Here is a 48,275-nt window from a genome sequence, read left to right on the forward strand (position 1 = left end):
ATCTGACTTACGGTTACAGACTTAAGAATATATCCATCAGGAATTTCTCGGTGCTGCTTTATTCTTACTAAGCCTGCCTTTGGAAGTTTCAGCTTCCCTTCCTTAAGTTCTATATTATTGTTTACAAGATTGGTTGTATAAGCTCTTCTGGAATTCTTCTTTGATTTGAATTTTGGAAAACCAGTCTTAGGATTCTGGAAGAAGTTTTTATATGCTGTCTGTAGATTTATTTGAGCATTTGCCAATGCAAGACTGTCTACTTCTTTGAAATATGGAAATTTCTTCTTGTATTGCGCTGGTGTGTTATTGAGCATTTTTTGTGTTTTCTTGTAATGCTCAATCTTGTCCGCAAGCATTTTATTGTAGATGGAACGTGCACAGCCGAAAGTCTTTACAAAAAGCTCTTTCTGTTTGTCTGTTGGATAGATTCTGAAACAATAAGCTGTATGCTGCATACGATAATAGTTTTATCTCTGTCCCTGAGTCTGAATGTATTCCTTCACTATTTCAAGTGGAGCGCCTCCGGTTGTCAGAAGACAGAAACTTTGACTCCAGAACTGCTCTTTCCATAATTTTTCTCTGATTGAAGGATACTCTTTTTTTAGTAATCTGCTGCTGGCACTTTTATAAGCATTTATAAATTTACTGATTGCTGTTTTGGGGTGAGCACTGAACAGGATATGAACATGATCCTCATCATGTCCCCACTCCTGCAGACTGATATTGTAATTAGGTGCGATTCTGGAAAATATTTCTTTTGCTCTTTCTGATATTGTGTCGTCAAATACTTTTCTTCTGTATTTTACAACCAGTATCAAATGATAATTCAGTAGAAAGACTGAATGAGCATTACTATCAAATTCCATTGAATAATAACCTATTCACAATATATCGACTGATTATATTTTACTATAATTCAATATTATTTACAGCCACTATTGTGGAGCAATTCATCCCAACCGCCTATAGAGGCGGGGGAATTCTTGCTAGATAAAGTTAAACAGAAAGGAGTCGATGAAATGGTTTTTAAACCATAAGAAGACTCCTTTTTATTTTGTTAGTTTATTTTGTTAGAACGGCTATTCCTTTATGACTTCTTCAGCTTTCTCAAAATGCTGATAGTCCTTAACAGATATCCAGTCTCCTCCCCAAAGAAAACCATGAGCAGTGAAAAGCTTATAGGCTAAATCATTCTTATCGATTTTATGACTGAAAGATGCCTCACGATCGCAGTACTGTGAGTTGCAGTGCTAGGCTGAACATACAGTGTTCCATCTTTTCTTACTTTGCAGTAAGGATTGTAGAGAGTATTTATATCGACAGCCATGCCTTTAGCGTGATTTGACAGAACAGCTGTTCCTGCAACTGGTCTGTAGCAGAAGCTGGAAGTATTATTTGCCTGCATCTGCTTCTCATCATCGGCATCATAATAATCAGGAAGAACAGCTCTTTCAATTAGATAATTATTCAGATAAAGTTCATAGAAGATTTCGCTTAGATCTCTTGCAATAGCCTTATTGCAGATCATTTCTCCTACACGCACTTTGCCTTCAAAATCATGATGCAGAAACTTTACATATCTTAGATCCTCGCGCTTTATATAAGGATTATCCTTGTATGTTTTTCCCTGCATCTCACTCCAGATAGAATCTGGAATTGTAGAATAAGTAAACAGTTCGTTTAATCTGCTCTCATTAATACCTGTTGTGGAAACAATCGCTCCTGCTCTTAGCTTCTGCATAGAACTGGAATTGAACTCACCAGATGTACAAGCAGAAATCAGACATGACAATAACAGAAATGAAAGTGATTTGATTATTGAACTACGCATAACTTTTTTTCCTTTATCTCTAACAATTCACACACAAAATTAAGTCTGTAGACAATAATACACAGCTTCTTATTTTGATCTTTTGGAACTAATCACAATAAATAGAAAATGTACTTAGTATCTTACTTAGATAAGTCTAGACTTAAGTTTGGGAGTTTTAGTTTCCGGATTCAAAATGCTAACAAATAAGTTTTCACTTACAGTTTTTTCATGTTTACTTGGATTATCTCTATGCTGTTCCGTTTCTGCTGATGAAAGTCAGCTGCAGAAAATAAGGGATAACGAAGAGTTTAGAGTTGCAGTAAACAATGATTTACAGGCCCTGTCCATACAGGATGAAAATTCCGGTGAATATAAAGGGCTTGAACCTACTATTGCCAATCTGATAGCAAAAGAAATAGGTGAGGATGTAGAGGTATCCTTTATCGCAATTACACCAGCTAATCGAGAAAGTGTCCTAGAATCAGGCTACGCTGACTGTATGATCGGAACCTATACCATTTCAGAAGATAGAAAACTAAAATACGATATTTCTTCACCTTACTTTGTTACCAACGTTTCTCTTCTTGTAAACAGTCAGTCAGGAATCAATTCTGTTGAAGATTTGGTAGGAAAGAAAATTGGTATTGTCCGTAATTCAAACTCAGCAAAAGAACTTGTAAAGTACATGATTACAAAAGGCCTAATTGAAGAGAACCTGTTTGACGAAAGCTCCTTCAAACCACAAGACTGGAATGATCAGATAAGTTTTGAGCTATATGAATCTCACGAAGCAATTGTAGATGCTTTAGATAAAAACAAGATTCAGGCATTCTGTAATGACAAGATTATTCTGAATACATTTGCCGGAGAAAAAAGAAAGATTATCAAAGATGAGTTTGCACCTCAGGAATACGGCATCGTAACCAAGCAGGACTCTGATTTGTCCCCTTTCATCGACGGACTGATCAGAAAATGGCATGATGATGGAACTTTAGAGAGTCTGATATCAGAGAATATTGGAAATTAACTTATATCGTAAAATCCAGAGATTCGGGGACTAGGCCCCGAATTTTTTTTACATACAAACAAGGAGTTTAAAACTAGTAAAGCTTGGTACAAACAGACAGAGTCTCTGATTTAACCTCACCTACGTTTGCAAAATGACACTCATATGAATGTCCCTGCTCATCCCTAACCTTGAATAAACCATTTCTGGTCTGGGTTGGAACATTGTTTACAGCAGGATCAGAAGATAAGGTTGGAACAGCAGTATTCTCTGTGCCACCTACATAGGTTGGATCTGATGAAGATACAGCTGGCTGAGCAGTCTTAACCTTTGCCTTATTTGCTTGATTATGCATTTCTGCATCACGGGTATGTTCTCTTTCTAAAGAGTATCTTGGGTCACCAACAGTAATGAAGGACTTGCTTTCAGCGTTCTCCCCGCTTTCCCCTTTCTTAGCCTCTTCTTCTTTTATTTTCTTTGATAATTCGACAGATTTACCTACGTATTCCCATTTACCTTCGCTAGTTCTTACCTGACAAAGAGCTTCATCAGATGAGCCTCTTACACCGGTATTAACCTGGCATTTGTAACGTTTGCCATCTTTGGATTTAAGTTCGTAGGTTACGTAATTCAGACTTGGGTGTAATGTTTCCTGATTTAAGGTAAGAGTATCAGCATTAACACCTATGTTATTAGCAGCAATCTGAACATATTCGTCATTTGTTGTTACCATTGAACCAACAACAGCACAACCGGAAATATTAGACGCAACAAATGCTCCTATTGCTAGGAAAATCTTCTTCTTCATTTTTTTATATCCCTTTGATTATTTATTATGTATTTTGCAAGATTTTATCTTATTGTTTCACTTTCTTGGGAAAATAGTCAAAATCTTGTATCACAGATCACAAGTTTGCTCAAAAAAGAGTTAATTCTGTGTAAAAGAATAGTCAAGATTAGACACAACAAAAAAGCGCCATAAACTTACAACTATGACGCCTTTTAGAATTATTCAGTTAAAAGAGGTTGATTAAACACCAGCCTTCTTTAGAGCTGCACTTACGATCTGCTCAGCTTCACTACCGATTCTCTTTAAGTGATCCTCGCCCTTGAAGCTTTCCATGTAGATCTTATAAACGTTCTCTGTGCCTGATGGTCTTGCAGCGAACCAGCCGTTCTCGGTTACAACCTTTAGACCGCCGATAGCAGCACCGTTGCCAGGAGCACAGGTTAGCTTATCAATAATCTTCTCACCTGCAAGCTCTGATGCTTCAACATCTGAAGGAGACAGTTTCTTTAATGCATCCTTCTGAGCTGTATTAGCAGGAGCGTCAACACGGTCATAGTATGGTCTGCCGTACTTGGCAACCAGCTCCTCATAGTGCTGAGCAGGATCCTTCTCGGTTACAGCCAGCATTTCAGCTGATAGTAATGAAGCAATAATACCGTCCTTATCAGTTGTCCATACGCTGCCATCCTTACGTAGGAATGAAGCGCCTGCAGACTCCTCACAGCCAAATGCAAGTGACTTGTCAAACAGACCAGGAACGAACCACTTGAAGCCAACTGGAACTTCGTATGCCTTTCTGCCAAGACCTGCAGCAACTCTGTTCATCAGATTTGAAGATACAACAGTCTTGCCAATCATGGCATCCTTAGGCCACATATTTCTGTGGGTGTAGATGTAGTTGATTGCAGCTGACAGATAGTGATTTGGATTCATCAGACCTGAATGGCAAACGATACCGTGACGGTCGTAGTCAGGATCGTTACCCCAAGAGATATCAAAATCATCCTTCATTTTGATCAGACCAGCCATTGCATATGGGCTTGAGCAGTCCATACGGATCTTGCCGTCTCTATCGATGCTCATGAATGAGAAGGTTGGATCAACAGCATAATTTACAACCTTAAGGTTCAGATTGTATCTGTCTGCGATGCGATCCCAGTAGTAAAGACCTGAACCACCTAGTGGATCAACGCCCATCCTGATGCCTGAGTGAGAGATTGCATCCATATCGATGATCTCACCTAAAGCCTCAACGTACTGGGTCATCATGTCGTATTCTTTTACATTAGGCAGTTTGATAGCCTGAGTATAAGGAACTCTCTTAACCCCCTGAAGCTTGTTCTTTAAAATCTCATTTGCTCTGTTCTGAATTACAGAAGTGATTTCTGGGCCTGCAGGACCACCATCAGTTCCGTTGTACTTGAAACCGCCGTTTGAAGGAGGATTGTGTGAAGGGGTGATAACAATACCGTCAGCTAAACCTGAAGTACGACCCTTGTTGTAGTTTAAAATTGCGAAAGAAACTGATGGAGTTGGAGTATAACCGTGGTTAGTCTCAACTCTAACCTCAACACCGTTTGCACCTAACACCTCTACTGCGGTTGCAAGTGCAGCCTCGGATAAGGCATGGGTATCCATACCAATGAATAAAGGACCGGTAATGCCCTCTTTCTGACGATACTCAGCAATAGCCTGAGAAATAGCAATAATGTGAGACTCAGTGAATGAGCCATTTAGAGAAGTGCCTCTGTGACCTGAGGTTCCAAAGCTTACAAGCTGCTCAGGATCATCTAGATCAGGTGCATTCAAATAATATGCGGCCATTAAACGAGGAATATTGTCCAAATCCTCATAGGTTGCTCTTTTTCCTGCTTTCTGATGCAATGCCATGATACTTTCCTTTGTTTATCTATATAGTTATGATTTAAGTTTTATTCTGATTATTATATAGACAGGGCAAAATCAAAAGCCACAAAAAAATGAAAATAAACGCAAATTTGCAAAGTTTGTTGGATTATTTTTGCAGAAATGAACTGTTGTGGGGATACTAAAAAGCCCTCTAATTTTTTTTGAGGGCTTCTTGAAATAATTTTGATATCGAGATCAGATTATTTGTTTACTGACTTCTTTAATTCTGCACCAGCGCTGAATGAAGGAGTCTTAGTTGCAGGAATGTTAATAACTGCACCAGTCTGTGGATTACGACCTTCACGCTCCTTACGCTCGGTAACCTTGAAAGTACCGAAACCAACTAACTGAACACGGTCGCCTGAAGCTAAAGCTTCGCTAACAGTGCTTAGTAATGCATCTAAAGCATTACGTGAACTAACTAAAGTTAAACCAGAACGCTTTGCAATCTGCTCAATAAGCTCAGACTTGTTCATATTTATTATTTTCCTTAAATTATTTGCTCCGTCTTTCGGAGTAATTATTGTAGACAAACTATTTTTTGATAAAAAATTATCGTCAAATATCTTTAATACGCGGAATTCTAAGCCTTCCTGTCTTAAAGCGGGACTTAGTATACGCTATTTTCAATAGAATTAAGATAGATTTTTTTTTGAAAACTACTTGAAAAGGCTTATATTTCCGTATCATAGCATTTTTAATAAATATAACTATTTGATTTATAAGGATTTTGATTTTTTAAATTTTTTCAAAAAAAAATATAAAAAAAAATGTAGACAAAATGCACTCTTATGCCTTATATAGCGGTATTTTTCGATGCACAAAATAGTGGCAGATTTGGTTTACAAGATCTGAGGTCAAAAATAAGAATGTGCAAAAAAACATAATGTTTCCGCTCACTTTAAAAACAAAGGTGAGAGAAAAAAAAAACAAACAGTCCCCCAACACATCTCAGAAAAAAAATCAGTTAAAAATCATAGCATTGAAAGGTTTTGCACAAAGATATGGCAATGACATTATTTTAAGCGATTTTCGTCACATAAATTGTTACAATATACGCGCTTTTTAGGGTAACCACCCTCCATTAAAGTCACTCACATAATCTATAGGAGCATATCTTAATTATGGAACCCCTCTTACGTCCAATCAAAAGAGCCTTAATAAGTGTTTCAGATAAGGAAGGCATTGTTGAGTTTGCACAGGAACTTGAAAAACGCAATGTTGAAATTCTGTCCACAGGCGGTACCGCAAAGTTGCTGACAGAAAAAGGAATTAAGGTTATAGAGGTATCTGATTACACCAAATTCCCGGAAATGATGGATGGCAGAGTCAAGACACTTCATCCAAAGATTCACGGAGGAATCCTGGGTCGAAGGGGAATTGATGAAGACGTAATGAACGAACATGATATCAAGCCTATCGATCTAGTTGTTGTAAATCTCTATCCTTTCGTAAAAACTGTTTCTGATCCTAACTGTCCTCTTGAAAAAGCAATTGAAAATATCGACATCGGCGGCCCAACCATGGTTCGTGCTGCAGCTAAAAACAACAGAGATGTTGCAATTGTAGTAAGAGCTTCTGATTACGCTCGTGTTCTATCAGAGATGGACCTGAACAACGGTTCTTTAACATGGGCAACCCGTTTTGATCTTGCAATCGCAGCTTACGAGCACACTGCAGCATATGACAGTGCAATTGCAAACTACTTCGGCACCAAGGTTCCAGATTACGGTATTACCGACGGAACCCAGTCAACTCTTCCAAGAACCTTAAATCTTAACTACACCAAGCTGCAGAGCATGCGTTATGGTGAAAACCCACATCAGAAAGCAGCATTCTATGCCGATATTAATGCTCATGATGCAGGTATTTCAACCGCTAAGCAGATTCAGGGTAAAGAGCTTTCATACAACAACATTGCTGATACAGATGCTGCAATCGAGTGTGTTCGTCAGTTTGACGAGCCTTGCTGCGTAATTGTTAAGCATGCAAACCCATGTGGCGTAGCTTTAGGCAAGAATTTAACAGAAGCATATGAAGATGCTTTCAACTGCGACAGCGAGTCAGCTTTCGGTGGTATTATTGCCTTCAATAAAGAGCTTGACGGAGCAACTGCAAAAGCAATCGTTGACAGACAGTTCTGTGAGGTTATCGTAGCACCATCAGTTACCGAGGAAGCAAAGGCAGAAGTTGCACGTAAGAAAAACATCCGTCTTCTTGAGACCGGCGAACTTGGTCAGGCTAAGCCTCGTTATGACTTCAAGAGAGTAAACGGCGGACTGCTGGTTCAGGAAGCAGATCTTGAGGTTGTAAACAAAGAGAATCTTAAGGTTGTAACCAAGAGAGCACCAACCGATGAGGAAATGGATGAGCTGTTATTCGCCTGGAAGGTATGTAAGTTCACCAAATCAAATGCTATCGTTTACACCAACCACAAAAAGACTCTGGGTATTGGCTGCGGTCAGACCAGCCGTGTGTTCTCAGCAAGAATCGCATGTCTGCGTGCAGAGGACGCCAAGCTATCATTAGAGGGTGCTGCACTGGCATCAGATGCATTCTTCCCATTCCGCGATGGTGTAGATGCAGCAGCAGCTTCAGGCATTAAGTGCATTATTCAGCCAGGCGGTTCAATCCGTGATCAGGAAGTAATCGATGCTGCTGACGAGCATGGAATTGCAATGGTGTTCACTGGAATGCGTCACTTCAGACACTAATACGGAGCGCACATGAAAGTTTTAATTATCGGAAACGGCGGCAGAGAACATGCTCTTGCATGGAGAGCTGCAAAGTCTCCTTTAGCCGAGAAGGTGTATGTAGCACCTGGTAATCCTGGTACCGCATCAGAGGACAAAATGGAGAACGTTAACATTGCTGTTAACGACATTAAAGGTCTTGTTGAATTTGCTAAAAAAGAAAACATAGGCCTTACCATTGTTGGACCAGAGGCTCCTTTAGTAGAAGGTGTAGTTGATGAGTTTGAGAAGAATGGACTGAAGATCTTCGGCCCATCAAAGGCAGGAGCTCAGCTTGAAGGCTCAAAGTCATTCACAAAGCATTTCCTAAAGCGTCACAATATTCCAACTGCAGCCTATGAAGTATTCACCAAGGCTGATGAGGCTGAGGCATACATCAGAAAGATGGGCGCACCAATTGTTATCAAGGCTGACGGTCTTGCTGCAGGTAAAGGTGTAGTTGTTGCCATGACTGAAGCTGAGGCTATTGAGGCTGTTCACTCTATGCTGGATGAACACCAGTTCGGCGATGCATCAGCAAGTGTTGTGATTGAAGAATTCATGGAAGGTGAAGAGGCTTCATTCATTGTTATGTCTGATACCATCAACGCTCTTCCAATGGCAACCTCACAGGACCACAAGCGTGTAGGTGATGGTGATACCGGTCCAAACACCGGAGGTATGGGTGCATATTCTCCTGCTCCTGTTGTTACCGATGAAGTTTACAAGCGTGTAATGGAAAGAATTATCTACCCTACTCTTAAGGGTATGGCAGAGGATGGAATTCCTTACCGTGGCTTCCTGTATGCAGGACTAATGATTGACAAGGAAGGTAACCCTCGCGTAGTTGAGTTCAACTGCCGTTTCGGTGATCCAGAAACACAGCCAATCATGATGAGAATGCAGTCAGATTTAGTTGATCTGTGTTTACATGCATGTGAAAACGACGGCTTAAAGGGAATGGATATCAAATACGATCCAAGACCAGCTATCGGTGTTGTTCTTGCAGCAGAAAATTATCCAGCCTCACCTCGTAAAGGTGATAAAATATCTGGACTTGATCACAAAACTGCAGACGATATCAAGGTTTTCCAGGCAGGAACCAAACAGGTTGGCTCTGATATCGTAACATCAGGCGGTCGTGTTCTGTGTGTGACAGCTTTAGGCGATGACGTAGCCCAGGCACGAGCAAAAGCCTATGAGCACCTTAAAAACATTCACTTCGATGGCATGTTCTTCAGAAATGATATTGCATGGAGAGCACTGAATCGATAGACATATAAAGAGGTATATACGTGACAGAAGAAATCATAAAACAAGCTATTCTTTTTTGTGTAACTTTTGTCGCAAACCTCTTTGCCAGTGTCTCCGGAGGAGGCGCTGGATTCATTCAGTTCCCGATGCTGATTCTATTAGGTTTGCCTTTTGCGACCGCATTGGGAACTCATAAGGTTGCCGTAGTTTTTTTAGGCATCGGAGCCATTTCAAAGAAAAAGTTTGATCCTACCTTTAAATTCGACAAGACTGTTTCCATTATCATGCTGCTGGCAGGATGTACCAGTGTTGTTGCAGGTTCAGTTATCATTGTCTCCGTTCCTTCCGATATTGCACAGATTGTACTGGGCTTTATTGTGATAGCCTCAGGTATCTATACACTTGTAAAGAAATCCTTCGGTGCAACAAACCTGGAGAACAGATCAAAGCTTAGAACCATAATTGGAACCATCTGCATTATTCTTGTGGGATTATTCTCAGGCTCTCTATCCTCAGGAGCAGGATTATTTGCAACTCTAACTCTTGCAGGAGTCTTTGGACTTGAACTAAAACGAGCAATCATGCACACCATGATTTTCGTGGCAACAATCTGGAATGCTGTAGGAGCAGTAACTGTCGGAGCTTTGACCGAAATTCACTGGCAGTGGGTACCTGCAATGATAATCGCTGCTTTTACTGGAGCATACATAGGTACAACTCTACTGACAAACCTACCTACAAAGAAGGTTAAATTCATCTTCTCTATTGTTTCAATTCTGTCAGGAGTAATTCTGATCGTAGAAGGCTACTTAAAGTAGGCTTTGATATTTACAGGAAGGTCTGACTCTGAAAACTAGATGACAGAGTCAGATAATTGTAACGAGAAATAGATTCTAGTCTTTCTCAACAGCAATACCGATATTGCTTAAACCATTGTTGAAAGCAAGAACCTTAAGCTTCTTTACCAGCTCCTCGCCTCTTGAGGATTTTTCAAGCAGCTCGTATAGAGAAACCTGGAAATTAACCTCATCATCAACACTCTGCATTTCGCGTAGCTCTTCATCAGAGTATTCTCTGTCAGATTCCTGTTCAATTTTACGAACAACGCCGCTTAGAGAAGCACGGCTAGCCATTTCAGCCTCTTCTCCCTCATGCAGAATAATGGCAATGATTGCAGCAGATAGAGATAAGGTTGCATCCAATGAGAAAAGATCACCTACAGAGAGGTCATTCTTTTCATCATCTAGCATGTATGGTTCAAATTCATCTAAAACCTTTTCCAGATCTATTGTATTGAACTTGTCGGTGTGAAACTCCCATAGAGTATCTAAAGTTTTATTGAAGGCATGAATACCGCCACTGATATTCTCAACCTCTGCCCACAGAGCATAATTAGGATACTGTCTTTGTGCCAGTACTAATGCAAATAAGCTCTGACGCCATGGAGACATCTTTCCGAGCATATCATAAAACTTCTCACCGAAAATCATAGAAACCTCATAAAAAAACTGTTGGCTAATATTAACACTCGAAGGGAGAAAATAGAAACAAATCTGAAAAAGGCAGCATAGTTTTTTTTACGAAACACAACAAAAGGTGTCCGAAAATTTCAAAAATTTCATTTCCCGTCTTGGAAAAATTTAACTTTACATATGCGTTTTTATATAAGCGCATCAAAAAACAAACCGCTTATATAAGCCTGTTTATTCCAAAAATAATTTCAGAATCCTCACTGTATTTTTTACAAAAGATTATAAAAAATTAGATAAAAGTTTGCGCTTCGTCATAATTTAAGGTATAAACACTAAAAAGTATTTGTAAATTATGGCATTAAGCCACTTATACTGAAGATGTATGATATAATAATAACCAAATACAATAATTTAGCAGAATATAACTAAAGAAGTCTTAACTACCGCAAAAATTACCAGCAGGCATATCAGTGCATGTAGGTCGATGAAGGTATTGTGTTGTGGATAGTAAAACTATAAATAGAAAAGACTTCTGGCAAGATACAAGAATGATTTCAGAAGACTACGTTTCAAAAGAGGCGATTGCAAATTCCTCATGGAAGGGACCTCTATCAAAAGGTCACTACAAGGCAATTTTCTCTACTATTGCCCTGGCCTTATCGCTGGCAATCGCTACCAATCAGAATCTATACAGCTTTTCAGGCTTCTCATCTGAGGAATCCGTGCCTGAAAATAATGAGGTAATCGCTAGCACCGTTGCTGAACCAAACGAGGAAATTCCTCTGGCTCAGGCTTTTGGTATTACATCAAACAAGTCAAAAGAGCAGTTCGAAAACTACGATGATACTTTAAATGAGGCTGATCTTGCAGACTCGGATGATCTGCTGGATAAGGAAGTCTCAGCACTGGCATCAAAAACCGATAAGGCAGATGCTGAAACCTTTGGAGCCAAATGGGTCACTGAGAATGTACAGAAAGGAGACAGTATTTCATCACTGTTTGAAGACCTGAACATTCCTGCTTCAACCCTTGCAAATATCATCGAAACAAATAAGCCTGTATCAAAGAAAATCAATTCTCTGAAGATTGGAGAAAAGCTCTCCTTCCTGGTTGACAGCAAAGGTGAACTGATTGTTTTCATCAAACCAATCTCTGATAAGGAACAGCTGCGTTTCTACAAGGTCGATAACACCGGTAAATTCGCCTGCACCACAGAAAAGCTAAACTCCTATGTAATGGATGACGATGCGGTTAACGCTGCAAAGGCTTTAGCAGAGGCCCCTTCAGCAAAAACAGATACAAAGGTTGTTGCATCTGCAGAGAAGCAGGCAGTACCTTCAGTTGCAGCAGAACAGAAAGAAAAGAAAGAAGTTCCTGCAGGCAACAAGAGAGGTCGTCTGGTTGTTGTTACAATCAACAAGGGTGAGACCTTCTCAACAGCAGCTAATCACGCAGGTATAACCTATACAGAAATCAACAGAATACTTCAGATGTTTAAGGGTAAGATCCAGTTCTCAAGAAATATTCAGGCTGGTGATACTATGAGAGTTCTGTTTACCGATGCCAATGGTAAGGGAAAGATTTGCGCTGTTGAATTCCAGCTGGCAAAAGGCGGCAAGATTGCCAGCTATCTGAATGCAGCTGATGGCAAGTATTATGATGAAAAGGGACTGAATGCAACTCATTCATCATTCTCAAGATTCCCATTCAGATCTCGTGTGAGGGTAACTTCACAGTTCAATCCTTCAAGAAAGCATCCTGTAACAGGTATACGTCGTCCTCATAACGGTGTTGATTTCGGTTTACCTGTAGGTACCATGGTAACAGCTCCTGCTGATGGTATTGTTGATAAGGCAACCTTCTCAAGATCTGCAGGTTACTGGTTGACAATCCGTCATTCAGGTGGTCTATCAACCGTTTATATGCACTTATCCAAGATTAACGTAAGACCTGGACAGAGAATTAAACAGGGAACTGTAATTGCCCGTTCAGGAAACACCGGTTTATCAACAGGACCACATCTACACTATGAAATCCGTGTAAATGGTCGTGCAGTAAACCCTCTGCGTATTAATCTTGATAACAGAAACTACAACATTAACAGTAAAGCTCGTAAAGCTTTCGCTGCATCTGTTCAAAGATACAAGAAAGAATTACATCAGAGTAATCTGATCGCTAAGCGTTAATAGAAATTCCTTCTAAATTGTGCACTTAGGATTTTTTCCTGGTGCACAAATATTGCTCCCCTCAACTTTTATATCAAAATCGATTTTTCTAATTTTCTGAATTTTCATATTTATTTTTTTTCAATATTTACATAAATCAGAATTTTCGAAAAACTTTAACAGTTTTTGATGAATATTTGATCTTATCTCCAATCGCAAATAATAGATTTTTTTCTGAGTATTAATCAAAAAAACCTCCTCTATAATAATTAATGAGAATTAATATTATTTAATAAAAAACTAGTCGATGAGGTATGTGATATGTTAACCGCAGAAGATATGCTGCGCATTGGAGAAGGTGTCGCAGAGTCAAACGATACTACAGCAAAAGAAGTACATTTAAATCAAAAGGTTGTACCAAGACAGGTATTTGATGAAGATGAAAGCTTTGATGTGCCTGAAGCTTATATTTCCCCAGATTTAAAGTCTATGATTGATGTAGCTCAAACTGAGATTAATAAGATCAAAGCAATTGGTATGACCCAGTATCTGAAGACAAAATCAGATGCGAAAACAAAGTCGGTTATCAAGATTTAGAGTGTGTGTGAGAAAACAGGGAATCCGCGTTACCAAAAATAACGCGGATTTTTTTTAAACAGCGGATGCTTCAGTAAACTTCCAGGTCGCATTGTCCTCAGATATAAGCGCATATCTGTGAACCCCCAGAAGAGTTGAGCGATGACCAACACTAATCATAATAGTATCAGGCAGATTCTCCTTTAAAAGTTTATAGGACTTCTGCTCAATATTCTCGTCCATGGCTGAACTGGCCTCGTCCAGGAACAACATCTGAGGCTTAATCAGAAGAGCTCTTATAATAGCAATACGCTGCTGTTCACCTAAAGACAGGATTGATGACCAGTTATCCTTAACATCAAGATTTTCAATCAGATGAGACAGGTTCAGCTCATTTAGGTAATGCTCAATTGAACCGTCAGTTGAAATCTGACCAGGATAAGAAATAGCCTCACGCAGTGTTCCTAAAGGCAGATATGGACGCTGAGAGAGAAACAGAGTGCTGTCATTCTTCGGAATTACCACATCACCGTCAGCATAAGGCCAGATGCTTGCAAAAGTCTTTATCAGAGTTGACTTGCCACAGCCTGATGGGCCTCTGATAAGTAAAGAATCACCCTTTGCTAGTTTGAAGTCAATGTTCTTCCACAGATTGGTACCAGCTGGAGAGTTTACATTCAGCTTTGAAACCTCAAAGTCAGAGCTCTCCCCTTTCTTTGACTCAAGACAGATGATACCAAGGCTTGAATCCATACTGTCAAAGAATAAAGCAAGACGGTCTGTTACAGCCTTATAGCTTGCCCATGAAGAGAATGAACTGATAACAGTTGACAGAGAATCCTGTACTCGTCCAAATGCTGAATTAATCTGCATAATGCTGCCCATGGTAATTACCTTGGCAAAATACATAGGAGCAGAGATCAGAATTGGGAAAATAACAGCTGTCTGAGCATAGCCTAAAGTAAAGAAGCCTAGTTTCTTTTCTCTTTTAATCAGCTTGATATAGTTTTTTACAACATCTAAAAAGCTTACATTCAGAATCTTTTCCTCTGAGTCTGTACCCTTATATAGAGCAATTGATTCGGCATTCTCACGAACTCGGATTAAGGAGAAACGGAAATCCGCCTCATAACGCTGCTGACGGAAATTAAGCTTAACAAGAGGCTTTCCGATCCAGAAGGTCAGAAGAGTACCGATAAAGGCATAGGCACATGCAAGATACAGCATATAACCATCAGGAAGATGAAGCTCGTAGCCATTCCATAGAGTCATGGTTACCGCATGAGATAAGTCCCAGAGAACTACACCGAATGTTCCAAGCATTGCAAGGTCTGAGGCGGTACCTAATATTAGGGAAATACTGCTGCCCACAAAGCCGTTAAGATCTTCTGAAATACGCTGATCAGGGTTTTCAGTCTTGCGATCTTCAAGCTGCATCTTATAGTAGGTATCTGCATCGATATAATCGTGAATAACCTTATTGGTAAACCACTTACGCCAGTGGATGGCAAGCTTTGATCTCAGATATGAGTTGTAAACCGATACGACTACATGGATAGTTGCAAGAATAGCAAATACCATCAGCTGATATTTAAAACCTTCCAGATCATAATTCTGAATGGTGTCCCAGAACTCCTTGTACCAGGTATTTATAACCTTGGCAAGATAAATGGCACCGCCTGTCAGAGCAACAATGCACATTAAAAGGAACCAGGCAAAAAGACTGTCTCTTGAGCCCCAGTACAGTTTAATCATTCTCCAGCCGGCCTTGATTGAAACCTTCAGAGGCAGACTGTCTGCACCGTGGAACTTCTCTCTTAGTTTTTCAGAATTATCTTCGTTTTTAAAAATGGAAAGTTTAAACATAGTTTACTTTAAAAATTTCTTAATAACTTCTGCAACACCGTCTTCATCATTAGTCTTGGTTACAACATCAGCTGCAGCCTTAACCACATCAAAGCCGTTCGCCATGGCAACACCAAGGCCTGCGGTCTGAATCATGTGAAGATCATTCTCGGCATCACCAAAAGCAATAGATCTCTCAACAGCGTAGCCTAATCGGACACATAGACTCTTAAGACCAGTTCCCTTTGATGATTTGTTAGGGATAAACTCTAAGAAATTAGGATTTGAACGAACAATATTGAAAATACTGGTCAGGCGTTCAGGAAGATGCTTTCTGATTTTATCAAGAAGCTGCTCTTCACCAACAATCATGACCTTGAAGAATTCTTCATGATCATCGCACTTCATGAAATCGATTTCTTCAAAACCAACATCTGAAGTATCAATCTCAATCTGAGTATATGGGTTGTGATCCTCAATAACCAGACCGCGTGTTACAGAATAACCGTGGACTCTTGCCCCATCGAAAGAATGAGCAAAGGCAGCAACAGTCTTTACCAGTTTTCCGTTAGCTGTAGTACGAAATACGGTTGGATAACCTACGATATCGTTATGTTTTATATAATCGGACAGTCTGACTACACATGAACCATTAAAACAGACTGCATATGAATTCTCATTCAGACATCCTAACTCATTCATAACACGAACTGCGCTCTTTGGGTGTCTGCCTGTGGCAATAGCAATTGAGAAGCCCTGCTGCTGCGCTTTCTGAAGGATTTTCTTGTTGGTTTCGCTGATACTCTTATCTGAACGGAGTAACGTGTCATCAAGATCTAAGGTGATTACTTTATATTTATCTAATTCTACAGGAAGTGAATCCAGTGTATATTTTGCCAATTTAAACATCCTCTAAACAACAGCAGTTATTATATTTAAAAAACAGTTCTTTTTCACAAGTATTTGTATATTTAATTGCCACCAAAAAAGTTTACAAAACAGAAGTTTTCAATAGCATTAAATTCAATTTTTTCACAACAGAATTATCTGTTAATGATAACTGAACTTCATCTGATTATGAAAATTTATTTCAATTTATCTGTTAAAAAAATTACAAATGAACTTTTTTAACTCAAATATCCGATTAGAAAGCCTTTTTTTTTTATCTCAAAAACTTCGATTTAATCTACATTTTTGACTTTTGATGTTTCATTAGTTTTCATTCTTTGAACTTTGACACGTTTTACTATCTGATTTTTATGTTAATTTTAATTCAACAACAATAACAAAAAGGAGGTTCGTATGTCCTCAAAACAATTTGGTAAGAACTTCAATACTACCCTACAGAAAGTTGACGATAAGTACAGCTGGATCAATGACATGATCAAGGCCCGCAAGGAGCTGGTGATTCAGTACATGAATATGCTTAACGCCTCGATGCCTCGAAGTTCGAACAAGAATGAAGTCTGTTATCCTTCCTATGGAGATATAACAAAGTTCTGTGATCATCTGGTTGATTACATGTCTCACGGTCACTTCGACCTCTTCCCTAAAATTCTTGAACTAATCGAAAACGCATCCGGCCGTTCACTTTCCATAGCAAACAGAACTCTGCCACGCATTGAAGACACTACAGAATATCTAATGAAATTTACCGATAAATATGCGGAAGATCTAAATGAAGCCAAAATGGCAACTGTTCAGAAAGATCTCTCCTCTATCGGTAAAGCTCTTGAGGTAAGATTTAAAAATGAAGATCGACTGATCATTGCCCTAAGGCTGGTCCACTCGATTGTCTCTGGTTAAGAGGAAAAATCTCCCTACTAGGGAGATTTTTTTTAACTTAAATCAGGTTAAAAAGATCGGTAACTCTGCTGACAGGGATCACATCAACATTGCTGAGCTTACGTCTTGGAGCATTGTCATAAGGAACAACGATTCTGACAAAGCCCTGTTTTGCAGCCTCAGCAATTCTCTCCTGACCATAAGGAACAGGACGGATTTCTCCAGTCAGACCAATTTCACCAAAAGCAATCGTGCCCTTGTCTATAGGTCTGTCTTTGAATGATGAGATTAAGGCCATGGCAAGAGGAACATCTGCAGAAGTATCCTCAACCTTGACGCCTCCTACGATATTAACAAACACATCCTGATCTCCCAATGAGAACTCGGCATGTCTGTGTAATACAGAGAGCAGCATGGATAAACGGTTCTGATCAGTTCCCAAAGAAAGTCTTCTTGGATTTGAGTATAGAGATAAATCAACCAGCCCCTGCAGTTCAACCAGTAAAGGTCGTGTGCCTTCCCAGGTAACCATGGCAAGAGAGCCAGGAGCAACTGTTTCCTGTCTGCTTAAAAATATAGCCGAAGGATTCTTTACTTCCTTTAGACCTTCATCGGTCATGGCAAATACGCCGATTTCATTGACAGCACCAAAACGGTTTTTCTGACAGCGCAATGTTCTGTAACGCATATCTGTTCCTGCCTCAAGAATGATTGAGCAGTCAACGCAGTGCTCCAGAATCTTTGGACCTGCTAAGGTGCCATCCTTGGTTACATGTCCAACCATGAAGACAGCAATACCGGTACGCTTAGCAAACTGAGTTAATGCAGCTGCACCTTCACGCACCTGAGATACCGAGCCAGGAGCTGATTCTATGCCGTTTACATGCATCACCTGAATTGAGTCAACTATCAGAACCTGAGGCTGTTCAGAACTTGCCATCTCGCAGATAGCATCAATTGAAGTTTCTGCGGCTATACGAATTCTGTCTGTACCGATTTTAAGTCTGGCAGCTCGTATGGCAACCTGCTGTAAAGACTCCTCACCGGTTACATATAGAATCTTGTGAGACATACATAATCTGCCGACAGTCTGCAGCAGCAGAGTTGACTTACCTGCACCTGGATTACCACCAATCAGGGTCACAGAACCGCTTACAATACCGCCGCCTAGAACTCTGTCAAATTCACTGAATCCAGTAGAAATTCTTGGTCGTGAGGTTAAATCAACACTTGAAAGATTACAGATTCCACTGCCGCTTACACCGGCAAAACCGTTTAGGGCTCGGGCTGCAACCTTTGCACCCGGATTAGGAGCATTGTCAATCAGGGTTTCACTGATAGTAGCGGCTTCTCCGCATTCAGAACAGATACCCTGCCAGCGGGAATATCTGGCACCGCAGGCAGAACAGATAAATATACTTTTAGGTTTAGCCATATTAGGAATTCAGTATGAGCAGAAGTGCAACTGCTGTCAGATCAGAGTGATTTATGCAGGCTGGAGCCATCTTCTGAACAATTGGTTTTGCATGATAGGCAATTCCCAGTGCTGCGCCATCGATCATTTTAAGATCATTTGCGCCGTCACCTAACACAATTATCTGAGAAGCATCGATGTTTTCACGTTTTTTAAGCTCCATGACGCCTTCAAGCTTAACATCGGCATCAACAATTCTCTTGTCTACCCTGCCGGTAAGTTTACCTTCCTTAATCTCAAGGGAATTGGCGCATACCATATCAAGATTGTATTTCTTCTCTAGAACACAGATAAGCTGTTCAAAACCGCCAGAACAGATTGCTTTCACCCAATTGTGTTCTGATACGGTATTCATAAGAACATCAAGACCATCGGTTTCGACCATGATTTTCTTAACGTCTTCAATAACAGACTCAGAACCGCCCTCAAGTAATGCCACACGCTGCTTTAAGGACTCAGAGAAATCCATACCGCCATGCATTGCCTGCTCGGTGATTTTTGAAACCTTGCCGAAGACACCAAGCTGTCTTGCAATCTCATCAATTCCCTCAATCTGTACTGAGGTCATATCCATATCAAGACAGATTTCACCTCTGCGCTTTAAGGTTGGGAAAGAATCATTGCACCAGACATCAAAATCAAGAGACTCCTTTTCAATCAGCTTTTTGATTTTTGCTCTTACATCAGACTCAGAGGCTTCACAGGAAAACAGTCCGCCGACATGAGAATTTAATTTTTTGGATTTAATCTTTGTAAGCTTAAAGGAAGACAGCTTTTCAAAGTGTTCCCCAGCAGCATCTATATTAAAGTGATCAGCTTTTTTAACAATAAAAACATAACTCATTTTTTAAATTCTCAATAGATTTTTTATATTTAATTCAACAAGATGCTCTATCTTATCAGCAGTTATGCCTAAAATCGAACCTAATGATTTATAACAGTTTTTGAGCAAATCCGGAGCATAATCACCGGTATGAACGTAATCATAATCAGTCTCAAGCAGAATATGTTCTGCTCCAACCGACCTTAGGACCTCAGTCATCTTTAATGAAGGTTTAATTATATGATGTCCGACTGAAAGATACATACCTAAATCGAGATATTTTTTTGCCACCTCCAATGAGAAGGTGAAATTATGAACCACACCTCTTATTCTTCCATTATAGGATTTTAGTACACGGACGAGTTCCCCATGATAGCCTCGTATATGGAGGTTTACAGGAAGATCGTGTTTTACAGCCTCATCAAGATGTAAAGATAAAAGCTCAATCTGAGTATCCAGAGGCACATCAATCTTGTTATCAAGACCGCACTCGCCGATACCTAAAACAAGAGGAGATGAAAGGAGTTTTTCAAATAGAATCTCATCAAAACTGTGTTCCTTAAGATACCAGGGATGAATACCTACAAATACGGGAACATTTATTGAAGAGTTTGCAAGAGCCTTAAGAGTATTCTCACTTTCCTGCAGATGAATACCCACAAGGACAGGAGTAACTGATGAATTAAGAGCACACCTCACCGCAGCTTCCACATCAGGATACATGCCGGCATGAAGGTGTGCGTCGTAATACATTTAGTGTTCTCTGGTTGAACTGAACTTAACCTTTGGATAACGCTCCATGTTAAGGTTCAGGTTAACTCCCGAGGTTGCCAGGAAGGTCAGATTGTCACCGCCATCAAGTGCTATGGACTGAGGTACCTTATCAGAGATTTCCTTTAAGGCTTTAGGATCTTTAGAACTTAGCCATCTTGCTGTGGTTACAGCTACAGCCTCATACTTGGCATCAACGTTATATTCATGTTTCAGTCTTGAAACAACCACATCAAACTGCAGAACACCAACTGCGCCTACAATCAGATCATTATTAATTATAGGTCTGAATACCTGAACAGCGCCTTCCTCAGATAACTGCATCAGGCCCTTCTGAAGCTGTTTCTGCTTTAGAGGATCCTTCAGATGAATACGTCTAAACAGTTCTGGAGCAAAGTTAGGAATACCGTTGAAGTGCAGTGATTCACCTTCTGTAAAGGTATCGCCGATACGCATGGTTCCGTGGTTATGAAGACCGATGATGTCACCGGCTACAGCAACCTGAGCCTGCTCACGCTCACCTGCCATAAAGGTAACCGCATCAGATACGATCATCTCACGGCCAAGACGTACATTGTACAGCTTCATTCCCTTGTGATATGAGCCTGATACAATACGCATGAATGCAATACGATCATGGTGTTTTGGATCCATGTTAGCCTGAATCTTGAAGATAAAGCCTGTAAGCTTATCCTCAGATGCAACAACCTCGCGCTCATCAGCAACTCTTGAAAGAGGTGATGGAGCCCAGCTTGTCAGACCGTCCAGCATGCAGTCAACACCGAAGTTACCCAAAGCTGTACCGAAGAATACAGGAGTCAGCTTACCCTGCAGGAACAGCTCAAGATCAAACTCATTTGAAGCCCCCTTAACCAGCTCAATATCATCACGAAGCTTCTGAGCCTCATCCTCACCGATAATTGAGTCAAGCTCAGGATTATCCAGACCTTTAACAGTCTGAGCCTTCTGAATGTGGTAACCCTCACCTGAGTGGTATAGCATAACCTCATCGTTTAACAGATGATAGATGCCGCGGAAGGTCTTGCCTGAACCGATTGGCCAGGTAACAGGAGCACACAGGATATCAAGCTCGGTCTCAACCTCATCTAAAAGGTCCAGAGGATCACGAGTTTCTCTATCGAGCTTGTTCATGAAGGTTAGAATTGGAGTGGTACGTAATCTTGTAACTTCCATCAGCTTGCGGGTACGTTCCTCAACACCCTTTGCAGCATCAATAACCATCAGGCATGAGTCAACTGCAGTAAGTACACGGTAGGTATCCTCAGAGAAGTCCTCGTGACCTGGGGTATCTAGAAGATTTACAGTACAGCCGTTATATGGGAACTGCATAACAGATGTAGAAACAGAGATTCCACGCTCTTTTTCCATATCCATCCAGTCTGAACGGGCAAAGGTTCCGGTTGAACCACGGGCTTTAACCTCACCTGCTCTCTGAATAACAGAACCGAACAGCAGAACCTTTTCGGTAATGGTGGTCTTACCAGCATCTGGGTGAGAAATAATGGCGAAGGTTCTACGCTTGCCAATTTCATTTAAAAGATTTTTATCAGCCATTTTACTTTTCAGATAAATTCAATTTTACAAAGAAAACTTAAGGATCTTTTCTGACTCGACCACCATGACAAATGTGCTTTACAGTGGCCTACCCTTAACAGGTACAGATTAAACCGCCTGAAGGGCTAAATAATACTCATTTAATTGTGATATCGGATTCTTTTGGATAACAGTAGAAAAAAAGATCCTACACGCTGTTATGAAAACAGCGTGTATTTTCTCTTATTTATGGGATATAAACAACCTTTTTTGAAAATATTAAGCAAATACCGCGCAAAAGGCTGTTATTTACTGCAGAGGAAGGTTACTTTGAAATAGCCTCTTTCAGAACAGGCTCGTGCTTTACAGATTTATCTACAAGCTCAACCATTTTCTTATGGGACTGCTTCAGAAGATTTGGATCGATCTGACTGTACCACTCTCCATAAACAGGATTTGGCAGAACAAAGTACTTCACACCAAACTGGTTGGAGTTCTTATCTACAAGCTTATTTCTGTCATCACCGCTGACACCGTAGATATTGATTGGGAAATCGGTGGCATTGTCACCTAGGAAGGCAACAACATTATATTTCTCCATAACATTGTCAAATCTAACCTTCTTGTTGGAAGTGTTGTCCTTACATTTAACAGCGTTTTTGAATGGGAACTTAAGAGCCTTAAGATTCTTGTTTGTAAATTCTACATTTCTGCAGCTGCGGTTACTTACATAGAAGATATCCACTCCCAGCTTGTCAACCTTCTTTAAGAACTCTACCGCGCCAGGCATTGCATCCGCACGGGCCATGCTCTCCCATGACAGCCATGAGTCATTGAATGACTGACCATCCTTTATAACAGAGTTGATTGAAGCCTCTGCAGGAATGTTGTTTATAACAGTCTCATCAAGATCCAGAATAATTGCACGAGGCTTTGATGACTTCTGCTTTAAGGAAGCCTTGATGTGTTCATAGGCACCATTATATGCCTGATAGCACAGAGCTCTGTACTCTGCAGAATTCTCCATCCATGAAATGGCAAGAACATTACGCTTGTACAGCTCAGCACTGGCATTACTATTATTTACACCATTAGAGCATCCGCACATCATGGCTGCTGAGCAGGCGCAAACAATCAAAGCTTTACTAAAACTCTTCATAACAGACCTTTGCTCCTTAGATTTCTTCAACAACTAGTTCTAGTTTAGATTCAGTTAATTCCACTATAAGAAAAAAAGCCCTGATTTGTGACTATATTCAAATGGAAGATCCTCATGATCTGAGCTCATTAAAAAAACACCAGACCTTTTTTTAATCTATTTAAGCTCAATTGGTATATAATGCCCCGTTGGTCGTTCTTTTAAATAATAATCAGAAAAATTATGAAATCTCTACTACACATCATTAGTTCATCTTTTACCGCAGGACTGTGCATCGGTATTGCAGGTCTTGCCTATCTTAAGAACCCAGATATCATCGGCGCAGTTTTATTCGGATTCGGATTATTAACTGTTGTTCACTACAAGCTAAAGCTTTACACCGGTACTGCCGGATTTTTCACCAATAAAAAAGAATTCTTTGCACTTCTTCCTATTCTGTTAGGAAATATTTTAGGCTGTGCGGCTGCTGCAGCATCATTCAGATACTGTATGGAAGTAACCTCTTTAAGTGCAGGCATTGTTGAAAAGAGACTGTCTACTGATATTCTTGGCTGTATTATTCTTGGTATCGGCTGCGGATTTATCATGACCACTGCAGTTCAGTTTGCAAGAGAAAACAAATTCCTTCCTCTGCTGTTTGGTGTTCCTGTATTCATCATGTGTGGTTTCTACCACTCAATTGCAGATGCCTTCTATTATGCAACCTGGCTTTCAATGGAAAATATCGCCAGAGCTCCAGATGTTTTTGTAAAATGGGCTGTAACTGTATTCGGTAATTTTATCGGCTGCAATCTTTACAGAATTCTGCTTTCAAAGTGGCTGACCTCAGAAGATAAGGATAAAACTGCAAAGGACAAGCTTGCAATTGATGCCAACGACAGCACTTACAAGAAGGCAAGCTAATATAACTGGAATAAATAAAGCATGGATACTATCGTTCTTGACTGTAAGGGACTTAAATGTCCTGAACCGCTGACTCTGTTGAGAAATGCAATCAGAAAGGCAGAGGATGGTCAGATTGTAGAGCTTCTATCTGATGATCCTGTATCCCTGCGCGATGTGCCGGCATTCTGTAAATTCATGAAGCACGACCTTTTGAGAATGCCGGATGACCAGCATCCAAACAGCTTTCTTGTAAAAAAGAAAGCTTAAATTCCTATTTGAATCTGAAGCAGAGCATAGTGATATCATCAAACTGTTCTGCTTCTCCAGCAAACTCCAGAATTCTGTTATAGACTCCCTTAACAACTTTTTCAGGCTTAGCAGTCTTCATCTCGTCATTCATTACTTTAAGAAGTCTTGTTTCACCAAAAAGCATCTCGTTAACATTGATAGCCTCGGTTACACCATCTGTATACAGGAACAGACAGTCTCCCTCATCTAAACTTATTGTATTCTGCTCATATTCGATTAAATCTGAAACACCAAGCATAGGGAAAATTCTAGGAACTTTCAGATACTCATACGCAGATGTTTTTTTAGTCAGTAACAGAGGAGGATTATGGCCTCCGCTTACATAGGTCATTTCTCTGGTCTTAAGGTTAATAACTGCAGTGAACAGTGTTACAAACATGCCTTCTTTATTGTTGTCACAGAGCTGAAGATTAGTCTGTGTAACAACATTTGCAAGATCGTTGTTATCCTTAAGCATCATGTGGGAAAGATTTTTCAGAATAGTCATAGATGTAACCATGAATAGAGCTGCTGGAATTCCCTTTCCTGACACGTCTGCTATAGTGACGATAATTCTGTCATCATCAACCATGAACAGATCATAGAAATCTCCACTCACACTCTTTGCAGGAAGATTCATAGCAAAGAGGTCAAAATTATCGTGACTATTTGAAATATCAAATTTCTTAGGCAGCATATTCGACTGAATGGTCTTGGCCACACTCATGGTAGCTTCCATCTGAGCCTTTTCAGAGGTAACTTTGGAGATGGAATCAATCTTCTTTTTAATCTCCACTACCATGTTATTAATGTTTTCGGCAAGATCCTCAATCTCATCACCGCTGTTAACGCAGATCCGCTTTTCGAAATCACCAGTTGCAAGAGATTTGATTTCCTGGGAAATACGTTCAATAGGACTTGTGTATTTTTTTACTATCCTGTAGGCAATGGTTAAAGAAATAAGCAGTATCAGTGTAAGGAAAACACCTGACATAATTCTGTATCGGCCGATAATCTTGAAAATCTGCTCATTCTTTTCTGTAAGCAGCCCGAAAAGCTGTTCGCTTGATGATTTTAATGCTTCTTTAATATCATCCTCAAAGAAAACATCTGCAAGATAACCATCTAAAGAAGGAACAGGAGAGAATGCTACATAATAGCTTGTGCCATCCATTCTGATCCTGGAGATACCAGAGCGGTCATTATTCACATTGGAAACAAGTTCCTTAATATCTACACTGGCAATCTGCTTTAAGGAAAGATCGGCTGAAACTGAAAAAATCCCCTCTTCAAATGAGGACATCTTGATTTTTCCTGACTTATCCATGAAGAAAAACTTCCATTCATGATCTTTATCAGCTCTATAGGAAAACCTGACAAGATCAGTCAGACTTATATCAAATGCCACAACTCCAGCAAAACCTTTTCTGTCAAAAAAAGGAGTAGAGTAGCTGACGACAGGCTCGCCATTATTATAGAAAACATCGGTTATAAGACCATGTCTAACCTTTACATTACTGTTATCGTGAATTGTGTAGGCTGGAAGAGATCTGCTATCGAAATTTGTTTTTCCCTGCTCTAAGGACAGAAACGAGAATTGTTTTCCGCCGTAGCTTAAGACATTGGAATTTATGCTCAGACAATAGCCACTCTTTGAGATTACATAAAAGCAAAGCGGTAACTTTTCATACTGGGATGCAACAATTCTAAGAAGATCCTTCATGTTATTAACCGCAGTCACATCTTTCTTGACGGCTGGTGAATTTAAGTTAACACCATTGCTGTACTCGGTATAGAAAAACTTATTATCCAGGCTGACATTGTCTGTGGAGACATTCTGGGAGATATAACGCTCTGGGTTATTTACATAAAGTGACAATGTTCCTGCAAGCAGATCGCAGTCATCCATTGGTTTTTTAAAGTTCAGTTCCAAGGTAGAGGCATCTGCAACCACATGGTTTTCATACAGCTGCATCTTGGACTCACTTGTATGTTCTGCAATCTCCTCGCTGAGTTTATCCTTCAGCTGAGGAAGCCAGTCAGAAAGAGTTTCATTTATAGAGAAAATAGAAAACATAAATACACATAATATGCACAGAAAAGCCATACAGGCTCCGCCTAAAGACAGAACCATAATCTTTCTTCTGATACTGTTAGCTATTTTTTCTTTCAGATCTTCCATGTGTATCCAATGTCCATGTTATTTTTTTCGTTTTAAACACAACAGAGCAATATCATCATTAAACTCAGGATGACCGGCAAACTCTACTGCAGCCTTATGGCTTGCCTCTACAATCTCTTTTGATGACATGCCTGCCTTAGCTGCCTCAAAAACCGCGTCTGTCAGCATATCCTCATCAAATTTCTCACCACTGTTTGAGAGCTCTGTTGTTATACCGTCCGTGTACATAAATACTATGTCACCAGGATTTATTACTGTCTCACGTGTACGGAAAGTTGCATCCGAAGTTAAAGCCATAATCGGATCTATTGATTCATCCATCAGGAAATTACCGGTTTGACTCTGGTCTCTGAAAATGTAAGGAGCAAAATGACCGGCATTTACATACTTCATTCTGCCGGAGCTAAGCTCAATAACGCCGAAGAAAACTGCAACATACATTTTTTCGGTATTGTGTTTATGAAGACGATCATTAACCATTGTGAAAAGAGAGCCTAAATCCTGGTTAGGATTCATCTTACTGAAGCTCTTGATAACTGACTTTGAAATCATCATAAACAGAGCTGAAGGAACTCCTCTGCCAGAAACATCACCGACACTTATAGCCATATGATCATCATCCAGCATGAAGAAATCAAAATAATCACCGCCTGATGTCTTTGCAGGGTACTCAACAGCAAAGAGATCAAAATTGTGTTTATCAGCAATGGAGAAATCATCTGGCAGATAGTTGACCAGAATTTCGTTTACAACATTGATTTCAGCATCAAGCCTCATTTTCTCGGCTGATACTACGGACAGATCTCTGATGGTATCCTGAAGTCTCTGAGCAAGAGAATTAAAGTTATCGCCTATATTCTGAATTTCATCTTTCGATTTAAAATCTACTCTTTTATCCAGATCTCCTGATGCGAATTCATTCACACTGCGTGTCAGCTCCAAAATAGGCTTAACTACACTGTCAGACAGAGGAATAATACGTTTGAAGATTACAAACAGAAGAAGCAGAACAAATCCCAGAGTAGAAGCTGCGACGATTACAATAAAATTTTCAATCTTTTCGTAAAACTGATCCTGAACTTTAGTCAGATGCTGTCTGATAACTTTTGCAGGAGCATAAACCTTCTCCACAGGAATCAGAGATGCAAAACTCCAATTAACCTTTTTTACAGGAGTGTATGCAATGAAATATTCTTTTCCCTTAATAGTTACTGACTCAAATCCGCTTTTCTGAGCAGTCATATATTTTGCAACTTCAGCTAATGACTCCTCTTCAGAATTGCGAATATCCTTGCCTAAGGAGACACTCAGGGCATCAGAATCAAAATTAACAAACAGAATTTCACCTTTTTGGCTTAAGATAAAATAGAGTTCACTTTCTTCAACTGCAATAGATTTAACAAGCTCGTATATTTTATTTGGATTGCAGTCAACTCCCATGATGCCCCTAAATTCTCCGTTTACATAATAAGGAGATATGCAGGAAACAACCATATCACCAGACTGAGCCTGGTAAATGTCAGTAAATGAAGGTTCTTTAAATTTCTTGCCATTCTGATACCAGATACGGGTAACAGGATCGTAGGTTGTTCGTGATGGTTCAGTACTTACAGGAACAAGATCATCCTGATGCTCCATAACATAAAGACCAATCGAATAACCGCGTTCAGAGCCGAAGAATATACAGTTGTAGTAATCTGAGTAGAATGGAGAGAAATCCGCGATATTGGAGGCGATCCTGACTTCCTTCTCTATCTGTGGAGTCAGCCCCTCTTTTAAGAGTCTCTGGCTGTAATGGACGTAGGGAACCTTTGAAATCACATCCTTATATAGAGCATTTGGAAGAATTCTTTCCTTATATTTTTCAGGCTGCTCAAGGAAATTTTCAAAAGTATCGCGCAACAGAGCAACATCTTCAGTGATTTGTTCAAGTTCGGTACCCAAAAGTTCAGAAACAGACTCATTAAGATTGGTAAGACGTCTTTTCTCTTCTTTTAATGCCTGTTCTTCAGCACGGCTTGTAATTCTGAACAGATTGTTTTTTTCAATGTCGTCTATGGTAGTCAATAGAAAATAGTTTCTGATTGGCGAGAAAACAGCAAAGCCCAAAATAAAAAGCAGACTTCCACTAAGAGCCGCAAAGGTTAATTTTTTTCTCAATGACTTTGTCTTAAACACAAAACTCACCTGCCTATTATGCCAATCTTATTTGAATTTTATGACAATTATTAAGAAGATGAGTTTGTTATCTACGCAATATTTGAGTCATGTAAAAAAAAATGTCCCTTTTTCATATTTTTGGTAACTAATTGATCTCTCTTAATTTAAGAAATCAGTAGTCTACAAAAAATGACAAAACAGATTAGATTACGCTTCTGTATCCTGCGTAGGTGCATAGAAGCCCAAGTACAACAGTGGTTATTAAGTAGACTATACCCTGAAAGGTTCTGCCTTCGTGAATCATGGTGAAGGCTTCAAGATTGAAGGTACTGTAGGTGGTGAGTCCGCCTAGAAAGCCTGTTACTACCAGAGGCTTTGGAATGTAGGTGAAGATTGCAAATTTCTGCGTAAAAAGAACTGCAAGCAGACCGATTAAAAAACAGCCCAGAAGATTGCAGCATAAAGTTCCGTAAACAGAGTGAACAAAGATTTTTCGTGAGAATGCGGTAATAAGGAAGCGTAAAGCGGATCCGATGCCTCCGCCGATAAACACGCACAATAGCTGCATCATCATGAAACCACCAGACATCTACTTCAGAATAAAGAATACAATCGGGAAGATTACCACAAGAAACAGCGCTGTGGTAGAAACAAATGATGCTACCGGAAGATTTACGTTTAGCTTGTAGAGTTTAGCGGTAAGTACTGCGTTAATTGCAGTTGGAGCAATCGCACAGATTAAAAGAGAGTTTAAAAGTACCCTGTCAGAAAAGAAGATATGAGCTGTTATATAGATTGAGGCTGGTACAATCAGGAATCTGACAATCACAATATCAAAGACCTTAAAGTAATAATGACGGATCTTTGAAAAGTTGATTAGATATCCAACCGGAACCAGTGCTACCCAGGCTCCAAAATGAACCAGAAAATGGAAGAAGGTGGTAAGAGCTTCAGGTCGTTCAACTCCCCTAGCATTGAGGAACAGACCGATACAGATTCCGACTACGCTGATCTGATTCCAGCTTATAAACTTCTTTAGAATACTTGTCTTTTTAAGCTCGGTTGAAAATGCAGATATATGTCTGTTGTAATAGTACTGAGCCAGAGGGAAGCATAGCACCACCAGAAGAAAATTCTGGCATGAGGCGATAATCTGGCTATAGGCAAAACCTACGTCACTGTAAAGAATAAAGGCACATACTCCGCCCAGGGTTCCGACATTGGAAAGCATAACACTCATTATGTATGAGCCCTGTGAGAGCATATTCTTATAACGTTTTGCAAAGGTCAGATAGCCGACAACTCCAGGCACAATAACAAAAAGAGAGCCGAATGGCAGCAGAATCAGAACATCCCAGTTCAAAGGCAGAGCCCAGAAGCTGAATAAGGCTGTCAGAGTACAGATTCCAAGAATATTGAATTTGATTATAAAGTAGTTGATTCTGTCTGTAATTAGATGATTCTTATGCAGAAAATATCCTACTATGAGAGGAAGGATCAGATCTGTCAGCACAAACAATAGTCTGTAGTTATCTTCAAGCACGATACATACCTAAATCGTTAAAATCGCAAATATATCACAAGCGTGTAACTATACACCTATTATCACGTATTTATGATGCTGATAAAAAAAATAATTGTCAGATGAGAAAAAAATACAGATTTAAGAAAATAGCTTAATAACAAAATACGCATGTTCTTTTCAGAAAAAAACAAGCTTATAAGCCATTTTCAGACTTAACTATGAGTATTATCTATAGCAGCTGGCAGGAACAGATCTCTTAAAGCAAAGATAAATGAGGTAAATTTGACCAACTATTGGCATCATCACTAAAAGTGAATAGGAAGGATTCTTTCCGATATCTCTTATTCTTCTGCGTACACAGAAAAAACAGTAAAGCAGAGTCAGAACAGCTGGTAGCATAGATGAGAGTTTTAGAAAACACAGAGATACCCCATCTGTGTACTTTTCAGGATAAAGTACAGCAGACTGCTCCACCACCATACAGGAAAGAATTGACACAACCAGAAGAACTGTAAACAGAGCAAAAGGAGCCCTCTTCATAACCTTTTTCTGTTTTTTTTCCAAATAATCGTGCTTTTCAACAATATCTATTAAAGGGCGGCCACACATAGAACAGAATTCAGCTTTTGCGCTGACAGGATTGCCGCAGTATTTGCAGATCATTTATTTGCCTTGACTCATTTTTTTCCGCGAGAATATATCACAGAAGAAATAGATTTCACATAGAAAAACATGTGAAGCTGTACTTCCCCAAAACACTCAGAATGCTTACCGGTTCAGTGATTTCATAGTATGTAACAATTTTTTTTCAAGGTAAAACTTAAATTTTGTAAATTAAAATGTACACACGGTCAAGATTTAAAAGTTCGTACCTTGATAACTTGAAAAGCTAATTTAAGATTAAAAATGCAACAAAAGTTACACCTATCCACTTTTGTCATTTCATAAAAAAAATCATATAAATCAAACAAACATAAGGAGTTCTTATGAACTTTAAACCTCTAAAACTCTCTGCCTGTGCAGTGATAGTCGCAATGACTCTTGCCGGGTGCACCTGCAAACAGACAGCTGATGATAATGGTCGAATCAGAGTAATTCACAGTCAGTCTCAGATGGATGCTCTACTTGGTTTTGACGGAGAATGGAACAGCGCAACCGCAACTGGATTCCTATCAGGAGATGTCAGGGAATGGAGAGCTGCTGATACAGGACTTCCTTTTGATGGTGTAATTATCGCATCTGGTGCTAATGTAAAAGTATGTCTGCCAGGTGAAATTCAGAAAGAAAAGAATACCTTCTACATTCCTGCAGGAAAATTTGTTCTGGTACAGAAAGGAGGAAAGCTCCAGGTTCACAGCGGACTTAACAAAAAAGACTTTGACCATACCACGCTGATTGTCGGAGGAACAGGCACAGCTAATACATCAGTTTCAAAAGCTCCTACGGACAAGGATGCACAGAACGCTGGAAGTATATTCAATCCTAACTATACCCACGCTCTTGAAATTCAGGAAGGCGGAACCTTTATCCTGGGCTCTGATATGGCAGATGCAAAGAATACAAAGGGACCTGATGCAAAGAAATTAGGCGAGGCAGACAATGCAGTTTTATGGCTGGCTGATGGTCGATCCATTGCCGAAAATGGAAAGAAGAGTCCATATGCAGGAGATATTAAGGTTGATGGTCTTCTGAAAGTCTCAAGTGCTGCAGGAGCAGGTGTTGCCAAGATCAGAACTGTTAGAAATCTTCAGGGAAAAGGAACTACGCTGACTGGTAAAGGAAAGCTTTTAATTGAAGGATTGAACCAAACTCATGGCAATGCGATTTTTGCAATTAACGAGTTTGACCGCGGTGCTTTATCTGACGGATTTGATCGAAAAGATGTTCCTGAAATTTCTTTAGGTGCAATAGAGATCATCGGTCATGGTGTAGAGGGAATCTACAATCCTGACGGCTCTGTTGACGGCAGTCCTGGTTACAGAAACAATGCAAACGCAGGCTTCTACTATGTGGGAGCAAACGGAACCATTGATGTTGGAAGTATGATCGTAAAGAGTACCAATCCGGGTGTAACCGCAGACTCAACGGTTGCTCTTGCAAACTTCAACACTGCTGCAGGAATTCTAGGTGGCAAGGTCACAAAGAAAGGACCAAAGGTAAAGCTTGGAGAAGTCATCATTGAAAACCAGGCTAAAGATGATCATGACGGTCCTCTATCTGCTATCTACACAGTACAGGGTGTTATCGACTCTACTGTAACAGGAAAGATCAGTGTAACTGCACCTGGCGGTGGCGCTGCAGCTATCGTTTCAACAGGACATGCACGCTGGACAGGACCTGAGAAAACAAAATCCGTAATGGGTGATGTTACCGTAACCTCTAAGGGCAGAAACGCATTCTTCCAGACCAATACCTTTGGAGGATACGATACAACAGTTAACGGCAATCTCTATGTTCAGGGATATGACGACGGTACAATTGCCAAGTTCGTGGGTTCTGTTCCTCCAGGACCAGACATGGGCAAGGCAGTTAAGCTGGGACAGGCTCCAAATGCCGAGGATGTAAGACACGAACAGCTGCTTGTTCAGGGAGGAAAGCTGACTGTTACAGGAGAAGTCAGTGTTGAGAATACAGCAAAGGAGAAGCCTACTATAATCAGAGTCAATCGCAAGGCTCGCGCTCAGTTAGGCTCCCTTAAGGTTAACAACGAACAGATTCAGCCTGTGAAGAATCTGAAAAAACTGATAACCACTGATTCAAAACTAATAAACAAAGGAGTTTTAACGATCGAACAAACAAAATAAATGAATTCTTAACCATGTAGATATCGGCTCAGACGGGGATTAAAAATCCCCGTTTCTTTTTCCTCTTTCGCCATTTCCTCTATAGAAAATACAGCGGCTTTTCATTGAAAATAAAGATTATTTTAAAAAATGTGACACTAACATATTGTTTTTACTATGTTTCACCTTGAAAACATAGAATCAATATCTAATCTTAAAATTATAAGCAGATTATTTCTTGAGTTAACAGGATATTTTGGACCAAAAGGAGACAGCGATGAGTATAAAGAACGCCCCACAGATCATTCTTATTTCCGCAATACTTACCGGCTGTGTAAATACAATTGATACCACAGATCTTGAGGTTGTTCCGTCCAATGAAACCCTTATGTCAATAGAAACAGACAACATTCAGCAGATTCAGGATAAAAAGACTGAATACAGATTTCTAAAATTACAGCCTGCTAATAAAACAGAGAAATGTGAAATTGCATATATGACCAATGAAGGTGATCTTTCTGTACAGAACGGTCAGTTCTTCTGGGATGGAAACTGTATCAAAGGTAAAGCTGACGGTATTGGCCGACTGTTCGTTAAATATGAGACAACTGATAGCGAACAGATTGTCGAGTACAGTGACAATCAGACTCTGATAAACATATATCTTATCAATGACAAAAAGAACGGAACGCTTTATAAGGGACAGGCTGAAATCGACCTAGATGAGAAAACTCAGTTTGGTTACTTCAGATCGGTAACACCTAAAAAAACTAAGTACGGGGAGCTTATAACAGACATACTTGAGACCAGGGATGTAACCTATATATACAGATACAATCAGGACAATTCATTTGAAGAATATACAAAATCATACTGTGCCTTAGAAAACGACAATGAAACCTGCTTCAACATTACTACGCAGGTCAAGCCTGATCTTGAAAGAATCAGCTTTAGCAATACTGTAAACAATGGAAAAGCAAAAGAGATTGGATATGTACATGAGTCTAATCCTGCAAATCCAGATGAAAAGGCTGTAAAACTGATTACAGAAAAAGGAACAGTAACAACTAAGAATGCAGAATTTCCTCTGGAGTATTTAACCTATATCAGAGAAATCAATAACGAAATTAAAAACAGAGTGTCCTATGTACCAGAGTCAGTAGCACTCTCTGAAAATAAAATCGAAGAATACAAAAATAAAGCATGCGCAGTTACCAGTGTGGATTTTATGCCTCTGAATGATTACCTGAAAATCTGCAATTAAAAGATAACTGCGCCTTCGGGGGAAAGAATGGATAGACAGAGCTACCTTAGAATCAAAGAGGTCATGGATGGAAATGAGCCAGCGGATCTACTACTTAGAAACTGCAATATAGTTAACGTCTTTACAGGTGAAATCATCCATTCCAATCTTGCTGTAAGTGCAGGTCATTTTGTCTTCTGGTCCCAGACCGGACGTGGTAAAAAGGAGATTGATGTTAAGGACAGGTATGTTGTGCCAGGACTGATTGATGCGCATATGCATTTCGAATCAACCATGGTACAGCCTCGTGATCTGCTTGCAGTAGCAGTTATGCACGGTACTACAACCTTAATTGCAGATCCTCATGAAGCAGCTAACGTCAGCGGTATTCAAGGAATTAAGTATATTCTTGACCAGACAGAGGATGCACCTGCCAACGTCTATGTAACTATGCCATCCTGTGTTCCGGCAACTAATCTTGATGATAACGGCTGCGATCTTACTGCTGAAGATATGAAGCCTTATGTACATCATCCAAGAGTACTGGGACTTGCAGAGGTTATGGATGCAGAGGCAGTGCTCAACGCTGATAATAAGATGTTTAAAAAACTGGAACTCTTCGACCAGAACCATATTATTGACGGACATATTCCTTCCCTATCAGGCATAAATCTGATGAAATACAGTGCGGCTGGTATTGATACCGATCATGAATCAATAGACTTTGAAAGCGCACTTGAAAAAGCTCGACTTGGAATTCAGGTTCTAATCAGAGAAGGAAGTGCGGCCCATAACGTTGAGAATCTGATTAAGGGGATCCTGAAGTCTGAAATTGATAATTGCAATTTCAGCTTCTGCACAGATGATCGTCATGTTGAAGATATTGTAAAAATCGGTCATATCGATAACAACGTCAGAATCGCAATTTCACTTGGAATGAAGCCGATTGACGCCATCAAGATCGCCACAATCAATACTGCACGCCGCTATGGACTAAAGCATTTAGGTGCGATTGCTCCTGGTTATCAGGCAGATTTTATCATTGTGGATAATCTCAAGAAGTTCAATGTTGAGAGAGTTTTCGTAAAAGGCAAGGAAATTAAAGGTAAGGAATCCTTTAAAAAAGGACCTGCCTGTCCAAAGGAACTGAAACATACAGTTAATATCTCAAAAATAACTCCAGAACAGTTCAGGCTGCCTATTGATGACGAGCCTGTTCATGTAATCAGCATTGTTCCAAGACAGATTACAACTGAAGATGTTCTGATAAGATTCAATCCTACAGAAAATTTCAAATCATATGGCGACTTCAAGAAAATTGCCTCAATTGAATGCCATAAAAATAAAGGACTGATTGGAGTTGCTATCACCAACGGCTATGGAATTCAGAACGGAGCAATAGCAATTTCTGTCGCTCATGACTCCCATAACATCATAGTTGTAGGTGATAACGATAAAGACATGGCTGTTGCTGCAAACGAAATCAGAAGACTTCAGGGTGGAATTGTTATTGTCGAAAATGGAAAGGTATTTGATTCCCTGCCCCTTCCTATCATGGGACTGATTTCCAATGAAAGCCTGGATAATGTTAGCGCAAAGATTGAACGTCTTAAGAATAAAGCCTACGAAATGGGAGTTTACAAAGATATTGATCCTTTTATTACCCTCTCATTCCTCTCTCTGCCGGTTATTCCAAAACTCAGAATCATCCCAAGAGGTCTTGTAAGTATTGGAGATTTAGGACCAGAACTAATCAAATAGAATTATCATTTCCTGCACAGAGCCATCAACATATGATGGCTTTTCTTTTTTAATTGACTGAAATATTAGAGAAAATTCTCTCTTCCAGATGTTACAATCGTCAGACACAATTCCTAAAACAGAACAGCATCTCTGGAGAATACTATGAGCAGACCAGAACCAAAGAACGGTGAGATATTCAAGCATTTCAAAGACAACTACTACCACATCATCTGTGTTGGTCATCATTCAGAGACTGAAGAGCGAATGGTCGTATATGAGAGAATCTCAAAGGACGATTACCTTATGGATAAATCAGTAAATCCTGTAATGGAGCCATGCATCAGACCTTTGGACATGTTCATGTCTGAAGTTGATCATGTGAAATATCCTGATGTAAAACAGAAATATCGCTTTGAGAGAATATAGACGTACTGAAGAGAGTTTACGATTCCAATTAGGATTTGTCGGGGAAGCCCTTTGTATTGAAAAAACGATGCTTCCAGACAAAAAAAGGCTCTTCAGTTTGAAGAGCCAGAATATGGAAACATTGTTATTTTTTCTTTTTCAGAATTCTAAAATCGTATGACTTTAAAGTAACTGCTCCTGTTAACTTCTGACCTGAAAGCAGATCATCATATGACTCTTTTAAAGTTACATCAGCTGACTTATCAGAATAGTTTCCTATGAACAGATACTCTGTATCAGCGTTATATCTGGTATGACAAGTTACAGCAAAAGGAAGACTCTCGATTGGAGATTCTACTCTGCAGTCTCCTAAAATCTTGCTTAACAGTTTATCGAGATAGCTGTATTCAATTCTGCTTGCTACATAGTAGGCATTGCCATTTCCAAAACTGTTTACAGTTACCGCTGCATAATCCTTAAAGAAATCACTATTAAATGTACCTAATACCTTAGTATCCCCATGAGGGTGAATCAGAGCACATAGATGAGTTGCATCAAACTCTTCTGCTCCAACTTTAACTTTAACTGTTTCATCATCTTCAAGGCATTCAATTTCTTCATCCCAGATACCTAGAACTTCACTTAAAGGACCAGGGAAACCTCCTAGGAATGTTAAGTCATTATCATCAACGATTCCTGACCAGAATGAAGAAACATATGTTCCGCCATTACGAACAAACTCGGTTACTCTCTTGGCATAATCACCACGAATCATATAGGTCATTGGTGCAATTACCAGTTTGTAGTTATCTAAAGGACAGGTTTCGTCGATTACATCGACGTTGATACCATGTTTCCATAGTACCTTGTAGTAATCCTGAACAACCTCAAGATACTTCTTACCAACGTTACGAGGTCCCATAGCGTCATCAATTGCCCACCAATTCTGGGTATCAAACACTACAGCAACTTTGGCATCAACACGGGAACCAGCGATTTCTCCAAGTTTCTCAAGAATAGAGCCAAGCTCACATACTTCCTTTCCTACTCGAGTATTAAGATGACCTACGTGATCAACTACAGCTCCATGGAATTTTTCTGATGCCCCCCTGCTCTTTCGCCACTGGAAATACTGTATGTTATCAGCACCGTGGGCTAAAGCCTGCAGGGAAGACAGTTTATGCATTCCTGGCTTCTTAAGTTTTGAGGTATCACGCCAGTTGGTCAGGCTTGGAGTTGACTCCATAAGCACAAAAGGCTGTCCACCTTTTAGTGATCTCATCAGATCATGATTCATAGCTGTATACAGAGGAGTCTGTTCCTGATCCTTAAATACATGCCACTGAGGATATGAATCCCATGAAACAAAATCGAGAATCTTTGCAAATTCAAAGTAATCATAATCATAGAAATATTCCATGAAATTCGTGGTTACAGGAAGATCAGCTCTAACACTTTTCACGGTATCAATTTCATGTTTACAGAAATCCATACACAACTCAGTATTAAAACGAGCCCAGTCAAGATTTAACGCATGAACAGCATTTTCACCTATGGAAGATGGAGACTCAATTTCACTCCAATCTGTGTATACATGAGACCAGAATACAGACCAGTAGGATTTATTAAGATTATCCAGTGTCTTATATTTATTTTTCATCCAAATTCTAAAGTTCTTCTGACATAATTCACAATGACAGCTGCCAGAGAATTCATTTGAAATATGCCATCCGATAACAGCAGGATGATTAGCGTATCTCTGAGCTAGTTTTAAATCTATATCATGAACCTTCTGACGGTATACTGGTGAAGAACTGCAGTGGTTATGTCTGCCTCCGTGTAACGCTCTTACACGATTTTCCCAGACACGCAGTACCTCTGGATATTTTTTTGACATCCAGGTTGGTCTTGCACCACTTGGAGTTGCAAGAAATACCTTAATTCCATTCTCATTTAGCTTATCAAGAATTTTATCAAGCCACTCGAAATTGTAACGACCTTCCTCCGGCTCAAGCATTGACCAGGAAAAAATGCCTACAGACATGATATTGCAGTGAGCCTGTTTCATCATCTCTATATCTTTTTCAAGAATTTCCGGTGAATCAAGCCACTGCTCTGGATTATAGTCACATCCATGGAAAATCTTATGCTGTTTGAATAAAGGATCGAATTTCATTTTTATTCCCATTTGTTATGATGTTATGAAATTTTTTTAAGTTAATTTCTAATACAAAGTAAGTTAACTCTATACGTAAACATAATTAGTTGTTGAAGACCTTAATTGAAGGCAGTACTTTTCCTGTTTTATCAAATAGGGCCTGATTCTCTCGAGCATTACCCTGCTGACAGTCTGCACCGCACTTTATGTAGGCCATACCTGCAGGACTTGCCCAGCTTATTCCAGGAGCTGTCTTCCATGCAGCTTCCCAGTAGAAGAATCCGGTTCCGCCTGCTTTATCAACGTTCTCCATCAAATCTTTTAAATACTGATACTGACCGTTAACAGAAGCTTCGTATCCAGATTTTTTTACACCTTCAGCATCAATATCCTGAGCCAGAGAATCATCACTTTCCAGAGTATATGGGTAGCTTCCCTCTACAACCATTACCTCTTTGCCATACTGGTTCTTAACCCATTTGATATTGTCTGTCAGAGCTGAAATTGGACCATCCCACCAGGTGTACATGGACATACCAATTACATCAAAATCTACATCTCTCTTGGTTATTTCATCGAACCACCATTTAAAAGCGCCGTTATCAGGCCCCTTTGCAAGATGCAGCATGATTTTTGAATCAGAACCAACAGCTTCCTTTACACCTTTAATTGCAGATTTTAAAAGCAGGCTTAAGCGATCAAACTCATGACCATCCCCTCCCCAGCTCTTGCCGTCAGGCCAGAGAATTCCAGAATTAACTTCGTTGCCAATTTGGACCATTTCTGGAGTTAAGCCAGCATCCTTAAAAGTGGTCATAACATCCTTTGAATACTTATAAATGGCATCGTTAAGTTCTTCAAAAGACAAGTTCTCCCAGGACTTAGGCTTAAACTGTTTACCAGGATCAGTCCAGAAATCTGAATAATGGAAGTCTAGCAGCACCTTCATGCCAAGCTTTTTGGCTCTGCGAACAAGCTCAAGATCTGTAGCAAGATCATTGTTACCAGCACCGTATACATTTCCGTTCTGATCTTTTGGATCGACCCAGAGTCTTACACGGATATAGTTAATACCATTATCACGAAGGATCTTTAAACAATCCTCAGCCTCACCCTTCTCATTTCTGTAGACAAAACCAGCCTGCTCCATTTCAATCAGAGTTGAAATATCTGCACCTTTGATGAAGTCTTTTGAAAGGTCAGCCTTTTGGAATGAAGATGATGTATGAGATAACATCTGTTCATTGTTGGTCTGAGTCATTTCACAACCGCACATTAGACAGGCAATAACAGCCGTAGTCAAAACCTTGGTTTTGATATTTTTCATATGATTATTTCCTTAAATATGTTTGTTTGAAGAGTAACTGTCTAGTTTTATGTTTAACCCTTTGAACCACCCGCAGTCAGACCTGATACAAAGAACTTCTGTAACCACAGGAATAGTAAGGCAACCGGTACAGAAATTAGTACCGCACCTGCAGCATAGGTGGTATAACTTGCGCCCATCTTCATGGAAACAAGGTTATAGAGGCCAATTGGTAAGGTGAATTGATCTGGAGTTCTTAAAATAGTTGTAGATAAAATGAAGTCGCCTAAAGGACCTGTAAATGAAAACAGTGCAATTACAGCAATAATTGGCTTGGATAAAGGCATAATTATTTCAATGAAAATTCTGAAATGACCTGCACCATCCATTCTTGCAGATTCATCAAGATCACGAGGAATAGCATCAATGTAGCCTTTCATCAGATATGTATTCATTGGAATCATGCCACCAACATAAATCAGAACCAATGCAAGATGACTGTTAACAAGACCTAACATCTGAGATAGAACAAAGATTGCAATCAGAGCAGAGAACTGAGGAATCATCTGCAGCAGAAGAAACAGGATAAGTCCATTCTTTCTTCCAACGAAACGGAATCTTGAAAAAGAGTAAGCGGTAAAACTTACAAAAATCAGAGTCAGAATCATTGTGAAAAAACTGATCTTCATGGAATTTAAATACCAGGTTACATAGTCAACCTTGCCATTGAACAGATCTGCGTAATGCTCAAATGAAATATTCTTTGGAATGATTGAAGAACTCATCAGGCTGTTACCAGGATTTAACGAGGCTCCAACAGTCCAGACTAAAGGGTATAGGATCAGAAGGCTTACAAAACCTACCAGAAGCCAGGTTAAAGTTAGTCGAATCTGATTCTGACGCTTAATACTTCTTTTCTTATTCATAATCTTTCCCCTATTACCTCATTTCGTCATTCTTAAAGGCACTTGAGCGTCTGAACTGCCATAAAGCGACACCAACCACGAATATTGAAAGAAGGATGGTAATTGCGGCTGCTACAGAGTACTGAGATGAACTCATTGTCAGCTTGTAAATCCATGACACCAGAATGTCAGTACCACCAGCATTTGAACCTGGTACTGCAGGACCACCGTTGTTGAATAGGTAAATAATATTGAAGTTGTTAAAGTTAAAGGTGTACTGAGTAATGATGATTGGTGCAATTGAATACAGTACCAGCGGTAGAGTTATAGTTCTGAATTTTGTATATGAACTTGCTCCATCCATAGTTGCCGCTTCATATAGATCCTCAGGAATTGCCTGAAGAACACCTGTTGTCATTGCAAAGACAAATGGGAATCCAAGCCAGGTCTGCATTAAGATTAAAGCAGTCTTTGTCCAGAAAGGATCGGTCAGCCATGCTTTAGGCTCAATACCAAGCATAGGCAGAATGGTGTTGTTGATTACACCGAAAGAATCATTAAACATACCTGCAAACACAAGAATAGTTACGAATCCAGGTACCGCCCAAGGCAGAATAAAGATTGTTCTGATGATTCCCTTATATTTAAGATCCTTCTGGTTTACAACGATAGCCAGCATAACACCGACAGCACACTGCAGAGTTGTTGCAAGAACAGTCCATACTACAGTCCACTGCAGTACATCAAAGAATGTTGATCTCCATAGTTTTAATGCAAAGATGTTTTCAAAAACCTTTAAACCAACCCACTGAACAAGTTTTGCTGGAGGTGCGTTATAAAGATTGTAATTGGTAAACGCAATTGCAAAACCGAAAATGATTGGGAAGATTACTACGAAAACCAGAATGATAAAGCCAGGAGCAATCATCAGATAAGGAAAACCGTTATCAAGCAGATTCTTGTACTGTCGTCTCAATGTATACAGCTGGCGACCTTCATCACGAACTTTACCGCAGACATAGCCGTCATGAAGGGCAACTCCCCACATACATAAAGCTAATAACACCATTAGAACGGTGATGATTCCTTCTGCCAGCAGGAATATGGAGTTATCTCTTGGAAGCACTTCGCCAAGGGTAACAAGTCCCCATAGACCGTGAGTAATCAGATCCTTACTGCAGCTGAAAAAACTTACAAGAAAAACAAAAAAGATAAGCCCTTTGACAATCTGTCTGTTATAAAACTGACCGCCACCAGGGAAAATTCCACAGATTAGAGCTGTAATGGCGTGATTTGTTTTTATATTCATTATCATTGATGGAGTTGTTCCTACAGATTCCACTTTAATCACCCTTCCTTTTAAGAGGGGATTTCTCCCCTCTTTTATAATTTGCTTTTACATTCCAGAACGGAAAGCTTCAATCTGGTTGTTAATATGCTCAGTAGCACCTTCTAATGCTGATTTAACATCCTGCTTGTCTGTCACGATTAGCTGTAAAGCTGCATCAATAGGTCCCCAGACTTCAGACATTTCTGGAATAGAAGGCATAGGCTCAGCACGTGAAGCTTGCACTGCAATTGCAGAAGCAATTGGATTCTCCTTGAATTTAGGATCGTTCATAACTTCCTTTACAGGAGGAATTTCCATGGTTTTCTCAAAACGGATTGCAGCATATTTAGGCTGATTGATATAGTTGATGAATTTCTCTGCCAGTTCCTTATCCTTAGACCAGGTTGAGACAACATAGCCTTTTACGCCCATAAATGAACTCATTGGCTGACCATTTGGCAGCTTAGGTAGAGGAACAACACCGAAGTTGATTCCTGCCTTCTGATATGGCTCTACAGCCCATGGTCCATTGATAACAGCAGCAGCCTTTTTCTCTGTAAACAGAGAGTCAATTGCGTTTACACCGTTCTCACCGATAATACCGGTTGGGAATAAGCCATCCTTATAGAATTTCTTTATGTATGTCATTCCTTCAACAGCACCGGCATTTGATAAACCTACATCTGTTGCGTCATAGTCTCCGCTATCATTTCTCTTGAATACATATGCGCCATAAGGTTTGATTGCACCATATACGTAATAGGTAGAATCAAATTTAGCAAGTAAGCCATAATTACCGTCTTTGGTATGCTCTTTTGAATATGTGTAGTAATCCTCAAGATTCTCAAAAGGCTCTTTAATAAGGTCTTTGTTGTAGAACATGGCAATTGTTTCAACAACTTTAGGTGCACCGTATACATTACCGTTGGTTGTAAAAGCAGATAAAGAAGATTCTGTGTATATTTCCTTGTTTAGTTTATTTAGAGGAGAGATTAGATTCTGTACTACAGCAGCTCCAAGCTGATCATGAGGAATAACCATCACATCAGGACCGATACCTGCAGGTCCATCCAGGCGTAGTTTTTCAATCTGTGTTGTATAAGGCATTTCCTGAATCTTTACATCAACATCGAACTCTTTTTCAAAATCAGCTACAGCCTGTTCAATACCTTTAGATTTTTGAATATCTTCCCATACGCTTAATTCTGTTTTGGCATTAGCCATACCTGCAGAAATAATCATGGCTACAGAAAAAGCCAGTTTTGTAATATTTCTCATTGATATCTCCTTTATGTTTTGTGAACGTTATACAAATATATTAACAGATTGAAAACTAAAGATTTTATGCATTAACAGTGTTATTCTTTCTGTATGTTGTTTTGTATAGTATTGCACATTTAAAAAGAATGGATACAAGATTTGTTTAAAAAGATGTATTTTTTTGGGATAACCATCACACAAATGTATATTTTTGCACACAACAACTAGTCATTTATGTATATTTACAAACAACAAATGTTACGAATGATACATATCATACATTTTAAATGTTTAAATACATACATTTTATATGTAATGTATATTCAAAAGTTTTACATATAATGTGAGTTGTCATAGTATATGTTAAATATATCTTGTTGATATACAAACAACATCGGAGATTATTAATGGCCAGTATCGAATTAAGAAATGTAACAAAAGCTTACGGCAAGGTTGTTACATTAAAGAATATAAACCTGCGTATTGAAGACGGTGAACTTGCTGTCTTCGTTGGACCCTCAGGCTGTGGAAAATCTACAATGCTCAGAATGATAGCTGGTCTTGAAGAAATTTCTGATGGAGAGCTGCTTATTGATAATGATGTTGTAAATGATGTAACTCCAGCAGATCGCGGTGTTGCAATGGTATTTCAGTCATATGCTCTATATCCTCATATGACCGTTGCCGAGAATATGTCTTACAGCCTGAAAATTCATAAAGTACCAAAAGATGTAATTAAATACGAAATTTCTAAGGTTGCAAAAGCTCTTCAGATAGAACATCTTCTTGACAGAAAACCAAAACAGCTCTCTGGAGGCCAGAGACAGCGTGTTGCTATTGGCCGAGCAATTGTAAGAAAACCAAAGGTCTTTACCTTTGATGAGCCTTTATCAAACCTTGATGCAGAACTTAGAGTTGAAATGCGACTTCATATCGCAAGAATGCATCATGATATGAAAACAACCATGGTATACGTTACACACGATCAGGTTGAAGCAATGACTCTTGCAGATAAGATTGTGGTTATGAACTTTGGTAAGGTTGAGCAGGTAGGATCTCCAATGGATCTTTACTACAATCCATGTAACAAATTTGTGGCCGGATTCATTGGCTCTCCTAAAATGAATTTTATTCCAACAGAGATAACCAAGGTTAATCAGAATTCAGTATGTGTGAAACTGGATGAAAACGACATTGAACTTCCAGCTTTAACTTCTAACCTGAAAGTAGGAGATAAGGTGACAGTTGGTATTCGACCTGAATATATAACAGTAGGTTCATTACAGAAAGCACTTGAAGCTTATGGTGGTGAGCCAGGATTTACAATGTCGTTTGATTCTGACGTCGTAGAAAGACTTGGTAACAATACATACATATACGGAACCTGCTGCGGTCAGGACAATTTTAAAGTTATTCTGCCTGGAGATGTTCATACAAAGCCACGTCAAACAACAACGGTATCAGCACTTATTAAAAATGTAATGCTCTTTGATGAAAACGATGAGCGTATTTATCCGAATTTAGAAGAAAAATCAAAGAATTCTTAGTTTACTCTAGTGTTTTGTTTGTATTAAGTTTTAGGGAGAGTCTGTCGGCTCTCCTTTCTTTACGCGTCTATGAATAACCTCTACTTAGAGAATCACGACATTGATTATCCAAGCAGAGGCCCTGCGACTATTTTTCAAGAAGATTTGCAGCTTCTCTTAAAGCTTTTACAAGATTCTTTACATTTGAATTGCGCAGATTGGTATTGGCAGTAGATTGTCTGATTACCAGCGTAGTTGGCAGAACAGATGAAGCTTTTGGCTCATTCTCATTGATTAGTTTAGAGATCGTAAGCTTGCACTGCATATCTCTGTCAAGATGAACGGAGGTTAGTGGAGGCAGATAAAAAGCACTGTCCTGATAGTCATCGTAGCCTATAACAGATACATCTTCCGGTACAGAAAGATTATTCTGACTTAGTGCGCTTATTGCGCCTAGTGCCATCTGATCGTTTGCAACAAGAATAGCAGTAAAATCGCGATTATCTCTGAGCATTTTTAGGGTGGCAAGATATCCACTCTGAGTTGACCAGTCTCCCCTCTCAAAACATACTTCCTCAAGATTGTTAATTCTAATGCCCTCTCTCCAGCATTTTAATCTTGATTCGGATGAAGAAATTCCTTCAGGGCCCGCAAGAATTGCAATTTTATGATGTCCAAGTTCTCTTAGGTGAGAAACAGAAAAAAGAGTTCCGTCAGCAGGGTTGAAGGTCACATTAAACACAGGACAGTAAGGATCGACATCAATAAAAATCAAAGTGACATCAGGGAATTCCTCTGTAAGCTTTATGGCATCACTTGAATCTACAGGCATATTGATTACAACTTTAGTAATTATCTGAGCCTTTAGTTCTAAAATCGCGTCAGAAATACTCTGATAATCGTTAGCAGATGCAAGAGTTAATGCAATATGATAACCAGCCTCCAGAGCATATTTTCTGCATAAAGACGATACTTCAGTGACTGCAACGGATGGAACAGAAGTATTTACTATTCCAATAACATTGCGATCCTTTTTTGCCAGCTGCTGAGCTAAAAGATTTGGCACATATTTTAACTCTGCAATTGCATTCTCAATTTTTTCCTTTGTGGAAGGAGATACATTACAAGAGTTGTTCAATACTCTTGAAACTGTCTGATACGAGACGCCAGCTTTTTTAGCCACATCCTGCATCGTTACTTTCTTGTTTTTATCTTCCATTTATTTGTTCTCTAAAATAGTAATTGTGGCCGTTATTATACATTACCCTGTTAATTTTTGACTAAATTAATACACATTGTGAGCAAATATATATTTGTTTCTTTTAAAACTGTTAACTAACTCATTAAAATTAAAGATTTATTTTTAGTACTCTTGTTTCATATCATGTATACAGTATTACAAAAATATGTATAATTAAATACAAAAAATATCTAAAAATTTTTGATTAAGATCATATTTTCCATTTATTTCATTTGCAGATTGATTTATTTAATATGAATATTATAACAAATGTGAGCGTTCACATTTTACTGAGTGTTTTAATACAGTCTTTTAAACAAACATCAAGTAACAATTTAATTATGAGAAAGTTTTCACTTATAGCAGCTGCTGTAATTTCCTCCGTTTACGCTGCATCAGCATTGGCAACTCCAACATTTGATTTCCACGGCTATTTCCGTTCAGGTTTAGGTCTTTCAAAAGATGGCTCTCAGACTTCATATCAGCTTAAGAATGTTGGTCGTCTGGGTAACGAAAAAGATACCTATGCAGAACTTGAGTTTGGTTCAGAATTATTCAAAAAGGGTGATTTAAGCTTTTATGTCGATTCAATGGTTTCTATGACCTCTGATGGAGCTAATGATGGCGAAACAACATCTAAGACAGATAAAGATAAGGCTGATTTTGGTTTAAGACAGTTAAATCTACAGATTAAAGGTTTACTTGATTTTGATAAAGATGCTGTATTGTGGGCAGGTAAGAGATATTATCAGAGACATGATATCCACATTATCGACTACAAATACTGGGATGTTAGCGGTTCAGGTGCCGGTTTGGAGTACCTGTCATTAGGACCAGGTAAACTTTCATTAGCATGGGTTCGTAAACAGTCAAATGATATTGACTACCGTTATGACGACATGGAAGATGCAAATAATGTTTGGGCTACCAAAAAGAGCGTTAATGTAAACTTCTTCGATGCTCGTTATGCGTTATCTCCTTGGGAAGGAGGCTGGGCAGAGTTTGGTGTAGACTATGCTGTTCCTCGTGGTACAACTAGATCTGAGAACAATGGCAGACCAGTTGTTATTGCAAAAGGTTATGATATTGATAACAGCTTAATGCTTACCGCCCTACTCTCACAGAAACATAATTATGGCTGGAATGAGACTGTTCTGCAGTTCTCCAACAAGGGTTTAGCTCACCACGCAGTAGACAGTGATGGTTCATGGTTTGATCACTGGAGTGACTGCAATAATGCAAAAGGATACAACATCATCGATCACGGTGACTTAGACTTCACAAAAGACTTCCACATGACCTATGTTGCTTCATATGGTTATGCAAAAGACTTAAGTGAAACCATCGACAACAAGAAACTGGCTAAGTTTGTTGTAAGACCTTGGTATCAGTTAACAGAGTACACAAAGGCTTATGTAGAGGCAGGTACTTACGTTCAGTCAACCAAATATTTATCTGGCGATAAGGATGTTGAGAGAGGTCACAAGCTAACCTTAGCATACGCAATTGCTCCTGATATTGGTTATAAGGCACGTCCAGAGCTGAGATTCTTTGTATCTTATTTACATGCAAGAGATTTCAACCCAGAACTGAAAAAAGGAATTCAGAGCTACGATGATACCAATAAGTACTACAAGAGAGACTACTGCATTGGTGTTCAAGCTGAAGCATGGTGGTAATCCACTCTCCTAGCAAATAATGACGATTTTCTTTTGATGGTGATATTTAAACAGTATCACCATTTTTCTTTTTTAAATAATGACAGATACACATATAACAGCCGATGACAAAATAACGGAAACCGCAGAAAACGAAGGATCCTGTACTTTGCAAAGTAGGTACAACATATTCTAATCAAATCTCACAAAAAATTTAAATAACAATCAGTTAGATATTTTTTTTAGTGCTATAATGTAGGTATTATATAGTTGTACCTACAAAGATATTTTATTATGAGTAAAATTGCTCCTCTACCAACAGTTTATTGTTGTAAATCAAAGAATAGAACCTATATTCGCACCTATAAGAACTCTCGTGTTGAAGGTAAAAATTATCCTGTTAAAACAGATATTCGTAATATTGCTGAAATTGCAAATGGTGAAGGTGTCGGAAGACTTATTTTCAGAGAGGATTTCTTAAAGGAGAATCCTAAGTTTATAGATAGACCTGTTGTTAGAGTCTTTGATGAGCATTCCAATAAATACGTGTT

The 48,275-nt window shown here is 39.3% G+C and carries 42 protein-coding genes; 16 read left to right on the forward strand and 26 right to left on the reverse strand.

Annotated elements, in window-relative coordinates:
- From B5D46_RS05940 to B5D46_RS05950, 4 genes are all read right to left on the reverse strand, one after another.
- Nucleotides 1–455 (reverse strand): helix-turn-helix domain-containing protein (locus B5D46_RS05940; RefSeq protein ID WP_143675612.1); only part of this gene is annotated, 455 nt, incomplete at its 3' end.
- Between the two features lie 12 nt (nt 456–467).
- Entirely contained in the window at nt 468–866 is a 399-nt protein-coding gene (gene tnpA / locus B5D46_RS05945) for an IS200/IS605 family transposase (protein WP_078928676.1), read from the reverse strand.
- Between the two features lie 213 nt (nt 867–1,079).
- On the reverse strand, nt 1,080–1,202 hold the full coding sequence (locus B5D46_RS12470) for a M15 family metallopeptidase (RefSeq protein WP_200805027.1): 123 nt from the start codon (nt 1,200–1,202) through the stop codon (nt 1,080–1,082).
- Nucleotides 1,184–1,831, reverse strand: a complete 648-nt coding sequence (locus tag B5D46_RS05950) for a M15 family metallopeptidase (RefSeq protein WP_200805026.1) — start codon at nt 1,829–1,831, stop codon at nt 1,184–1,186. The genes B5D46_RS12470 and B5D46_RS05950 overlap by 19 nt, the downstream gene beginning before the upstream one ends.
- 175 nt (nt 1,832–2,006) lie before the next feature.
- On the opposite strand from B5D46_RS05950, the gene B5D46_RS05955 reads away from it, so the two are divergent.
- Nucleotides 2,007–2,840, forward strand: coding sequence for a transporter substrate-binding domain-containing protein (locus tag B5D46_RS05955; protein ID WP_078928677.1), 834 nt, complete (start codon nt 2,007–2,009; stop codon nt 2,838–2,840).
- A 73-nt stretch (nt 2,841–2,913) separates the two neighbouring features.
- Here the strand turns inward: B5D46_RS05955 and B5D46_RS05960 are convergent, their stop codons facing one another.
- The 3 genes from B5D46_RS05960 to B5D46_RS05970 all read right to left on the reverse strand — a co-directional run bounded on the left by B5D46_RS05960 (nt 2,914) and on the right by B5D46_RS05970 (nt 5,993).
- Nucleotides 2,914–3,627 (reverse strand): hypothetical protein, encoded by a 714-nt coding sequence (locus B5D46_RS05960; protein WP_078928678.1) that lies wholly within the window; start codon nt 3,625–3,627, stop codon nt 2,914–2,916.
- Nucleotides 3,628–3,849: 222 nt separating this feature from the next.
- The gene (gene pgm / locus B5D46_RS05965) at nt 3,850–5,499 is read right to left on the reverse strand and encodes a phosphoglucomutase (alpha-D-glucose-1,6-bisphosphate-dependent) (protein ID WP_078928679.1); all 1,650 of its coding nucleotides are present in this window, start codon (nt 5,497–5,499) and stop codon (nt 3,850–3,852) included.
- Nucleotides 5,500–5,717: 218 nt separating this feature from the next.
- Entirely contained in the window at nt 5,718–5,993 is a 276-nt protein-coding gene (locus B5D46_RS05970; protein WP_031490801.1) for an HU family DNA-binding protein, read from the reverse strand.
- 648 nt (nt 5,994–6,641) lie between these two features.
- Here B5D46_RS05970 and purH point away from each other — a divergent pair.
- The 3 genes from purH to B5D46_RS05985 are packed head-to-tail and all read left to right on the forward strand — an operon-like array spanning nt 6,642 to nt 10,321.
- Nucleotides 6,642–8,231, forward strand: coding sequence for a bifunctional phosphoribosylaminoimidazolecarboxamide formyltransferase/IMP cyclohydrolase (purH, locus tag B5D46_RS05975; protein WP_078928680.1), 1,590 nt, complete (start codon nt 6,642–6,644; stop codon nt 8,229–8,231).
- A gap of 12 nt (nt 8,232–8,243) precedes the next feature.
- A complete protein-coding gene (purD, locus tag B5D46_RS05980; RefSeq protein ID WP_078928681.1) occupies nt 8,244–9,524 on the forward strand; it encodes a phosphoribosylamine--glycine ligase in 1,281 nt (426 codons plus the stop codon).
- A gap of 20 nt (nt 9,525–9,544) precedes the next feature.
- Nucleotides 9,545–10,321 (forward strand): sulfite exporter TauE/SafE family protein, encoded by a 777-nt coding sequence (locus B5D46_RS05985; protein WP_159443033.1) that lies wholly within the window; start codon nt 9,545–9,547, stop codon nt 10,319–10,321.
- A 75-nt stretch (nt 10,322–10,396) separates the two neighbouring features.
- Here B5D46_RS05985 and B5D46_RS05990 read toward each other — a convergent pair whose 3' ends face one another.
- The gene (locus tag B5D46_RS05990; RefSeq protein WP_078928683.1) at nt 10,397–10,993 is read right to left on the reverse strand and encodes a DUF416 family protein; all 597 of its coding nucleotides are present in this window, start codon (nt 10,991–10,993) and stop codon (nt 10,397–10,399) included.
- Nucleotides 10,994–11,475: 482 nt separating this feature from the next.
- Between B5D46_RS05990 and B5D46_RS05995 the strand changes: the two genes are divergently transcribed.
- A complete protein-coding gene (locus B5D46_RS05995; RefSeq protein WP_143675613.1) occupies nt 11,476–13,161 on the forward strand; it encodes a peptidoglycan DD-metalloendopeptidase family protein in 1,686 nt (561 codons plus the stop codon).
- 300 nt (nt 13,162–13,461) lie between these two features.
- Nucleotides 13,462–13,737, forward strand: a complete 276-nt coding sequence (locus tag B5D46_RS06000) for a hypothetical protein (RefSeq protein ID WP_078928685.1) — start codon at nt 13,462–13,464, stop codon at nt 13,735–13,737.
- 54 nt (nt 13,738–13,791) lie between these two features.
- Here B5D46_RS06000 and B5D46_RS06005 read toward each other — a convergent pair whose 3' ends face one another.
- Together B5D46_RS06005 and B5D46_RS06010 are read right to left on the reverse strand one after the other, a co-directional pair.
- Entirely contained in the window at nt 13,792–15,582 is a 1,791-nt protein-coding gene (locus tag B5D46_RS06005) for an ABC transporter ATP-binding protein/permease (protein WP_078928686.1), read from the reverse strand.
- A 3-nt stretch (nt 15,583–15,585) separates the two neighbouring features.
- On the reverse strand, nt 15,586–16,461 hold the full coding sequence (locus B5D46_RS06010; protein ID WP_159443034.1) for a Cof-type HAD-IIB family hydrolase: 876 nt from the start codon (nt 16,459–16,461) through the stop codon (nt 15,586–15,588).
- A gap of 402 nt (nt 16,462–16,863) precedes the next feature.
- Here B5D46_RS06010 and B5D46_RS06015 point away from each other — a divergent pair, with 402 nt between their 5' ends.
- The gene (locus B5D46_RS06015; protein WP_078928688.1) at nt 16,864–17,367 is read left to right on the forward strand and encodes an Rsd/AlgQ family anti-sigma factor; all 504 of its coding nucleotides are present in this window, start codon (nt 16,864–16,866) and stop codon (nt 17,365–17,367) included.
- A gap of 37 nt (nt 17,368–17,404) precedes the next feature.
- Here B5D46_RS06015 and radA read toward each other — a convergent pair whose 3' ends face one another.
- The 5 genes from radA to B5D46_RS06040 all read right to left on the reverse strand — a co-directional run bounded on the left by radA (nt 17,405) and on the right by B5D46_RS06040 (nt 23,127).
- Nucleotides 17,405–18,781, reverse strand: a complete 1,377-nt coding sequence (gene radA / locus B5D46_RS06020; protein WP_078928689.1) for a DNA repair protein RadA — start codon at nt 18,779–18,781, stop codon at nt 17,405–17,407.
- 1 nt (nt 18,782) lies between these two features.
- Complete coding sequence (gene serB / locus B5D46_RS06025; RefSeq protein WP_078928690.1) at nt 18,783–19,664, reverse strand: phosphoserine phosphatase SerB; 882 nt, start codon at nt 19,662–19,664, stop codon at nt 18,783–18,785.
- A gap of 3 nt (nt 19,665–19,667) precedes the next feature.
- The gene (locus tag B5D46_RS06030; protein ID WP_078928691.1) at nt 19,668–20,396 is read right to left on the reverse strand and encodes a TatD family hydrolase; all 729 of its coding nucleotides are present in this window, start codon (nt 20,394–20,396) and stop codon (nt 19,668–19,670) included.
- Nucleotides 20,397–21,989: a peptide chain release factor 3 gene (gene prfC, locus B5D46_RS06035; protein WP_078928692.1), complete on the reverse strand. Its 1,593-nt coding sequence runs from the start codon at nt 21,987–21,989 to the stop codon at nt 20,397–20,399.
- 304 nt (nt 21,990–22,293) lie between these two features.
- The gene (locus tag B5D46_RS06040; protein ID WP_078928693.1) at nt 22,294–23,127 is read right to left on the reverse strand and encodes a 5'-nucleotidase, lipoprotein e(P4) family; all 834 of its coding nucleotides are present in this window, start codon (nt 23,125–23,127) and stop codon (nt 22,294–22,296) included.
- A 222-nt stretch (nt 23,128–23,349) separates the two neighbouring features.
- Here B5D46_RS06040 and B5D46_RS06045 point away from each other — a divergent pair, with 222 nt between their 5' ends.
- Together B5D46_RS06045 and tusA are read left to right on the forward strand one after the other, a co-directional pair.
- Entirely contained in the window at nt 23,350–24,030 is a 681-nt protein-coding gene (locus B5D46_RS06045; RefSeq protein ID WP_078928694.1) for a formate/nitrite transporter family protein, read from the forward strand.
- 21 nt (nt 24,031–24,051) lie between these two features.
- A complete protein-coding gene (gene tusA / locus B5D46_RS06050) occupies nt 24,052–24,279 on the forward strand; it encodes a sulfurtransferase TusA (RefSeq protein ID WP_078928695.1) in 228 nt (75 codons plus the stop codon).
- A 4-nt stretch (nt 24,280–24,283) separates the two neighbouring features.
- Here the strand turns inward: tusA and B5D46_RS06055 are convergent, their stop codons facing one another.
- The 5 genes from B5D46_RS06055 to B5D46_RS06075 all read right to left on the reverse strand — a co-directional run bounded on the left by B5D46_RS06055 (nt 24,284) and on the right by B5D46_RS06075 (nt 30,830).
- Nucleotides 24,284–26,482, reverse strand: coding sequence for a SpoIIE family protein phosphatase (locus B5D46_RS06055; protein WP_078928696.1), 2,199 nt, complete (start codon nt 26,480–26,482; stop codon nt 24,284–24,286).
- An 18-nt stretch (nt 26,483–26,500) separates the two neighbouring features.
- Nucleotides 26,501–28,660 (reverse strand): SpoIIE family protein phosphatase, encoded by a 2,160-nt coding sequence (locus B5D46_RS06060; protein ID WP_159443035.1) that lies wholly within the window; start codon nt 28,658–28,660, stop codon nt 26,501–26,503.
- Nucleotides 28,661–28,844: 184 nt separating this feature from the next.
- The gene (gene crcB, locus B5D46_RS06065) at nt 28,845–29,216 is read right to left on the reverse strand and encodes a fluoride efflux transporter CrcB (RefSeq protein WP_159443036.1); all 372 of its coding nucleotides are present in this window, start codon (nt 29,214–29,216) and stop codon (nt 28,845–28,847) included.
- A gap of 15 nt (nt 29,217–29,231) precedes the next feature.
- A complete protein-coding gene (locus B5D46_RS06070; RefSeq protein ID WP_078928699.1) occupies nt 29,232–30,185 on the reverse strand; it encodes an AEC family transporter in 954 nt (317 codons plus the stop codon).
- Nucleotides 30,186–30,392: 207 nt separating this feature from the next.
- The gene (locus tag B5D46_RS06075; RefSeq protein ID WP_078928700.1) at nt 30,393–30,830 is read right to left on the reverse strand and encodes a DUF805 domain-containing protein; all 438 of its coding nucleotides are present in this window, start codon (nt 30,828–30,830) and stop codon (nt 30,393–30,395) included.
- Nucleotides 30,831–31,153: 323 nt separating this feature from the next.
- On the opposite strand from B5D46_RS06075, the gene B5D46_RS06080 reads away from it, so the two are divergent.
- The 4 genes from B5D46_RS06080 (at nt 31,154) to B5D46_RS06095 (ending at nt 36,362) form a co-directional block, all read left to right on the forward strand.
- Nucleotides 31,154–32,971: a hypothetical protein gene (locus B5D46_RS06080; protein WP_078928701.1), complete on the forward strand. Its 1,818-nt coding sequence runs from the start codon at nt 31,154–31,156 to the stop codon at nt 32,969–32,971.
- A gap of 256 nt (nt 32,972–33,227) precedes the next feature.
- Nucleotides 33,228–34,214, forward strand: a complete 987-nt coding sequence (locus B5D46_RS06085; RefSeq protein WP_078928702.1) for a hypothetical protein — start codon at nt 33,228–33,230, stop codon at nt 34,212–34,214.
- 27 nt (nt 34,215–34,241) lie between these two features.
- Entirely contained in the window at nt 34,242–35,954 is a 1,713-nt protein-coding gene (ade, locus tag B5D46_RS06090) for an adenine deaminase (RefSeq protein WP_078928703.1), read from the forward strand.
- Between the two features lie 144 nt (nt 35,955–36,098).
- Complete coding sequence (locus B5D46_RS06095) at nt 36,099–36,362, forward strand: DUF1653 domain-containing protein (protein WP_078928704.1); 264 nt, start codon at nt 36,099–36,101, stop codon at nt 36,360–36,362.
- Between the two features lie 124 nt (nt 36,363–36,486).
- On the opposite strand, the gene B5D46_RS06100 is transcribed toward B5D46_RS06095, so the two are convergent.
- The 5 genes from B5D46_RS06100 to B5D46_RS06120 form a co-directional block, all read right to left on the reverse strand.
- Complete coding sequence (locus B5D46_RS06100; RefSeq protein WP_078928705.1) at nt 36,487–38,517, reverse strand: beta-galactosidase; 2,031 nt, start codon at nt 38,515–38,517, stop codon at nt 36,487–36,489.
- A gap of 85 nt (nt 38,518–38,602) precedes the next feature.
- The gene (locus B5D46_RS06105; protein ID WP_078928706.1) at nt 38,603–39,826 is read right to left on the reverse strand and encodes a glycoside hydrolase family 53 protein; all 1,224 of its coding nucleotides are present in this window, start codon (nt 39,824–39,826) and stop codon (nt 38,603–38,605) included.
- A 53-nt stretch (nt 39,827–39,879) separates the two neighbouring features.
- Nucleotides 39,880–40,731, reverse strand: coding sequence for a sugar ABC transporter permease (locus B5D46_RS06110; protein WP_078928707.1), 852 nt, complete (start codon nt 40,729–40,731; stop codon nt 39,880–39,882).
- 13 nt (nt 40,732–40,744) lie between these two features.
- A complete protein-coding gene (locus B5D46_RS06115; protein WP_327192110.1) occupies nt 40,745–42,052 on the reverse strand; it encodes a carbohydrate ABC transporter permease in 1,308 nt (435 codons plus the stop codon).
- Between the two features lie 54 nt (nt 42,053–42,106).
- On the reverse strand, nt 42,107–43,318 hold the full coding sequence (locus tag B5D46_RS06120) for an extracellular solute-binding protein (protein ID WP_078928708.1): 1,212 nt from the start codon (nt 43,316–43,318) through the stop codon (nt 42,107–42,109).
- 389 nt (nt 43,319–43,707) lie between these two features.
- Between B5D46_RS06120 and B5D46_RS06125 the strand changes: the two genes are divergently transcribed.
- Nucleotides 43,708–44,847 carry an ABC transporter ATP-binding protein gene (locus B5D46_RS06125; protein WP_078928709.1) on the forward strand — a complete coding sequence of 380 codons (1,140 nt, stop codon included), beginning with the start codon at nt 43,708–43,710 and terminating at the stop codon, nt 44,845–44,847.
- A 127-nt stretch (nt 44,848–44,974) separates the two neighbouring features.
- On the opposite strand, the gene B5D46_RS06130 is transcribed toward B5D46_RS06125, so the two are convergent.
- Nucleotides 44,975–46,045 (reverse strand): LacI family DNA-binding transcriptional regulator, encoded by a 1,071-nt coding sequence (locus tag B5D46_RS06130; protein ID WP_078928710.1) that lies wholly within the window; start codon nt 46,043–46,045, stop codon nt 44,975–44,977.
- A gap of 362 nt (nt 46,046–46,407) precedes the next feature.
- Here B5D46_RS06130 and B5D46_RS06135 point away from each other — a divergent pair, with 362 nt between their 5' ends.
- Together B5D46_RS06135 and B5D46_RS06140 are read left to right on the forward strand one after the other, a co-directional pair.
- The gene (locus B5D46_RS06135) at nt 46,408–47,745 is read left to right on the forward strand and encodes a carbohydrate porin (RefSeq protein ID WP_159443037.1); all 1,338 of its coding nucleotides are present in this window, start codon (nt 46,408–46,410) and stop codon (nt 47,743–47,745) included.
- A 273-nt stretch (nt 47,746–48,018) separates the two neighbouring features.
- On the forward strand, nt 48,019–48,275 hold a 257-nt coding region (locus B5D46_RS06140), incomplete at its 3' end, for a hypothetical protein (RefSeq protein WP_143675615.1).

The sequence above is a fragment of the Succinivibrio dextrinosolvens DSM 3072 genome (assembly GCF_900167015.1).
Taxonomy (GTDB): domain Bacteria; phylum Pseudomonadota; class Gammaproteobacteria; order Enterobacterales; family Succinivibrionaceae; genus Succinivibrio; species Succinivibrio dextrinosolvens.

Coding starts and splice junctions, on each gene's coding strand:
- tnpA (WP_078928676.1), bottom strand. CDS start 866: ATGGAATTTGATAGTAATGCTCATTCAGTCTTTCTACTGAATTATCAT.
- B5D46_RS05950 (WP_200805026.1), bottom strand. CDS start 1,831: ATGCGTAGTTCAATAATCAAATCACTTTCATTTCTGTTATTGTCATGT.
- B5D46_RS05955 (WP_078928677.1), top strand. CDS start 2,007: ATGCTAACAAATAAGTTTTCACTTACAGTTTTTTCATGTTTACTTGGA.
- B5D46_RS05960 (WP_078928678.1), bottom strand. CDS start 3,627: ATGAAGAAGAAGATTTTCCTAGCAATAGGAGCATTTGTTGCGTCTAAT.
- pgm (WP_078928679.1), bottom strand. CDS start 5,499: ATGGCATTGCATCAGAAAGCAGGAAAAAGAGCAACCTATGAGGATTTG.
- B5D46_RS05970 (WP_031490801.1), bottom strand. CDS start 5,993: ATGAACAAGTCTGAGCTTATTGAGCAGATTGCAAAGCGTTCTGGTTTA.
- purH (WP_078928680.1), top strand. CDS start 6,642: ATGGAACCCCTCTTACGTCCAATCAAAAGAGCCTTAATAAGTGTTTCA.
- purD (WP_078928681.1), top strand. CDS start 8,244: ATGAAAGTTTTAATTATCGGAAACGGCGGCAGAGAACATGCTCTTGCA.
- B5D46_RS05990 (WP_078928683.1), bottom strand. CDS start 10,993: ATGATTTTCGGTGAGAAGTTTTATGATATGCTCGGAAAGATGTCTCCA.
- B5D46_RS06000 (WP_078928685.1), top strand. CDS start 13,462: ATGTTAACCGCAGAAGATATGCTGCGCATTGGAGAAGGTGTCGCAGAG.
- B5D46_RS06005 (WP_078928686.1), bottom strand. CDS start 15,582: ATGTTTAAACTTTCCATTTTTAAAAACGAAGATAATTCTGAAAAACTA.
- B5D46_RS06015 (WP_078928688.1), top strand. CDS start 16,864: ATGTCCTCAAAACAATTTGGTAAGAACTTCAATACTACCCTACAGAAA.
- radA (WP_078928689.1), bottom strand. CDS start 18,781: ATGGCTAAACCTAAAAGTATATTTATCTGTTCTGCCTGCGGTGCCAGA.
- serB (WP_078928690.1), bottom strand. CDS start 19,664: ATGAGTTATGTTTTTATTGTTAAAAAAGCTGATCACTTTAATATAGAT.
- B5D46_RS06030 (WP_078928691.1), bottom strand. CDS start 20,396: ATGTATTACGACGCACACCTTCATGCCGGCATGTATCCTGATGTGGAA.
- prfC (WP_078928692.1), bottom strand. CDS start 21,989: ATGGCTGATAAAAATCTTTTAAATGAAATTGGCAAGCGTAGAACCTTC.
- B5D46_RS06040 (WP_078928693.1), bottom strand. CDS start 23,127: ATGAAGAGTTTTAGTAAAGCTTTGATTGTTTGCGCCTGCTCAGCAGCC.
- B5D46_RS06045 (WP_078928694.1), top strand. CDS start 23,350: ATGAAATCTCTACTACACATCATTAGTTCATCTTTTACCGCAGGACTG.
- tusA (WP_078928695.1), top strand. CDS start 24,052: ATGGATACTATCGTTCTTGACTGTAAGGGACTTAAATGTCCTGAACCG.
- B5D46_RS06055 (WP_078928696.1), bottom strand. CDS start 26,482: ATGGAAGATCTGAAAGAAAAAATAGCTAACAGTATCAGAAGAAAGATT.
- crcB (WP_159443036.1), bottom strand. CDS start 29,216: ATGATGATGCAGCTATTGTGCGTGTTTATCGGCGGAGGCATCGGATCC.
- B5D46_RS06075 (WP_078928700.1), bottom strand. CDS start 30,830: ATGATCTGCAAATACTGCGGCAATCCTGTCAGCGCAAAAGCTGAATTC.
- B5D46_RS06080 (WP_078928701.1), top strand. CDS start 31,154: ATGAACTTTAAACCTCTAAAACTCTCTGCCTGTGCAGTGATAGTCGCA.
- B5D46_RS06085 (WP_078928702.1), top strand. CDS start 33,228: ATGAGTATAAAGAACGCCCCACAGATCATTCTTATTTCCGCAATACTT.
- ade (WP_078928703.1), top strand. CDS start 34,242: ATGGATAGACAGAGCTACCTTAGAATCAAAGAGGTCATGGATGGAAAT.
- B5D46_RS06095 (WP_078928704.1), top strand. CDS start 36,099: ATGAGCAGACCAGAACCAAAGAACGGTGAGATATTCAAGCATTTCAAA.
- B5D46_RS06100 (WP_078928705.1), bottom strand. CDS start 38,517: ATGAAATTCGATCCTTTATTCAAACAGCATAAGATTTTCCATGGATGT.
- B5D46_RS06105 (WP_078928706.1), bottom strand. CDS start 39,826: ATGAAAAATATCAAAACCAAGGTTTTGACTACGGCTGTTATTGCCTGT.
- B5D46_RS06110 (WP_078928707.1), bottom strand. CDS start 40,731: ATGAATAAGAAAAGAAGTATTAAGCGTCAGAATCAGATTCGACTAACT.
- B5D46_RS06120 (WP_078928708.1), bottom strand. CDS start 43,318: ATGAGAAATATTACAAAACTGGCTTTTTCTGTAGCCATGATTATTTCT.
- B5D46_RS06125 (WP_078928709.1), top strand. CDS start 43,708: ATGGCCAGTATCGAATTAAGAAATGTAACAAAAGCTTACGGCAAGGTT.
- B5D46_RS06130 (WP_078928710.1), bottom strand. CDS start 46,045: ATGGAAGATAAAAACAAGAAAGTAACGATGCAGGATGTGGCTAAAAAA.
- B5D46_RS06135 (WP_159443037.1), top strand. CDS start 46,408: ATGAGAAAGTTTTCACTTATAGCAGCTGCTGTAATTTCCTCCGTTTAC.